At 73.2% G+C, this 56118-nt stretch carries 57 protein-coding genes (2 of these 57 only partly in view); 42 read left to right on the top strand and 15 right to left on the bottom strand.

What is annotated here, in order from left to right:
• The 5 genes from V6U81_RS11305 to V6U81_RS11325 all read left to right on the top strand — a co-directional run.
• Window positions 1-112, top strand: partial view of an Fpg/Nei family DNA glycosylase gene (locus V6U81_RS11305; protein WP_334487692.1) — the 3' portion only. It extends 749 nt beyond the left edge of the window; 112 of the gene's 861 nt are visible here — the last part of the coding sequence; its start codon lies beyond the left edge, outside the window; its stop codon occupies window positions 110-112.
• A gap of 268 nt (window positions 113-380) precedes the next feature.
• Window positions 381-1946, top strand: coding sequence for a sugar transferase (locus V6U81_RS11310; RefSeq protein ID WP_334487907.1), 1566 nt, complete (start codon window positions 381-383; stop codon window positions 1944-1946).
• 32 nt (window positions 1947-1978) lie between these two features.
• Complete coding sequence (locus tag V6U81_RS11315) at window positions 1979-3199, top strand: sensor histidine kinase (RefSeq protein WP_334487694.1); 1221 nt, start codon at window positions 1979-1981, stop codon at window positions 3197-3199.
• Window positions 3196-3963, top strand: a complete 768-nt coding sequence (locus V6U81_RS11320; RefSeq protein WP_334487696.1) for a LytR/AlgR family response regulator transcription factor — start codon at window positions 3196-3198, stop codon at window positions 3961-3963. The genes V6U81_RS11315 and V6U81_RS11320 overlap by 4 nt, the downstream gene beginning before the upstream one ends.
• Before the next feature lie 64 nt (window positions 3964-4027).
• Entirely contained in the window at window positions 4028-4684 is a 657-nt protein-coding gene (locus tag V6U81_RS11325) for a DUF5701 family protein (protein ID WP_334487698.1), read from the top strand.
• A 109-nt stretch (window positions 4685-4793) separates the two neighbouring features.
• On the opposite strand, the gene V6U81_RS11330 is transcribed toward V6U81_RS11325, so the two are convergent.
• From V6U81_RS11330 to V6U81_RS11340, 3 genes are all read right to left on the bottom strand, one after another.
• Window positions 4794-6920, bottom strand: coding sequence for a choice-of-anchor D domain-containing protein (locus V6U81_RS11330; RefSeq protein ID WP_334487701.1), 2127 nt, complete (start codon window positions 6918-6920; stop codon window positions 4794-4796).
• A 66-nt stretch (window positions 6921-6986) separates the two neighbouring features.
• Window positions 6987-9107: a hypothetical protein gene (locus tag V6U81_RS11335; RefSeq protein ID WP_334487704.1), complete on the bottom strand. Its 2121-nt coding sequence runs from the start codon at window positions 9105-9107 to the stop codon at window positions 6987-6989.
• A 193-nt stretch (window positions 9108-9300) separates the two neighbouring features.
• Window positions 9301-10689 carry a hypothetical protein gene (locus tag V6U81_RS11340; RefSeq protein WP_334487706.1) on the bottom strand — a complete coding sequence of 463 codons (1389 nt, stop codon included), beginning with the start codon at window positions 10687-10689 and terminating at the stop codon, window positions 9301-9303.
• Between the two features lie 242 nt (window positions 10690-10931).
• On the opposite strand from V6U81_RS11340, the gene V6U81_RS11345 reads away from it, so the two are divergent.
• Genes V6U81_RS11345 through V6U81_RS11365 form a run of 5 tightly spaced genes read left to right on the top strand, consistent with a single transcriptional unit; the run spans window position 10932 to window position 15998 of the window.
• A complete protein-coding gene (locus V6U81_RS11345) occupies window positions 10932-11345 on the top strand; it encodes a hypothetical protein (protein WP_334487708.1) in 414 nt (137 codons plus the stop codon).
• A gap of 1 nt (window position 11346) precedes the next feature.
• Window positions 11347-12987 (top strand): sodium/solute symporter, encoded by a 1641-nt coding sequence (locus V6U81_RS11350; protein ID WP_334487710.1) that lies wholly within the window; start codon window positions 11347-11349, stop codon window positions 12985-12987.
• A gap of 58 nt (window positions 12988-13045) precedes the next feature.
• Window positions 13046-13810, top strand: coding sequence for an ABC transporter ATP-binding protein (locus V6U81_RS11355; protein WP_334487713.1), 765 nt, complete (start codon window positions 13046-13048; stop codon window positions 13808-13810).
• Window positions 13795-15483, top strand: coding sequence for an ABC transporter permease (locus V6U81_RS11360; protein ID WP_334487716.1), 1689 nt, complete (start codon window positions 13795-13797; stop codon window positions 15481-15483). Before V6U81_RS11355 ends, V6U81_RS11360 begins: the two co-directional genes overlap by 16 nt.
• Window positions 15483-15998 carry an SRPBCC family protein gene (locus V6U81_RS11365; RefSeq protein ID WP_334487718.1) on the top strand — a complete coding sequence of 172 codons (516 nt, stop codon included), beginning with the start codon at window positions 15483-15485 and terminating at the stop codon, window positions 15996-15998. The genes V6U81_RS11360 and V6U81_RS11365 overlap by 1 nt, the downstream gene beginning before the upstream one ends.
• Window positions 15999-16066: 68 nt before the next feature.
• Here the strand turns inward: V6U81_RS11365 and V6U81_RS11370 are convergent, their stop codons facing one another.
• Together V6U81_RS11370 and V6U81_RS11375 are read right to left on the bottom strand one after the other, a co-directional pair.
• On the bottom strand, window positions 16067-16261 hold the full coding sequence (locus V6U81_RS11370; protein ID WP_334487719.1) for a DUF397 domain-containing protein: 195 nt from the start codon (window positions 16259-16261) through the stop codon (window positions 16067-16069).
• Window positions 16258-17043, bottom strand: coding sequence for a helix-turn-helix domain-containing protein (locus V6U81_RS11375; RefSeq protein WP_334487721.1), 786 nt, complete (start codon window positions 17041-17043; stop codon window positions 16258-16260). Before V6U81_RS11375 ends, V6U81_RS11370 begins: the two co-directional genes overlap by 4 nt.
• Window positions 17044-17238: 195 nt before the next feature.
• Between V6U81_RS11375 and V6U81_RS11380 the strand changes: the two genes are divergently transcribed.
• The 13 genes from V6U81_RS11380 (at window position 17239) to V6U81_RS11440 (ending at window position 29760) form a co-directional block, all read left to right on the top strand.
• On the top strand, window positions 17239-17466 hold the full coding sequence (locus V6U81_RS11380; protein ID WP_334487724.1) for a hypothetical protein: 228 nt from the start codon (window positions 17239-17241) through the stop codon (window positions 17464-17466).
• 157 nt (window positions 17467-17623) lie between these two features.
• Window positions 17624-18382 (top strand): flavin reductase family protein, encoded by a 759-nt coding sequence (locus V6U81_RS11385; protein WP_334487910.1) that lies wholly within the window; start codon window positions 17624-17626, stop codon window positions 18380-18382.
• A 158-nt stretch (window positions 18383-18540) separates the two neighbouring features.
• A complete protein-coding gene (locus V6U81_RS11390) occupies window positions 18541-18912 on the top strand; it encodes a DUF485 domain-containing protein (RefSeq protein ID WP_334487727.1) in 372 nt (123 codons plus the stop codon).
• Window positions 18890-20560, top strand: coding sequence for a solute symporter family protein (locus tag V6U81_RS11395; protein WP_334487730.1), 1671 nt, complete (start codon window positions 18890-18892; stop codon window positions 20558-20560). The genes V6U81_RS11390 and V6U81_RS11395 overlap by 23 nt, the downstream gene beginning before the upstream one ends.
• Window positions 20561-20683: 123 nt before the next feature.
• Window positions 20684-21661, top strand: coding sequence for an NAD-dependent epimerase/dehydratase family protein (locus V6U81_RS11400; protein WP_334487733.1), 978 nt, complete (start codon window positions 20684-20686; stop codon window positions 21659-21661).
• 78 nt (window positions 21662-21739) lie between these two features.
• Complete coding sequence (locus tag V6U81_RS11405) at window positions 21740-22990, top strand: LCP family protein (protein WP_334487735.1); 1251 nt, start codon at window positions 21740-21742, stop codon at window positions 22988-22990.
• Window positions 22991-23267: 277 nt separating this feature from the next.
• Window positions 23268-24488 carry an LCP family protein gene (locus V6U81_RS11410; RefSeq protein ID WP_334487738.1) on the top strand — a complete coding sequence of 407 codons (1221 nt, stop codon included), beginning with the start codon at window positions 23268-23270 and terminating at the stop codon, window positions 24486-24488.
• 101 nt (window positions 24489-24589) lie between these two features.
• A complete protein-coding gene (locus V6U81_RS11415; protein WP_477463225.1) occupies window positions 24590-25618 on the top strand; it encodes an LCP family protein in 1029 nt (342 codons plus the stop codon).
• A 57-nt stretch (window positions 25619-25675) separates the two neighbouring features.
• Window positions 25676-26011 (top strand): rhodanese-like domain-containing protein, encoded by a 336-nt coding sequence (locus V6U81_RS11420; protein ID WP_334487740.1) that lies wholly within the window; start codon window positions 25676-25678, stop codon window positions 26009-26011.
• Window positions 26012-26021: 10 nt separating this feature from the next.
• Entirely contained in the window at window positions 26022-26813 is a 792-nt protein-coding gene (locus V6U81_RS11425) for a glycerophosphodiester phosphodiesterase (RefSeq protein WP_334487743.1), read from the top strand.
• A gap of 52 nt (window positions 26814-26865) precedes the next feature.
• Window positions 26866-28326: a PAS domain-containing sensor histidine kinase gene (locus V6U81_RS11430; RefSeq protein WP_334487746.1), complete on the top strand. Its 1461-nt coding sequence runs from the start codon at window positions 26866-26868 to the stop codon at window positions 28324-28326.
• Window positions 28323-28814: an ATP-binding protein gene (locus tag V6U81_RS11435; protein WP_334487749.1), complete on the top strand. Its 492-nt coding sequence runs from the start codon at window positions 28323-28325 to the stop codon at window positions 28812-28814. The genes V6U81_RS11430 and V6U81_RS11435 overlap by 4 nt, the downstream gene beginning before the upstream one ends.
• A 61-nt stretch (window positions 28815-28875) precedes the next feature.
• Complete coding sequence (locus tag V6U81_RS11440; protein ID WP_334487752.1) at window positions 28876-29760, top strand: DUF5926 family protein; 885 nt, start codon at window positions 28876-28878, stop codon at window positions 29758-29760.
• A gap of 132 nt (window positions 29761-29892) precedes the next feature.
• On the opposite strand, the gene V6U81_RS11445 is transcribed toward V6U81_RS11440, so the two are convergent.
• Window positions 29893-31107: an arginine deiminase gene (locus V6U81_RS11445; RefSeq protein WP_334487754.1), complete on the bottom strand. Its 1215-nt coding sequence runs from the start codon at window positions 31105-31107 to the stop codon at window positions 29893-29895.
• 163 nt (window positions 31108-31270) lie between these two features.
• Here V6U81_RS11445 and V6U81_RS11450 point away from each other — a divergent pair, with 163 nt between their 5' ends.
• From V6U81_RS11450 to pheA, 5 genes are all read left to right on the top strand, one after another.
• Window positions 31271-32008 (top strand): hypothetical protein, encoded by a 738-nt coding sequence (locus V6U81_RS11450; RefSeq protein WP_334487757.1) that lies wholly within the window; start codon window positions 31271-31273, stop codon window positions 32006-32008.
• 175 nt (window positions 32009-32183) lie between these two features.
• Window positions 32184-32642 carry a PAS domain-containing protein gene (locus V6U81_RS11455; protein ID WP_334487760.1) on the top strand — a complete coding sequence of 153 codons (459 nt, stop codon included), beginning with the start codon at window positions 32184-32186 and terminating at the stop codon, window positions 32640-32642.
• A 75-nt stretch (window positions 32643-32717) separates the two neighbouring features.
• The gene (locus V6U81_RS11460; protein ID WP_334487763.1) at window positions 32718-33107 is read left to right on the top strand and encodes an ACT domain-containing protein; all 390 of its coding nucleotides are present in this window, start codon (window positions 32718-32720) and stop codon (window positions 33105-33107) included.
• 102 nt (window positions 33108-33209) lie between these two features.
• Window positions 33210-33776 (top strand): hypothetical protein, encoded by a 567-nt coding sequence (locus V6U81_RS11465; RefSeq protein WP_420884009.1) that lies wholly within the window; start codon window positions 33210-33212, stop codon window positions 33774-33776.
• Between the two features lie 10 nt (window positions 33777-33786).
• Window positions 33787-34743 (top strand): prephenate dehydratase, encoded by a 957-nt coding sequence (gene pheA / locus V6U81_RS11470; protein ID WP_334487766.1) that lies wholly within the window; start codon window positions 33787-33789, stop codon window positions 34741-34743.
• 43 nt (window positions 34744-34786) lie between these two features.
• Here the strand turns inward: pheA and V6U81_RS11475 are convergent, their stop codons facing one another.
• The 3 genes from V6U81_RS11475 to V6U81_RS11485 all read right to left on the bottom strand — a co-directional run bounded on the left by V6U81_RS11475 (window position 34787) and on the right by V6U81_RS11485 (window position 36545).
• Window positions 34787-35509: an AIM24 family protein gene (locus V6U81_RS11475; RefSeq protein ID WP_334487769.1), complete on the bottom strand. Its 723-nt coding sequence runs from the start codon at window positions 35507-35509 to the stop codon at window positions 34787-34789.
• Window positions 35510-35588: 79 nt separating this feature from the next.
• Complete coding sequence (locus tag V6U81_RS11480) at window positions 35589-35933, bottom strand: metallopeptidase family protein (protein WP_334487918.1); 345 nt, start codon at window positions 35931-35933, stop codon at window positions 35589-35591.
• A gap of 183 nt (window positions 35934-36116) precedes the next feature.
• Window positions 36117-36545, bottom strand: coding sequence for an OsmC family protein (locus V6U81_RS11485; RefSeq protein WP_334487772.1), 429 nt, complete (start codon window positions 36543-36545; stop codon window positions 36117-36119).
• 129 nt (window positions 36546-36674) lie between these two features.
• Between V6U81_RS11485 and V6U81_RS11490 the strand changes: the two genes are divergently transcribed.
• From V6U81_RS11490 to V6U81_RS11500, 3 genes are all read left to right on the top strand, one after another.
• Window positions 36675-37379, top strand: coding sequence for a hypothetical protein (locus tag V6U81_RS11490; protein ID WP_334487775.1), 705 nt, complete (start codon window positions 36675-36677; stop codon window positions 37377-37379).
• 180 nt (window positions 37380-37559) lie between these two features.
• Window positions 37560-38381, top strand: a complete 822-nt coding sequence (locus V6U81_RS11495) for an HAD family hydrolase (protein WP_334487778.1) — start codon at window positions 37560-37562, stop codon at window positions 38379-38381.
• A complete protein-coding gene (locus V6U81_RS11500; protein ID WP_334487781.1) occupies window positions 38381-39193 on the top strand; it encodes an HAD family hydrolase in 813 nt (270 codons plus the stop codon). Before V6U81_RS11495 ends, V6U81_RS11500 begins: the two co-directional genes overlap by 1 nt.
• A 20-nt stretch (window positions 39194-39213) precedes the next feature.
• On the opposite strand, the gene V6U81_RS11505 is transcribed toward V6U81_RS11500, so the two are convergent.
• Complete coding sequence (locus tag V6U81_RS11505; protein ID WP_334487784.1) at window positions 39214-39813, bottom strand: bacterial proteasome activator family protein; 600 nt, start codon at window positions 39811-39813, stop codon at window positions 39214-39216.
• An 82-nt stretch (window positions 39814-39895) separates the two neighbouring features.
• Here V6U81_RS11505 and V6U81_RS11510 point away from each other — a divergent pair, with 82 nt between their 5' ends.
• Together V6U81_RS11510 and V6U81_RS11515 are read left to right on the top strand one after the other, a co-directional pair.
• Complete coding sequence (locus tag V6U81_RS11510; protein ID WP_334487787.1) at window positions 39896-40693, top strand: alpha/beta hydrolase family protein; 798 nt, start codon at window positions 39896-39898, stop codon at window positions 40691-40693.
• Window positions 40694-40770: 77 nt separating this feature from the next.
• Entirely contained in the window at window positions 40771-41988 is a 1218-nt protein-coding gene (locus V6U81_RS11515) for an ABC transporter substrate-binding protein (protein WP_334487789.1), read from the top strand.
• Window positions 41989-42057: 69 nt separating this feature from the next.
• Here V6U81_RS11515 and ddaH read toward each other — a convergent pair whose 3' ends face one another.
• Window positions 42058-42891 (bottom strand): dimethylargininase, encoded by an 834-nt coding sequence (gene ddaH / locus V6U81_RS11520; protein ID WP_334487791.1) that lies wholly within the window; start codon window positions 42889-42891, stop codon window positions 42058-42060.
• 59 nt (window positions 42892-42950) lie between these two features.
• Here ddaH and V6U81_RS11525 point away from each other — a divergent pair, with 59 nt between their 5' ends.
• The 3 genes from V6U81_RS11525 (at window position 42951) to V6U81_RS11535 (ending at window position 46416) form a co-directional block, all read left to right on the top strand.
• Window positions 42951-43409: an Lrp/AsnC family transcriptional regulator gene (locus V6U81_RS11525; protein ID WP_334487794.1), complete on the top strand. Its 459-nt coding sequence runs from the start codon at window positions 42951-42953 to the stop codon at window positions 43407-43409.
• 67 nt (window positions 43410-43476) lie between these two features.
• Window positions 43477-45348, top strand: a complete 1872-nt coding sequence (locus tag V6U81_RS11530) for a beta-propeller domain-containing protein (RefSeq protein WP_334487797.1) — start codon at window positions 43477-43479, stop codon at window positions 45346-45348.
• 78 nt (window positions 45349-45426) lie between these two features.
• A complete protein-coding gene (locus V6U81_RS11535; protein ID WP_334487800.1) occupies window positions 45427-46416 on the top strand; it encodes a zinc-binding dehydrogenase in 990 nt (329 codons plus the stop codon).
• A 43-nt stretch (window positions 46417-46459) separates the two neighbouring features.
• Here the strand turns inward: V6U81_RS11535 and V6U81_RS11540 are convergent, their stop codons facing one another.
• From V6U81_RS11540 to mobA, 3 genes are all read right to left on the bottom strand, one after another.
• Complete coding sequence (locus tag V6U81_RS11540) at window positions 46460-47563, bottom strand: T3SS (YopN, CesT) and YbjN peptide-binding chaperone 1 (RefSeq protein ID WP_334487803.1); 1104 nt, start codon at window positions 47561-47563, stop codon at window positions 46460-46462.
• Between the two features lie 80 nt (window positions 47564-47643).
• Window positions 47644-47898 carry a DUF6457 domain-containing protein gene (locus tag V6U81_RS11545; RefSeq protein ID WP_334487806.1) on the bottom strand — a complete coding sequence of 85 codons (255 nt, stop codon included), beginning with the start codon at window positions 47896-47898 and terminating at the stop codon, window positions 47644-47646.
• The gene (mobA, locus tag V6U81_RS11550) at window positions 47895-48494 is read right to left on the bottom strand and encodes a molybdenum cofactor guanylyltransferase (RefSeq protein WP_334487808.1); all 600 of its coding nucleotides are present in this window, start codon (window positions 48492-48494) and stop codon (window positions 47895-47897) included. Before mobA ends, V6U81_RS11545 begins: the two co-directional genes overlap by 4 nt.
• Window positions 48495-48567: 73 nt before the next feature.
• On the opposite strand from mobA, the gene fdhD reads away from it, so the two are divergent.
• The gene (fdhD, locus tag V6U81_RS11555) at window positions 48568-49425 is read left to right on the top strand and encodes a formate dehydrogenase accessory sulfurtransferase FdhD (RefSeq protein WP_334487811.1); all 858 of its coding nucleotides are present in this window, start codon (window positions 48568-48570) and stop codon (window positions 49423-49425) included.
• A gap of 5 nt (window positions 49426-49430) precedes the next feature.
• Here fdhD and V6U81_RS11560 read toward each other — a convergent pair whose 3' ends face one another.
• A complete protein-coding gene (locus V6U81_RS11560; RefSeq protein WP_334487814.1) occupies window positions 49431-50489 on the bottom strand; it encodes a DUF4192 domain-containing protein in 1059 nt (352 codons plus the stop codon).
• 172 nt (window positions 50490-50661) lie between these two features.
• Between V6U81_RS11560 and V6U81_RS11565 the strand changes: the two genes are divergently transcribed.
• The 5 genes from V6U81_RS11565 to V6U81_RS11585 form a co-directional block, all read left to right on the top strand.
• Window positions 50662-51573 (top strand): fructosamine kinase family protein, encoded by a 912-nt coding sequence (locus V6U81_RS11565; protein ID WP_334487816.1) that lies wholly within the window; start codon window positions 50662-50664, stop codon window positions 51571-51573.
• Entirely contained in the window at window positions 51570-52583 is a 1014-nt protein-coding gene (gene moaA, locus V6U81_RS11570) for a GTP 3',8-cyclase MoaA (RefSeq protein WP_334487819.1), read from the top strand. The genes V6U81_RS11565 and moaA overlap by 4 nt, the downstream gene beginning before the upstream one ends.
• A 3-nt stretch (window positions 52584-52586) precedes the next feature.
• Entirely contained in the window at window positions 52587-52832 is a 246-nt protein-coding gene (locus V6U81_RS11575; protein ID WP_334487821.1) for a MoaD/ThiS family protein, read from the top strand.
• A gap of 11 nt (window positions 52833-52843) precedes the next feature.
• The gene (locus V6U81_RS11580) at window positions 52844-54091 is read left to right on the top strand and encodes a metallophosphoesterase (RefSeq protein WP_334487823.1); all 1248 of its coding nucleotides are present in this window, start codon (window positions 52844-52846) and stop codon (window positions 54089-54091) included.
• A 94-nt stretch (window positions 54092-54185) separates the two neighbouring features.
• On the top strand, window positions 54186-56118 hold the 5' portion of the coding sequence (locus tag V6U81_RS11585; RefSeq protein WP_334487825.1) for a UvrD-helicase domain-containing protein. Its footprint extends 1262 nt past the window's final position; only the first 1933 of its 3195 coding nucleotides appear in the window; the start codon lies at window positions 54186-54188; its stop codon lies beyond the right edge, outside the window.

Consider the following 56118-nt stretch of genomic DNA (forward strand, 5'->3'; position numbering starts at 1 on the left):
CGACACGGTGCGGGAGGTGTCGTTCGCCGACTCCAGCCTCCAGTACTGCCCGACCTGCCAGACCGGCGGCAAGCCCCTCGCTGACCGTCGGTTGTCCCGCCTCGTACGGTGAGTGACGACACGTTCCGATTACGGAGAGGAATCATCCCGGGCGCGTCGAAGGTCCCGGTCCACGCCTCTTCCCGACCCCCCATACATCGGTATAGTGGCTCGGTCCCCGGCTTCCAAACTGACGTGGAGCCGGCCGGATCCCCCGCTGGCAACACCAGACGCGATGTCCTTCGGGTCAGCGTCGGGCCCGATGCCCGCGTGGGAGACTGGAACGGTGGGCGACCCGAGCCCCTCACGGCGAGTGAGCGGCACGTGGCATGCGGGAGGACATGGGTGAGGTGACGACAAGCCTCCAGCGCCCGGTAACCAACACAGGCCGGAGCAAACTCGTGCGGCACGTCGACAGCTTCGAGATCCAGCCGCCGACACCGCCGTCGCACAACGGCGTACCCCGGTCGGCGTGGGCGCGTGCCCGCCGACGGGTCTCCCGCTGGCACCGGCCCTACATCGCGCTGCTCCTGCTGCTCGACTTCGGGGCGGCGGCACTGGCCAGTTGGATCGCCGTCCAGACCTTCGACCAGGCCGCCTCGGGCTTCCAGGACGCCAAGGAGTCCTGGTTCCACACGGTGGCGTTCGTGCTGCTCCCGCTCGGCTGGTTGATCATCCTGTGGGGCAACGGGTCCTACGACCGGCGATACCTCGGCCTCGGGCCGGACGAGTTCAAGCGGGTGATCCGGGCCGGGGTGGCGGTGGCCGCCACGGTCTCTTTCATCGCCTTCGCCACGCGGACCCTGCTGTCCCGGTGGTCGGTCGGCTTCGCCCTGCTCGGCGCCCTGCTGCTGATCCTGCTGGTCCGGTTCCTGGCCCGGTTCGTGCTGCACCAGGTGCGCAGCCGGGCCGGTCAGGCCGGGCACCGGATGGTGCTGGTGGGCACCCTGCCGGAGGCGCTGGAGGTCTACACCGCGGTCACCCGCAACCCGGGCGCCGGCCTGGTGCCGGTGGCCATCCACATCACCGACGGGTACGCCGCCGCCCGCGGCATCCAGACCCCCGTGCCGGTCTACGCCGGCCGGGACGTCCTCGCCCTGGTCCGCGAGGTCGGCGGGGACACCATCGCGGTCTGCGGCTCGGCCAGCGCCGAGCCGGGCGAGCTGCGCAGGCTGGCCTGGCAGTTGGAGGGCTCCGGCGTCGACCTGGTCGTCGCCCCGCAGCTCACCGACATCGCCGGCCCCCGGGTGCACATCCGCCCGATCGAGGGCCTGCCGCTGCTGCACGTCGAGGAGCCGACCCTGTCGGGCCCGGCGCTGCTGGTCAAGAACCTGCTGGACCGGGTCCTCGCCGGCCTGGGCCTGCTCCTGCTGGCGCCGCTCTTCCTGGCCATCGCGATCGCCATCCGGATCTCCGACCCCGGGCCGGTCTTCTTCCGCCAGCCCCGGGTGGGCCACGAGGGGCGCACCTTCCGGGTCTGGAAGTTCCGGACCATGTACGTCGACGCCGAGGAGCGGCTGGCCAGCCTCACCGACCAGAACGAGACCGACGGCCTGCTGTTCAAGATGAAGCAGGACCCCCGGGTCTTCGCGGTGGGCCGCTTCCTGCGGGCCTCCTCGCTGGACGAGCTGCCCCAGCTGATCAACGTGCTCTGGGGCGAGATGTCCCTGGTGGGGCCGCGCCCGCTGCCCGCCGACGACGGCGACTTCCTCGGCGACGTGCGCCGCCGGCTGCTGGTCCGGCCGGGCATCACCGGCCTGTGGCAGGTCTCCGGCCGCTCCGACCTGTCCTGGGACGAGGCGGTCCGGCTGGACCTCTACTACGTCGACAACTGGTCGCTGGCGTACGACCTGAGCATCCTGTGGCGGACGGTGGGCGTGGTGCTGGCCCGCAAGGGGGCGTACTAGCGCTCGGGGGCGGCACCCGTCAGGATCGCTGCGTGAGTGGCAACCTCTCCGCCGTCGTCGGCGTCGTCTCGCTGGTCACCGCGCTGGCCGCGGCGCTCTGGGCGGTGCTGCGGCTGCGCGGCCGGCGGGGAATCGCCACGGCCACCCAGCGGGCCACCTACGAGGTCCTGCACACCGCCGGCCTGGCCGCCGAGCCGTTGCGCGGCGGGCTGCACCCGGCCGGCGCGGCGAAGGCCGTACGCCATCTGCGGTCCCTGGTGGGGGCGGCCGGGCTGGCGCTGACGGACACCGACGCGCTGCTCGCCCTCGACGGGCGCGGCGCGCACCACGGCGACCAACTGCTCGCGGCGGCCCGACGGGCGGTGGAGACCGGGCGCTCGACGGTGCTCGGCGAGTCGGAGCTGCACTGCGACCGGGTGGACTGCCCGATCCGGGGCGCGGTGGTCGCTCCCCTCTCTGCCGAGGGGCGGGTGGTCGGCGCGCTGGTCGCGGTCGCCGACGCGCCGCCGGCGCCCGGGCTGGTCCAGGCCACCCTGGAGACCGCCCACTGGGCCGGCAACCAGCTCGCCCTGGCCGAGCTGGACTCGTCCCGGGAGCGGCTGGCCCGGGCCGAGATCCGCGCGCTGCGCGCCCAGATCAGCCCGCACTTCATCTACAACGCGTTGACCGCGATCGGCTCGTTCGTCCGGACCGACCCGGAGCGGGCGCGGGAGCTGATCCTGGAGTTCGCCGAGTTCACCCGGTACTCGTTCCGGGCGCACGGTGAGTTCACCACGCTGGCCGAGGAGCTGCGCTCGATCGACCGCTACCTGACCATCGAACGGGCCCGGTTCGGCGACCGGTTGCAGGTACGGCTGGAGATCGCCCCGGAGGTGCTGCCGGTGACGCTGCCGTTCCTCTGCCTCCAGCCGCTGGTGGAGAACGCCGTCCGGCACGGGTTGTCCCGCAAGCCCGGCACCGGCATGGTGAGCATCGAGGCCCGGGACGCGGGCGCGGAGTGCCACATCACGGTGGAGGACGACGGAGTGGGGATGGATCCGGCCACCCTGACCGCGGGGATCGCCGAGCTGGCCCGGGGCGGCAGCGACCCGAGCGACGACCAGGGCCACGTCGGCCTCTCCAACGTCGACGAGCGGCTCCGGTCGGTCTTCGGGGACCGGTTCGGCCTGGTCGTCGAGACCGGCCCCGGCTCGGGTACGAAGGTGAGCCTGCGGGTGCCGAAGTTCCACCCCGGCGTACGGGCGGGTTCATGAGCGAGCGGGCCTCGGGATTCCTCCGGGTGCTGGCGGTCGACGACGAGCCGCCGGCGCTGGACGAGCTGGCGTACCACCTGAGGGCCGACCCCCGGGTGGCCCGGCTGCACACGGCGGGCGACGCGACCGAGGCGCTGCGGGTGCTCCGCGACGCCGACGTGGACGTGGTCTTCCTGGACATCCGGATGCCCGGGCTGGACGGGATGGAGCTGGCCCGGGTGCTGCGCCGCTTCGCGCGGCCCCCGGCGATCGTCTTCGTCACCGCGTACGACGACGGCGCGGTGGACGCGTTCGACCTGGGCGCGACGGACTACGTCCGCAAGCCGGTACGGGCGGAGCGGCTGGCGGAGTCGCTGCGCCGGGTGATCGGCTCGCGGGTGGTCCCGTCGCACCCCGCGGCGCTCGCCCGGGCGGAGGAGGATCCGACCATCCCGATCGAGCTGGCCGGGACGACCCGGATGCTGCCCCGCTCGGCGGTGCGCTGGGTGGAGGCGCAGGGCGACTATGCCCGGCTGCACACGGCGGACGGCTCGCACCTGGTCCGGGTGTCGCTGGCGACGCTCGCCGAGCGCTGGGCGGATGCCGGGTTCGTCCGGATCCACCGGTCGTACCTGGTGCAGCTGAAGCTGATCGCCGAGCTGCGGCTGGCGAACTCGGGCTACGTGGTGGTGATCGACTCCTCGGAGCTGCCGGTCAGCCGCCGGCACACCCGGGAGCTGAAGGACAAGCTGGTGCGGGCGGCGAAACAGGACTGGAACCGGTGAGTCGGGAATAGAATTGCCGTTGGCGTACGCTGTACGGTAGGCCCTACGACAACAGGAGGCCGCCGTGACCGTGTTCGACCCCGCCGCCGAGTTCGACCGCCAACTCGACACCCTGTTCCGCCTCGGCTACCCGGCGCTCGCCGGGCACGGCGAGGACAGCTTCCGCGACCTCCTTGCACCGCTGCGGGAAGCCGCCGTGGCCGGCGCCGCCGGGCTGCCCGCCCCCACCGACGCCCGGGTGCCGTTCCTGCTGGTGACCACCCGCGACCTGGTCGGAGTGCCGGACCGGCTGGCGCTCACCACCCTGGCCGGGAAGCGCAAGCCCGGCTTCCTCGACCGGAACTTTCCCGAAGCCGATCTGCCGAAGTTCGACCCGATCAAGGAGCTGGAGGTGCCCGTCGGGCCGGCCTACCTGCTCTTCGACGTCGACCGAGGTGAGGAGTTCCGGAACCTCCCGCCGTCGGCCGCTGTCGATCAGATGGCCGCCCAGGACCGGCTGCCGATCACCATCGACGAGGGCATCGCGCTCGTCACCCACTTCCCCGCCGCCCTCGCCAGCAACCGGTGCTTCTCGCTGGTCGGCTCGCGCTGCGGGGACAAGCGGGTGCCGGCGCTCTGGATCAGCCAGGGCGCGCCGAAGCTCGGCTGGTGCTGGTACGGCAACCCGCACACCTGGCTCGGCTCCGCCTCCGCCCGCCCCGAGCGCGTCGGCCTGGAGTGACCGTCACCTCCCTTCTCCACCAGTCCCACTCGCGGGCGGGGCGAAAGGTTCCCGACACGCCGAAGGGCGCCCCGGCTCGGCCGAGACGCCCTTCGCACGAACGCCGGGATCAGCCGGAGACGCGCTCCGAGCCGATCGTGCCGGCGAAGGTACGCCGGGCCGGAGCCGCCGAAGCGGTCGTGCCGGCCGTGGCCGGGTAGACGTAGAACGTGCCCACCACGTCGGCCACCACCCCCGTCCAACCGGTCAGGTTCCAGACGTTGAAGGCGTCCTTCGGACCGATCCCGGCGAGCACCCCGTTCGAGACGGTCTGCCCGGCGGCCGGGTTCAGGTTGCTGGCCAGCGGCCGTTCGATGCCCAGGTCGGCCGGCCAGACGGTGAGCACGGTGCTCTTCTCGGGCGTCACCGCGGTCACGTTCATGGCCACCACCTGGGTCGCCTCGTCCACGAGCTGGGACGGGACGGTCACCGTCCCGGTCGCGCCCGGGCCGAGGTCCCGCAGCCCCTGCTGGATCCGGCTGTCCGCGATCCGCGTCGGACTCCTCGGGCGGAAGCGCAGCCCGTCAGTCACGGTCCCGTCGTCGACGACCCCGACCAGATCGACCACCACATGAGTGGTGGCGGACGTGTAGATCTTGTAGTTCGGCGCGCCGGTCGCCCCGCCGCAGCCACCGGCGGCGCACGGCACGGTCTGCACGTAGGCCAGGTTCGGCACCACCTTGCCCGCGGCGTAGTTGACCGTGGACACCTCGGGCACGCTGGTCGTACCCGACCAGGCGGTCAGGAAGCCGCCCTGCTGCGGGCTGACCGCGGTGATGTTCAGGACCAGCGCCCGGACGTGGGAGTTGAGGTCACCGTCCAGGAAGTCGATCCAGCCGTTGACGGCGGCGCCGGCCGGCAGCGGACCGCGGGTACCGTCGCGGGTGTCCAGGATGCGGTAGGGCTCGAACGGCTGGTACTGGCCGCCCTTGGCCGGGATGGAGGAAACTGCGACCCCGTCGCCGTAGAAGCCGACCACGTCGACCACCACGTCGGTGTAGCCGCTGTTGTTGTAGATCGCCACCTTGCCGTCGGTGCCGAGCTTGACGGTGACGTTGTTGGAACCCAACCAGCCCTTGGCGAAGTTGACCGAAGAGGCGGTCGGTCGTTGGGAGTCGGTCGACGGGTACACCGTCAGGAAGCTGCCGGCGGTGGGACCGGTGACCGTCACGTTCAGCACGACCGCGCCGATACCGGCGCTCGGCAGCCCGCCGCGACCGCCGACCTGAAGATTGATCTTGCCGGCCGGGCCGAGCTTCGCCTTCGGGGCACCGAGACCGGTACGGGTGTCCATCAGGCGGGTCGGGGTGACCGGGTAGTAGCTGCCCTTGTTGCTGTCGATGCCGTACGCCTTCAGCGGGATCGCTCGCCGCCCCGTCGCGCTGTTGTCGGGCAGGTACAGCACCGCGTTGTGCCACCCGGCCCGGGTCGGCCGGGCCCGGATCAGGATGGTGCACGTGGAGTCCGCCTGCACCGTCCGCCCGGAGCAGCCGTCCCAGTCGACCTGGAACGACTGGGGGTTGGTACCACCCAGCGTCAGAGAGCCGAAGGTGGTGGCCTGGCTTCCCACCGACTGCAGCACGACGGACTTCGTCGGGCTGTCCCCGAGGTACACGCCGGAGAAGTCGAGGAGGCGCGGCTCCGGCAGCACGGCGACGTAGCCGACCGAGGAGTTCCAGCGGATCTCGCCGGTGATCGCGGCCGGGTCGCCGTCGCAGTGGTACTCGTAGTTCGCGGCGAAGCCCGTCATGGTCTGGCTGCCGGTGTCCCGGACCACCTCCCGGACGGTGACGGCGCCGACCGCCTCGGTGCACCCGCCGGTGCCGGACTCGATGAGGTCGAGCAGGGCATGCGTGCTGTCCCGCCCGCGCGCGGTCGCGTACGTCTGCCCCTCGGTCCAGGTCCCGCCGGTCGGCGGCGCGGCGTCGAGGCGTAGCTGGTAGCTGGTGTCGGGGAAGGTCGCGGTGAGCTGGAAGGTGTCGTCGGCGGTCGCCGCGCCGCGCATGGTGGCGGTGGTGTCGTCGTAGACGAACGAGTCGAGGACCGGACGGGCGTGATGCTCCCCCAGGTCGGCGGTGAGGGCCGTGTACGGCGCGGTGGGCGCGGCGAGTGCCACCCCCGGCAGTCCGGCCAACACGCAGGCCCCGGCGACGACGCCGCCGAGAAGGGTGCGGAAGGTACGCAATGGACACCCCATGCGATCGAGAAGAAAGAGAAGAGAAGCGGGTGTCCCGCCGGCGCACCGGCGGGACACCCGCACTGCTCAGCGGTGCCGGACGGTGAAGTTCGTGTCCCGCACCTTCACCCGCTCGGCGTTCGCGGCCATCGCCTGCGCGACGGTCGGCGAGGTCGCCGTGCCGGGGTAGAGGTAGAAGCTGCCCACCACGTCGGCGACCAGGTGCGTGCCGCCGAGGTGGTTGTAGACGTTGAACGCGTCCGTCGGGCCGATGACCCCCCAGACCGCGTTCGACACGGTCTGACCGGCCGCCGGGTTGAGGTTGCTGACCCCCGGCCGGGCCATCCCGGCGTCCGCGGGCCAGGCGGTGAGGTACGTGCCGCTGTTCGGCGTCACGGCCGTCACGTTCATCGACAGCACCTCGGTGCTGTCGCTCACCATGCCCGCCGGGGCGGTGACCTTCTTGGTCGAGCCGGGGCCGAGGGCACCGGTCATGCCCAGGTTGATCCGGCTGTCGGCGATCCGCTTCGGGCTGAGCGGGGTGAACCGCAGGCCGTCGGGGTAGTAGCCGTTGTCGATCACGCCGACCACGTCGATCAGGAAGTTGGTCGTCTGCGAGGTGTAGACCGAGAAGGCGGGCATGTAGTAGCCGTCGTCACTGTTCCAGACCTGGCGGGTCCGGACCACGGCCAGGTTCGGCACGACCTTGCCGGCGGCGTAGTTGACCGTCGAGGCGGTCGGCAGGTCGCTCTCGTCGAAGCCGGGCCACGCGGTGATGTAGCCACCGCGCTGCGGGTTGACGGCGGTGATGTTCAGGACCAGCGCCTGAATCTTAGGGCTGAGGGACTCCCCGAAGTCGATCGCACCGTCGATGTAGTAGTCGGCGGGGACGGCCCCGCCGTCGGTGCGGGAGTCGAAGGCCCGGTACGGGTTCAACCACTGGTAGTGGCCGCCGATGCCCTTGGCGCTGATGATCGAGTTGTCCTTGGCGTAGTAGCCCACCACGTCGACCACCGCGTGGGTGTAGCCCACGTGGTTGTAGATGGAGACCTTGCCACCCGAACCGAGCTTGACCGTGACGTTGTTCGAACCCAGCCAGTTCGCCGCGAAGTTGATCGACGACGCGGTCGGCCGGGCCTCGCCCGCCGGGTACACGGTGAGGAAGCCGCCCGACGTCGGGCCGGTCACCGTCACGTTCAGCACGACCGAGCCGACGCCGGTGGTCGGCACGGTGGCCCGCCCGGTGACCTGGAGGTCGACCTTGCCGGCCGGCGCGAGCCGGGCCTTCGGCGCACCCAGGCCGGTGCGGGTGTCCATGATCCGGGTGGGGGTGAGCGGGTAGAAGGTGCCGGCCGCGCCGCGCTGGCCGACGACCTTCAGCGGCACCACCCGGCGGCCGAAGGTGGTGTTGTCGGCGATCAGCAGCTTGGCGTTCTGCTCACCGTCGCGGAACACGTTGGCCACCACGGTCACCGTGCAGGTGCCGCCCGGCGCGATCGTCTGGCCGGCGCAGGTGTCGTTGCTGACCGTGAAGAGGCCCGGGACCGGGCCGTCGACCGTGGTGGCGCCGAAGACGCTGGGCACGCTGCCGGCGGCGGTCACGGTGACGGTCCGGGCGGTGCCCGGGGACGCCACCTCGCGGGTGCCGAAGTCGACGGTGGTCGGGTTGGTGACGGCCGCGATGTAGTCGACGGACGACTGCCACCGCACCTCACCGGTGATCGGCGTGCTGACGTTGCCGCAGGTGTACCGGTACGAGGCGGCGAAGACGGTGATCCGCTGAGTGTCCGCGTCCCGCTCGAGGTCGCGCACCGTGAGGTCGCCGGAGCCCTGGCAGTCGTTGTGGTTCGACGTCAGCCGCAGCATCGCCCGGCCGGTGTCGTCCCGGAAGAGCCCGGCCGGGTAGGTCTGCCCCACGACCCAGCTCTGGCCCACGGGCGGCTGGGCCGCCCAGGCCACGTACTCGATGGTGGGCAGGTTCTTGGCCTCGAGCCCGAACAGGTCCTCGTCGCCGATGGTGGCCTGCATGAGGGCGTTGTCGCGGTCGTAGACGGCCGACTTCTGGACCGGGAAGGTCTGGTGGTCACCGAGGTCGACGGTGAGGACGGTGTACGGCGCGGTCGGCGCGGCGAGCGCCATTCCCGGCAGTACGGCCAACGCACAGGCCCCGGCGACAACCGCGCCGAGGAGGGTGCGGATTTTGTGCATGAACACCCCGTGGAAGAAGGGAGAGGGATTGTCGGCACAGAATATGGGCGGTGATCAACAGCGGCAAGCACGATAGGCCGGAATCCCAAGAAAGGGCATTTGGCCGCGTATCCGGATCAGTGCCCGCCGGAGCGCGAGAAAGGGCGCCCCGGCGATTCGGCCGGGACGCCCTTTCCGGTGTGTTGCGGGACTGTTACCGGCTCGACGAGACGTGCAGGGTCGGCCGGGTGGCGCCCCCCGCGAGCGACTGGCGGGCCGTCGCGGCCACCGGCGCCGGGTAGTAGAACGTGCCGACCACGTCTGCCACCAGGTGCGTGCTGCCCTGGAGGTTCCACACGTTGAAGGCGGCACTCGGTTCGATGATGCCGAGCACGCCGTTGGAGACGACCTGACCGGCATACGGGTTGAGGTTGCTGGTGGCCGGCCTCGCCACCCCGGGGTCGGCCGGCCAGGTGGTGATGACCGTGTTGAGGGTCGGCTGGACGGCGGTCACGTTCATCGCCAGCACACCCGTGTCGGGCGTGACCAGCGCGGGCGGGACGGTGACCGTGCGGGTCGCGTTCGCACCGATCGCGCCGGTGATGCCCTGGTTGATCCGGCTGTCCACGATCCGGGTCGGGCTCAGCGGCGAGAACCGCATGCCGAGATCGCCGTAGCCGTCGTCGACGACGCCGACCACGTCGACGAGGATGTGCGCCGACTGCGAGGTGAAGATCTTGAACTTCGGCTCACCGACGACGCAGAAGTTGCTGTCCTCGGTGCCCGTGCACGGGGTGGTCTCCACGTACGCCAGGTTCGGCACGTTCTTGCCGGCGCCGTAGTTCACCGTGGACACGTTCGGCCGTGCAGTCGCGCCGGACCACGCGGTCAGGAAGCCACCGGCGGACGGCGACACCGCCGTGATGTTGAGGACGAACGCCTTCACGTGCGTGTTGCGCTCAGGCGTGTCCTGGAAGCTGAGGGCGTAATCCAGCGCCTCGCCGGCCAGCGGCTTGCCCGCCGGGTCGTCCCGGGTGTCGTCGACGCGCTGAGGCTCGAACCACTCGTACTGACCGCCGGCCCGGTTGGTCGGGGTGTTGTCCTTGGCGTACCAGCCGACGACGTCGACGATCACGTCGGTGGAGCCGCTGTTGTTGTAGACGGAGGCCATGCCGCCGGAGCCGAGCTTCACGGTGACGTTGTTGGAGCCCAGCCAGCCCGCGGCGAAGTTCACCGAGGAGGCGGTCGGGCGGGTCACGCCCGCCGGGTAGACGGTGACGAAGCTGCCGGCGGTCGGGCCGGTGATGGTCACGTTGAGCACGACTGCGCCGACGCCGATGGTCGGCACGCCGCCCCGGCCTGCGACCTGGAGGTCGACCTTCGCCGCAGGCCCGATCTTCGCCTTGGGCGCGCCCAGGCCGATCCGGGTGTCCATCAGGCGGGCGGGAGCGACCGGGTAGTAGGCACCGGTCACGTCGGCCAGGTCCGCCACGGCCTGCGACGAGGTGGCGACCGGGGCGGCGGCGGTCGCCACGCCGGGCACCGCGGCCAGTGCACATGCGCCGGCGAGAGTGACGCCGAGCAGAGTGCGGATTTTGCGCATAGAAACCCCGCGAGTGAAGAGGAATGGGGATTGCCGACCCAGAGTAGGGGTCGGTGCCTACCCCGGCAAGACGGTCCCAACCGGCGGCCGGGGGCCGGTTTCCCGGCCCGTACCAGCGATTCTTCGGCGGCCCGAACCGCCCGGTCGCCGGTTGTCCACAGGAGTGAAGCGTTGTCCACACGTTGTCCACAGCCCCGGTGGACAGCCCTTGACATTCGCGCTGAGCAGGCGAGACTGCCCAGGTGGCCGCCGCCGACGATCGGGTCCCGGCCCCCCGGGCACCCCAGCCAGCCGGGCGGGCCCGGATCGTGCTGGCCGAGGTGTCCCGGCGCGACAGCCGCGCCGACCGCACCCGCACCGAGCTGGCCCAGCAGACCCGGGTCGGCGAGGCCCTGGTCCGCGGGCTGGTCCGGGCGCAGCTGGCGCTCGCCCTGCGGCTGAGCCTGTTGGTGCTGATCGGCCTCGGCGGCCTGCCCTGGCTCTTCGCCATCGCCCCCGCCGTCGGCCGGGTCACCGTCGGCGGCGTCAACCTGCCCTGGCTGCTGCTCGGGGCGGTCTCCTTCCCGTTCCTGATCGCGGTGGGCTGGGCGTACGTGCGGCTCGCCGAGCGGAACGAGCAGGACTTCACCGATCTCGTCCAGCGGCCGGAGCGCTGAGGTGGGCAACGATCTCGTCGTACCGGCGATCGTGGCGGTCACCCTGGTCACCCTCGGCATCGGCTTCTACGGGCTGCGGCTGGCCCGGACGACGTCGGACTTCCTGGTCGCGTCCCGGGCGATCAGCCCCACCTGGAACGCGGCCGCGATCGGCGGAGAGTACCTCTCGGCGGCGAGCTTCCTCGGCGTGGCCGGGCTGATCCTCAAGTACGGCGTCGACGTGCTCTGGTACCCGGTCGGCTTCGCCGCCGGCTACCTGGCGCTGCTGCTCTTCGTGGCCGCCCCGCTGCGCCGCTCCGGCGCGTTCACCCTGCCCGACTTCTGCGAGCTGCGGCTCGGCTCGCGCCGGCTGCGCACCCTGGCCACCGTCTTCGTGATCTTCATCGGTTGGCTCTACCTGGTCCCGCAGTTGCAGGGCGCCGGGCTGACCCTGGCCACGGTGGCCGGCGCGCCGTATCCGGTGGGGGCGCTGGTGGTGGCGGCCGTGGTCACCGCGAACGTGGCGCTGGGCGGGATGCGGGCCATCACCTTCGTGCAGGCATTTCAATACTGGCTGAAGCTGACCGCGCTGGCCGTACCCGCGATCTTCCTGATGTTGCAGTGGCAGGCCGACGCCCGCCCCGCGGTGACCCCGCCGGACGGCCCGGCGTTCCGCACCGCGACCACCGTCGTGGTCGAGCACCGCGCGGCGCTCACCTTCGCCGACGGCACCATCCAGGAGGTACGCCCCGGCGACCGGGTCGACTTCGCGGCCGGCGACCCGGTGCCGGAGGTCTCCGGGGTGGCCACCGACGCCGCGGACTGGCTGCTGCCCAGCGCGGCCGGGGACGACGACCGCGGCCTCTTCGCCACGTACTCGCTGATCCTGGCCACCTTCCTCGGCACCATGGGATTACCCCACGTGCTGGTCCGCTTCTACACCAACCCCGACGGCGCCGCGGCCCGGCGCACCACCCTGGTGGTGCTCGCCCTGGTCGGCGTCTTCTACCTGCTCCCCACCCTCTACGGCGTGCTGGGCCGGATCTACACCCCACAACTGCTGGTGTCCGGGCAGACCGACGCGGTGGTGGTGCTGCTGCCCGGGGCGGCGCTCGGCGACGGGCTGACCGGGCGGCTGCTCGCCGCGCTGGTCGCCGCCGGCGCCTTCGCGGCCTTCCTCTCCACCTCGTCCGGGCTGGTCACCAGCGTCGCCGGGGTGATCTCCACCGACGTGCTCGGGCACGGCTCGGTACGCGGCTTCCGGCTGGCCACGGTGATCGCCGGGGCGGTGCCGGCGGTGCTCGCCTTGAACGTCTCCGGGCTGGACGTCTCCCAGGTGGTCGGGCTGGCGTTCGCGGTGGCCGCGTCCAGCTTCTGCCCGCTGCTGGTGCTCGGCATCTGGTGGCGCGGCCTGACCGACCTCGGCGCCGCCGCCGGGGTACTGGTGGGCGGCGGCGCGGCGATCGGCGCGGTACTGGTCACCGTGCTCGGTCCGCCGCTGTCGGGCTGGCCGGCCACGCTGACCACCCAGCCGGCGGCGTGGACCGTGCCACTCGCGTTCACCGTGATGGTGGCGGTGTCGATGGCGACCCGACGCCGGCTACCGACCGACGTCGGGGCCACCATGCTGCGCCTGCACGCCCCGGAGGCGCTGCGGCTCTGATGACCGGGGATCGCTGCGGGCGGAACGTCGGGTGGCTCCCGACGGATACGGTCGGACCATGACTGGTGAGCACCCCGCGCTCGCGCTGCGTGGCCTGGCAAAGCGGTTCGACGGCAAGGTCGCGGTCGCCGGCGTCGACCTGGACGTCCCGGCCGGCTCCTTCTACGGCCTGCTCGGCCCGAACGGCGCCGGCAAGACCACCACCCTGTCGATGGCGGTGGGCCTGCTCCGACCCGACCACGGCCGGGCCTGGGTGCTCGGGCACGACGTCTGGGCCGACCCGGTGGGCGCGAAGCGGCTGCTCGGCGTCATGCCCGACGGGGTACGCCTCTTCGACCGGCTCAGCGGGGCGGAACTGCTGGCGTACCACGGTCTGTTGCGCGGGATGGACCCGGCGGTGGTCGACCAGCGTTCCGCCGAACTGCTCGACGTACTGGCGCTCACCGACGCCGACCGGACCCTGGTGGTCGACTACTCGGCCGGCATGAAAAAGAAGATCGGCCTGGCCTGCGCGCTGCTGCACGGCCCCCGACTGCTGGTGCTGGACGAGCCCTTCGAGGCGGTCGACCCGGTCTCCGCCGCGCTGATCCGCGACATCCTGCACCGGTACGTCGTCGGCGGCGGCACGGTGGTCTTCTCCAGCCATGTGATGGAGGTCGTCGAGCGGCTCTGCTCGCACGTGGCGATCCTCGCCGAGGGCACCATCAAGCGGGTCGGCACCCTCGACCAGGTCCGCGGCGACCGCTCGCTGGAGGAGGTCTTCGTCGAGGTGGTCGGCGGCCGGACCGCGACCGGCGAGGAGCTGGCGTGGCTGTCCCGGTGACCCCGACCGCCGAGCCGGTCCGGCGGGTCACCGCCGGGCACTTCGTCCGGCTGAAGCTGCGGGTGATGGGCAACAACTTCCGGGGCCAGGGTTGGCGGATCGCGCTCTTCGTGGCCGGCGCCCTGGTCGGGCTCTGGTTCGCGGTCGGCGGCTTCCTGCTGCTGGCGGCGCCGGGCTTCACCGACGAACCCCGGTACGCGCTGATGACCGCGGCCTTCGGCGGCGGGTTGCTGGTGCTCGGCTGGCTGCTGCTGCCACTGGTCTTCTTCGGCGTGGACGAGACCCTCGACCCGGCCCGCTTCGCGCTGCTGCCGCTGTCCCGGCGCACCCTGGTCACCGGGCTGTTCGCCGCGGCGCTGGTCGGCGTACCGGTGGTCGCGGTGCTGGTGGCGACCGCCGGTCTGGTGGTCACCGCCGGCGCGCTCGGCGGCTGGCCGGCCGGCCTGGTCGGCGCGGTCGGGGTGCTGGCCGGCGTGCTGCTCTGCGTCGCGGCCAGCCGGGCGGTGACCAGCGCGTTCGCCACCATGCTGCGGTCCCGGCGGGTACGCGACCTGGCCGCCGTGCTGCTGGCGGTCGTCGCCGCGCTGCTCGGGCCGCTCCAGATCGTGGTGCTCGCCGCAGTCCGGAACGCGGACTGGGACCGGCTCACCGGGGTGGCCCGGGTCGTCGGCTGGACCCCCTTCGGGGCACCGTGGACGGTCGGCGTCGACGCCGCCGAGGGGCGGATCTGGGCGGTGCCGGTGAAGCTGCTGATCACCGCGCTCACCATCGGCCTGCTGCTGCTCTGGTGGTCCCGGTCGCTGGAGTCGGCGATGGTCGGCGCGGTGAGTTCCGCGCCGACGAAGAGCCGGCGCGGGCCGGTGGGCGGTGCGGTCGCCCAGCTCTTCCCCCGGGCGGTCGGCTGGATCGGGCGGGACCGGTTCGGTGCGCTGGTCGCGCGGGAGTGCCGCTACTGGTGGCGGGACGCCCGGCGGCGGGCCAACCTGATCACCATCGCGGTGGTGGGCATCTTCGTGCCGGTGATGGTCAACCTGGGCGGGGCGAACTTCGCGGCCGGCGACGGCCCCGACTTCACCGCCGGCAACTCCTCGCCGGCACTGCTCAGCCTCTCGATGCTCTTCGTCGGGGTGCTGGCGTCGGTCACCCTGGCCAACCAGTTCGGTTTCGACGGCAGCGCGTACGCGGCGAACGTGGTCGCCGGGGTGCCCGGCCGGCTGGAGCTGCGCGCCCGGATGACGGCCTTCTCGGCGTACGTGGTGCCGATCCTGGGGGTGGCGTCGATCGCGATCGCCACCGTATTGGGAGAGCCCGGTTGGATTCCGGTGGCCGCCGGGGCGCTGCTCGCCGCGTACGGGACCGGGTTGGCGATCAACGGGTTCGTCTCGGTGCTGGGGGCGTACTCGCTGCCGGAGACGAGCAACCCGTTCGCGATGAACACCGGTGCGGGGGTGGCCAAGAGCTTCCTCACCCTGCTGTCCATGATCGCCTCGGCGGCCGCCGCCGTTCCGATGGTGGTGGCCGCGGCACTGCTCGGCGACGTCTGGCTCTGGCTGGCCCTGCCGGTCGGCGGAGCGTACGGGCTGGGCGCGGCGCTGCTCGGCTCGTACCTGGCCGGGGACGTGCTGGACCGCCGGCAGCCGGAGCTGTTGGCCGCCGTCACCCCGCGCCGCTGATGCCGGTCGTCGAGGCGGTGGCCACCGTGCCCGTACCCCCGGAGCTGGCCTTCGCGGTCTCCCAGACCACCGCGCCGGTGCGCTATCGCTGGGATCCGTTCGTGCGCGAGCAGCACTTCACCGACGGGGCGACCCGTCCGGGCAAGGGGGTGCGGACGTTCACCCGGTCCCGGCACGGCCTGGTCATGGTGAGCGAGTACGTGTCGTTCGCGCCGCCGACCAATGTGGGCATGAAGATGGTGCGCGGGCCGTGGTTCTTCGAGATGTTCGCCGGCGGCTGGCGGTTCGCGCCCGCCCCGGAACCGGGCCACACGGTCGCCACCTGGCGGTACAGCTTCCGCACCCGCCCGGCGTTCCTGCGGCCGGTCGCCGGCCGGATCGGCGGCTGGCTGTTGACGAGGGACATCCGCCGCCGCATCGCCGGCTACGCCGCCGGCTGCGCCGACCCGGAGGTGCTGGCCGCCGCCCGTCGCTCACTCACCCCCGACCACCGGCCGGACGAGGGTACGACCTGAGCCCGCCCGCCCCAAGCGGGCCGCTTCGTTTGCGGCATGTCGCGGGCACGGCAGGCGGCAAGATCGCGTCAGCCGGGGCGGATGGTGCGGAGCACGGCGACGAAGGCGCGCCAGGCGGCCGGGGCGACGGTGAGGGTGGGGCCGGAGCGGTCCTTGCTGTCCCGCACCAGCACCATGCCCGGCAGGTTGTCCGCCACCTCGACACAGTTGCCGTCATTGTCCGACCGGGTAGATGTGCGCCAGAGCGGTGTGACAGGGGTCATGACGTCACCTTCAGTTTCTTGATCAGATCGAGTGATGCATGCTCGGACAGGGCCTCACCGAGGAGATACTCCCACTTCCGCTGCACCAATCCAATCCATTCTGGATGGTCCGCGATCTGACCTCGCGCCGCATTGTCGAGGCAGAGCAGACGCTCTTTCCCGGGCAGCTCCGCGAGCACGAACCCACCCCCAAGCGAAACGTGCGCACCGCCATCGAGCGGCAGAACGTGCAGGCGCACATGGGGCAGGTCAGCACTCTCCAGCAGCCGGCCAAGCTGGTGATCCATCACAGCCGGTCCACCTATCGGCCGCCGCAGTGCACTCTCATCGATGACGAAGACGCACTCGGGTGGCTCCTCCCGGCACAGCACGTCCTGCCGGCTCATCCGCAGGCTGAGCAGTTCCTCGACCTTGTCGGAACGGTAAAGCCTGCCAGCGGTGAAGACAGCCCGGGCATACTCCGCGGTCTGAAGAAGACCTGGAACAAGACATGGCTCGAAGTGACACAGCCGGGATGCCCGCTCTTCGTGGCCTGGCCACGACTCAAACCAGGAAGGTGAGCTCCTGCCCTCGTGATCCTTGAGCATGCTGGCGAGGAGGCCGCCGGTGCCGAGGGCCTGGTCGGCGGCGACGGCGAACTCCATGGTCGGCCGGCGGCGGCCGGTCTCGATGGCGGCCACCGTGGAGGGGCTCCACGTGATCAGAGCCGCCAGCCTCTCCTGGGAAACCTCGGCACCGGCCCGGGCGGCCTTCAACGCCCGGATCCACATCTCGACGTTCATCCTTACCTCTCCGGTAAGTACGTGACCGCGCTGCGTAGTAAGCCCTGGCATCCTCCCCTGCCGCCCGTCCTGAGTCCAGGGTGGAGGGCGCGCGGCCCGGCCGGTGGAGGCGACGACCCGGCGGCCGGTCCTGCGTCGGGCCGCCCCGGTCATCCCCCGGCCGGGGCGGCCCCCGTCGAGGAGAGGAGATCAGCCATGTTCGGGTACCTCCGCCGGAGGAACGCGGCGCTGTGGTCGTACCGGAGGAAGAAGCTGGCGGCGCCGACGGCCGTGCCGGGCGCGAGCGGGCCGGCGCGGCTGGCGCCCCGGCCGAACCAGCCACCGGCGTGGGCGACCGGGCCGACGGTGGCCCTGCCGCGACCGGGCCGGGCCGGCTGGCTGACCCCGGCGCAGACCTGGCGGGCGAACGGCGGCCGCTGGTGACGGCCGTCCGGGCGTGTCGCCCCGGGAACCGTCACCTGACCGCGAGCGTGACGCCTCTCAGTCATAGATGTGCCTCTGAGTCATCACGCTCAATCGCACATCCGCTTCCGGCGGGCGACACGCCGCGGTCGGGCCGGTGAGCAGGCCGCACCTGCCGATGCGGCCGCTCTGGCGCTGCCGGGCCTGCGGCGCGCACTGGCCGTGCCAGCCCGCCCGCCTGGCGCTGCTGGTCGAGTACCGGCACGATCGGACCGCGCTACTGGTCTACCTGGGGAGCATGCTGGCCGAGGCGGCCGATCAGCTCGGCCAACTGCACCCGGGCGCACGCCCGGTGGAGCTGCACGAGCGCTTCCTTGGCTGGGCACGGGCCCGGGGCGGCACAATGTTTCACGTGAATCATGAGCCGGGCGCCGAGATCCACCACACCGATCCCTTCGCCGTCCCCGCCGGGCAGCGCTCGCCGGTCCGCCGGCTGCGCGGCCGGCTGGCCGCGCCGGTCACGCTCTGGACGGCGCCGGGGCCGGCCGGGCTGACCGTCTCTTCCACCCTTGTCGCCGAGGGGGAGCCGGACCGGCTGCTCGGGCTGATCGACCCGGAGTCGGACCTGTGGGCGGCGATCGAGGCGGCCGGCCGGTTCGCGGTGGCGCCGCTGGGCCCACCGCACCGGCAGCTGGCCGACCGGTTCGCCGGCCTCTTCCCCTCGCCGGGCGGGCTCTTCGCCACCGGGGCGTGGACCGACACCCCGTACGGCCCGGTCCCGACCGACACCGGCGGGTGGGCCGGCTGCCGGCTCGACACCGCCCGGGAGTACGGCTGGGCCCTGCTCGTCGAGGCCACCATCGAGGCGGTCGACCTGGCCGAGGAGACCACCCCGCTGCTGCACTACCGGGGTCGCTACCGGGAACTGACCGACTGAGCGGCTACCGCTCAACGGAGTGACCTGGGTCACTCGGCGCAGCCAGCGGACCGCTCGGCGCAGCCGCCGACCGGTCCCGATCACGGTCTTCCCCGGCGTGGAGCGCGCTCTCTACCGTGCGCGAAACTCCCCACGCCTGTGAAGGTGGTGATCCACAGATGTCCACGGACACACCCGCGTCCGCCCCCGCAGAGTCGGCGGCGGAGCGGTACCTCGCCGTACAGCGGTCGGACGAGTTCGCCGGGTTGCGTCGCGCCCTGCGCAGCTTCGTCTTCCCGATGACCGTCGCCTTCTTCCTGTGGTACGCGCTCTACGTGATCCTCTCCGCGTACGCGCGGGACTTCATGGGCACGAAGCTCTTCGGCAGCAACATCAACGTCGCGCTCGTCTTCGGGCTGCTCCAGTTCGTCTCCACGTTCGTCATCGCCTGGCTCTACTCCCGGTACGCCGACCGGAAGCTCGACCCGGTCGCCGACCGGATCCGCGCCGAGATCGGGGAGGTGCACCATGAACACGGTCCTCGCGGCTGAGGCGGGCGACACCGCCCGGAACCTCACCATCACGCTCTTCCTGGTCTTCGTCGCGATCACCCTGGCCATCACGGTCTGGGCGAGCCGGCAGACCAAGACCGCCACCGACTTCTACGCCGGCGGCCGGTCCTTCTCCGGCTTCCAGAACGGCATGGCGATCGGCGGCGACTACATGTCGGCCGCGTCCTTCCTGGGCATCGCCGGCATCATCGCGCTCTACGGCTATGACGGCTTCCTCTACTCCATCGGCTTCCTGGTCGCCTGGCTGGTGGCGCTGCTGCTGGTCGCGGAGTTGCTGCGCAACTCGGGCCGGTACACGATGGCCGACGTGCTGGCCTTCCGGATGCGCCAGCGGCCGGTGCGCACGGCGGCGGCGGTCTCCACCATCACCGTGTCGATCTTCTACCTGCTGGCCCAGATGGTCGGCGCGGGCGCGCTGGTCGCGCTGCTGCTCGGCATCAAGCCCGGCACCACCTTCCTCGGCATGGACGCCGACACCGCCAAGGTCGCCACCATCATCATGGTCGGCGCCCTGATGATCATCTACGTCACCGTCGGCGGGATGAAGGGCACCACGTACGTCCAGATCGTCAAGGCGTTCCTGCTGATGACCGGCGCGATCGTGATGACCCTGCTGGTGCTCGCGAAGTACAAGTTCAACCTGTCCTCGCTGCTCGGCGACGCCGCCGCCGCGTCCGGCAAGGGCGACGCCTTCCTCGAACCCGGGCTCCGGTACGGCGTCGAGAAGGCGGGCGACGCCACGCAGACCTTCTACAACAAGATGGACCTGCTCTCGCTCGGCATCGCGCTGGTGCTCGGCACCGCCGGCCTGCCGCACATCCTGATCCGGTTCTACACCGTGCCCACCGCCAGGGCGGCCCGCAAGAGCGTGCTCTGGGCGATCGGCATCATCGGGTCGTTCTACCTGCTCACCCTCGCCCTCGGCTTCGGCGCGGCGGCGCTGGTCGGCGGCAAGGCGATCACCGCGCAGGACAAGGCCGGCAACACCGCCGCGCCGCAGCTCGCCGAGGCCCTGGGCAAGGACTTCTTCGGCGGCGACCTGGGCGGTGCCACCCTGTTGGCGATCATCGCCGCGGTCGCCTTCGCCACCATCCTGGCGGTGGTCGCCGGGCTCACCCTGGCCTCGTCGTCCAGCCTGGCGCACGACTTCTACGCCAACGTCATCAGGAACGGGCAGGCCTCGGAACGGCAGGAGGTGGCGGTCGCCCGGATCTCCGCCCTGGTCATCGGCGCGATCTCCATCGCGCTCTCGATCTTCGCGCAGAGCCTGAACGTGGCCTTCCTGGTGGCGCTCGCCTTCGCGGTCGCCGCCTCCGGCAACCTGCCCGCGATCCTCTACAGCCTGTTCTGGAAGCGGTTCAACACCTCGGGCGCGGTCTGGGCCATCTACGGCGGGCTGATCTCCGCCGTCTTCCTGGTCTTCTTCTCGCCCGTGGTGTCCGGGGCGGCGACCTCGATGTTCCCCGACCACGACTGGCAGTGGTTCCCGCTGTCCAACCCGGGCATCCTCTCCATTCCGTTCGGCTTCCTCTGCGGATGGATCGGCACGGTGATCTCCAAGGAACGGGACGACGCCAAGTACGCCGAACTGGAGGTGCGGGCCCTCACCGGCGCCGGAGCGCACTGACCACCCAGCACCGGTACGGGGCCCCCGGCGTGACCACGCCGGGGGCCCCGCGCCACATCGGAGGGCGCGCCGGCGGCTCGGGCCGAGGCGCGTACGACCCGGTCGCTGAGTAGGCTGACCGGCATGAAGGTTGCCCCGCGCTTCGGAAGCGATCACCGCGTCCTGGTCACCGGCGGTGCCGGTTTCGTGCCGTCCCACCTGGTCGACGCCCTGATCGAGCGGGGGTGCACGGTCGTCGCGCTGGACAACTTCGTCACCGGCTCCAAGGACAACGTCGCCCACCTGGCGGAGCACCCGCGCTTCACCCTGGTCGAGGCGGACATCTCCGAGGGGCTGCCGACCGACCACCCGGCGCTCGCCGAGCGGTTCGACGCCATCCTGCACATGGCCTCCCCGGCCAGCCCCACCGACTTCGAGAAGCTGCCGGTGGAGATCCTCCGGGTCGGCTCGGTCGGCACCCTGCACCTGCTGGAGCGCGCCACCGCCGACGGTGCCCGGTTCCTGATGGCCTCCACCTCCGAGGCGTACGGGGACCCGAAGGAGCACCCGCAGCGCGAGACGTACTGGGGCAACGTGAACCCGATCGGCATCCGCGCGGTGTACGACGAGGCCAAGCGTTTCTCCGAGGCGGCGACCATGGCGTACCACCGCAGCCGCGGGTTGGACGCCGCGATCGTGCGGATCTTCAACACCTACGGCCCGCGGATGCGCCCGGACGACGGGCGGGCCATCCCCACCTTCATCTCCCAGGCGCTGCGCGGCGAGCCGATCACCGTGCACGGCACCGGCAACCAGACCCGTTCGATCTGTTACGTCGACGACCTGGTGCGCGGGATCCTGCTCCTGCTCGACTCCCGCGAGACCGGGCCGATCAACTGCGGCACCGAGCATGAGATGAGCATGCGGCAACTGGCGGAGACGATCGTGTCACTCTGCGGCAGCGAATCCCAGGTGACCTACGTCACCCGCAGCTCGGACGACCCGGAGAAGCGCCGCCCGGACCTGACCCTCGCCCGGGAGCTGCTCGGATACGAGCCGACCGTGACGCCCGAAGAGGGCCTGCGACGCACGATTGACCACTTCCGCGAGCGGGTAGGGTAACCCCTTCCCCGGCACGCGGAGCGTCTTCCGCCATTCTCCTTCGGGCAACTCTCGACTCGGCTACGTACGCTGAGACGCATGTCAGCGACATCGTCTGCCGGCGCCCCGCTCCCGTACCTGCACCGGAGCTCCGGGCGCGCCCCGGTTCCCGGCTCCGCTCCGGGCGCCGTCACGCGCCCCCGCTCGTCCGGCTCGCAGTGGTATCCGTCGTACGACGAGGCCCCGGGCCGCACCGGCGGGCCGGGCGGCCCGGGCGGACCCGGCGGGCCCCAGGACCCGGGCGGGCCGGGCGGCCCCGGTGGGTCGGGCCGGCGCGGCCCACGCCCCCGCTGGGGGCGGATCGGCCTGGTCGCCGGCATCGTGGTGCTGGTGCTCGCGCTGCTCGGCGGCATCGGGGCGTGGTTCTACACCCGCAACCTCAACGAGGACCTGGCCCGCACCGACCCGTTCTCGCAGATCACCGGCGGTCGCCCCGCCAAGGCGGTCGACGGCGCGCTGAACATCCTGCTGGTCGGCTCCGACTCGCGGGACCCGGACGCCCCGGTGGACAAGCAGAGCCAGTGGCGCGCCGACACGATCATCGTCATGCACATCCCGGCCGACCACAAGGCCGCCTACCTGGTCTCCATCCCGCGGGACCTGTACGTGCCGATCCCGGAGAGCGCCGGCGCGGAGTGCGGCTCCGGCCAGCGCCACAAGATCAACGCGGCGTTCGCCTTCGGCGGCCTGCCGCTGGCCGTACGGACCGTCGAGTGCTTCACCGACGTCCGGATCGACCACGTGATGGCGATCGACTTCGGCGGTTTCAAGGAGGTCACCGACGCTCTCGGCGGGGTCGACCTGAAGGTGGAACAGAGCATCACCTCGATCCACAAGCCCTACCGGAAGTTCACCAAGGGCACCATGCACATGGACGGCGCCACGGCGCTGGACTGGATCCGGCAGCGCAAGCAGTTCCCGCAGGGCGACTTCGCGCGGATGCGCCACCAGCAGGAGTTCCTCAAGGCGCTGATGGACAAGGCGGCGAGCACGGGCACGCTGACCAATCCGAAGAAGCTGAACGACTTTCTCCAGTCGGTCACCGACGCGGTGACCGTGGACAACGGTTTCTCGCTGACCGACATGGCGTTGCAGTTCCGCAATCTGCGCGGCGAGAACCTCACCTTCATCACCAGTCCGAACGGTGGCAGCGAGACGATCAACGGGGAGTCCGTGGTGGTCTCCGATCGGGAGAAGGCGTTGTCGATGTACAAGGCGATGTCCGCCGACACCATGGCCGACTGGGTGGCGGCCAACCAAAAGACGGACGTAACGGGCAGAACGAACTGAGCCGGCACCCCGGCGGCCGGGTGCTCCGGCCGCCGGGACGGCCCGCCGGGCGGGCGAGATGTCGGCGAGGTTTCGACGAGCGTCATCAGAGGTCGTTTCTCGGCGGGTCGGTCATCGCCCGCCAACCACCGACCAGACCCCGTTGCCTCACCCGTTCGGATGATATTCGTAGGCAACTGTCGGAATGATTAAGAATTGGGTGTCTGACGACCTCGCCTTGGCGAGGGGCGGTCCGTAAAGTGATCCACCGCCCCCCGATCCTCGAGCTGGAGCACGCATGCCGGTTCAGACCAGCCCCCGCCCGACGTCGCAGGAGTTCGACACCCCGCCCCGGGTGTCCGCCACCATCCCCTCGCAGGGTGGCCGCGCCGGGCGGCGTGCCGACGCCGGCACCCGCAAGCGGACGAAGCGCAAGGATCCCCTGTGGGCCCGGATCACCCTGGTCTTCGGTGCGGTGCTGATGATGACCAGCGGGATCGCCATCGTCGGCAGCAAGGCGCTGATCAGCCAGGCGACCGGCGGCATCGCCCAGAAGAACCTGCTGGGCGGCGCGGGAAAGAGCGACGCCGAGGGCGGCGCCAACATCGACGGCCCGATCGACATGCTGCTGCTCGGCGTCGACGTCCGGCAGAACTGGGCCAAGGACGACATCCGGTCGGACAGCATCATCCTGCTGCACATCCCGGCCAGCCACGACCAGGCGTACCTGATCTCGATGCCGCGGGACACCGAGGCGCAGATCCCGGCGTTCGAGAAGAGCGGCTACCGGGGCGGCACCGACAAGATCAACGCCGCGTTCCAGGCCGGCGCCCGCAACGGCGGCGGCTGGGAGGGCGGCGCCCAGCTGATGGCCCAGACGATCAAGAACATGACCGGGGTCAGCTTCGACGGCGCCGCGATCATCAACTTCGGCGGCTTCAAGACCGTCATCGACACGCTCGGCACCGTCCGGGTCTGCGTCAGCCACGAGGTGAAGTCGATCCACACCTCGGTCGTCGACGGCAAGCAGATGTGGAACACCGAGGCCCAGAAGACCGGTCGCCCGATGACCCCCACGGTCTACAAGAAGGGCTGCCAGGAGATGAACGGCCTCCAGGCGCTCGACTACTCCCGCCAGCGCTACGGCCTGCCGAACAGCGACTACGACCGGCAGCAGAACCAGCAGCAGGTGATCAAGGCGATGGCCCGCAAGGCCACCGACAAGGGCGTGCTGACCAACCCGGTCAAGCTCAACCAGCTGATCAAGGCGACCAGCAAGGGCCAGGCGTTCATCCTGGACACCGGCGGCATCCCGGTGCCCGACTTCGTCTTCGCCATGCGCGGCGTCACCGCCAACGAGCTGACCATGCTGCGGACCAACGGCGGCACCTACCACGGCAACGCCAACCACCGGGAGACGCTGGACCAGCAGACCCTGGACATGTTCCGGGCCGTCAAGGAAGACCGGCTCGCCGAGTTCGTGTACGCCCACCCGAACGTGCTCTCCACCCGCAAGTGAGCCGGCTCCACCGAAGCGGCCACACCGGGAGTGACCGAACCGTAGCCTGATGTGAGGAGTTCTCACGTCACGGCCAGGGGGAGGGCGCCACGTCCAGGTCAGTGCGCGCCCACCGGGGGCGGGGCGACCCGCCGGCCCGGCCCGGACGCCGCTGGCCCCGGCTGCTGCTGGGCGTCGGTCTGACCCTGCTGCTGCTCGCCGTCGCCGGCGTCGTCGGGATGAAGGCGCTGACCTCCCGGTACGACCGCACGGTCAGCCGGGAACAGCTGCTCGCGCCGGACGCCCGGAACTCCCGCACCGACCTCTCCCGCGGGCTCAACTACCTGCTCGTCGGCTCCGACCGGCGGGCCGGGTCCGGCGCGCCGGACCAGCGCTCGGACACCATCCTGATGGTGCACGTCCCGCCCGGCATGCGGCAGGCGTACCTGATCTCCATCCCGCGCGACCTGCTGGTCGCCATCCCGCCCGCGGGCAACGGCTACCGCGGCGGCCAGGACAAGATCAACGCCGCGTACGACCACGGCGGCGGCGGCGAGGGCGGCACGAGGCTGCTCTCGGCCACCCTGTCCCGGCTCACCGGCGTCCGCTTCGACGGCGCGGCCCTGGTCGACTTCACCGGCTTCCGCCAGGTCATCGACCTGCTCGGTGGGGTGCGGATGTGCGTCGACACCCAGGTCCGCTCGGTCCACACGAAGACCCTGTTCACCCCCGGCTGCCAGCAGATGGACGGCGCCCGGGCGCTGGACTACGCCCGCCAGCGCTACGACCTGCCCAACGGCGACTACGACCGGCAGCGGCACCAGCAGCAGCTGCTCCGGGCCATGCTGGACCGGGCCGGGCAGACCGACCTGCGCGGCGACCCGGTCAAGCTCGACCGCGTGCTGCGCGCCGTCGGCGGCTCGCTGACCGTGGACACCAACGGCGTACCCCTGGACGATCTGGTCTTCGCCCTCCGGTCGCTGCCGTCCGACGCGCTGCACGGCGTCCAGGTGCCGTCCTACCCGCAGACCATCGACCAGGTCTCCTACGTGGTGCTCGACAACGGCGGCGGCGGCCTCTTCGACGCCGTCCGCGGCAAGCGGGTGGCGGGCTGGGTCCAGGCCAATCCGCGCTGGGTGAATCGGCTTTGACGCCACACCGGCCCGCCCCGCGACGGCCGCCGGGGCGAGGACCTAGGCTTGGTACCCGTGTTCGGACCCCAGGTACCCAGCGTCCCCGTGACCGAGATCCACGACGACATCTACCTGCTCGACGTCCGGGAGGACGACGAGTGGACCGCGGGGCACGCCCCCGGTGCGCACCACCTGCCGATGATGCAGCTGCCGGGCCGGCTCGCCGAGGTGCCCACCGACCGTGAGGTGGCCGTGGTCTGCCGCTCCGGCGGACGGTCCGCCCAGGTGGTCGGCTATCTGCTCAACAACGGCTGGGAGCAGGTCCGCAACGTCGACGGCGGCATGCGGCACTGGGAGGCCGTCGGTAAGCCCGTGGTCGGCGGGGACGGGCAGCCCGGCCGCATCATCTGAGCGACGACGGATGGGCACGCCACTGGTCTTCGCGCACCGCGGCGCGTCGGCCGACCTCCCGGAGCACACCCTCGCGGCGTACCTGCGGGCCCTCGACGAGGGCGCCGACGGGCTGGAGTGCGACGTCCGGCTGACCCGCGACGGGCACCTGGTCTGCGTGCACGACCGCCGGCTGGACCGGACCAGCAACGGGCACGGCCTGGTCAGCGCCCGGACCCTGGCCGAGCTGGAGACGCTCGACTTCGGGTCCTGGCACCCGGGCCGCCTCGCCGTCGACGAGGCCGAACCGCTGGACGACTCGCACACCCGGCTGCTCACCCTGGAACGGCTGCTGGCGGCGGTGCTGGCCGCCGGCCGGCCGGTCCGGCTGCTGGTGGAGACCAAGCACCCGTCCCGCTACGGCGGCGACGTCGAGCGGAAGCTGGTCACCCTGCTGCGCCGGCACGGGCTGGCCGAGCCCGGGCCGGACGATCCGGTCCGGGTCACCGTCATGTCCTTCTCCGCGTTGGCCGTCCGCCGGATCCGGGAACTCGCGCCCACGCTCCCCACCGTGCTGCTGCTGGAGATGCTGCCCCGCTGGGTGCCGCTCGGCCGGCTGCCGTTCGGCACCCGGATCGCCGGGCCCGGCATCGCCCTGGTGCGGGCCCGCCCCCGGCTGGTGCCCGAGCTGCGCGCCGCCGGCCACCAGGTGTACGTCTGGACGGTCAACGAACCGGAGGACCTGGAACTGGTCCTCGCCACCGGGGTGGACGGGGTGATCACCGACCGGCCGGCCCGGACGCTGGCCCGGCTGGGTCGCTGAGCCCGCCGGGGCGGGGGTGCCCGGACAGCGGTCGACGGGGCACACTCGGGGCATGCCGGAGCGTACCGATCTCGCCGCCCTCATCACCGGCCACAGCGCCGTGATCGAGATGATCAATTCCGGTGACGCGGCCCTGCCCGTCCTCACCGAGCTGCTCCGGGTGGCCCGCGCGGCGCTCGGCGCGGCCAGCCTCGCCTTCGTCGAGTTCGGCCCGGCCGGTGGCCGGGTCATCGCCGCCAGCGGCGCCGCCGCCGAGTGGACCATCGGCCGGCCGCTGCCCGCCGCCGACCCGGCCACCATCTGCCTGCTCGCCGGCCCCCGCGTCCGCCAGGTCCGGGTGGACCACCTGCCCGGCCCGCTCGCCGGCGAACTGGTCGCCCGCGGGCTGCGCCGGATGGTGGTGGCCCGCGCCGAGATCGGCGGGCTCACCGTCGGCAGCCTGCACGCCCTCTACCCGGACGGGGAGGAGTCCGAGGACGCCGTCCAGCACACCACCCTCGGCTACCTCGCCTCCTGCATCGCGCACATGTACGGCGACCAGAGCGGGCTGCCCGTGCACGGTGACGGCCCGGTGGTCGCCGCGCTGGCCGACGGGCTGGCCGTGGTCGACCGGGACGGCCACGTCCGGCTCTGGAACCCGGCCGCCGTCCAGGTCACCGGCCGGTCCGCCGCCGAGGCGCTGAACCACCCGCTGCCGTTCCCGCTCCCCCCGTCCGGCCAGGTGCTCGACCACCAGCTGCCCGACGGCCGCTGGCTCCGGATCACCTCCGGCGAGCTGCCCGGCCCCGGCACGCTGCACGTGGTGACCTTCCGGGACATCACCGACCAGCAGCGCCGCGACTCCGAGCGCGACCTCTTCGTCGCGGTCACCAGCCACGAGCTGCGTACCCCGGTCACCGTGATCAAGGGGTACGCGGACACCCTCACCGACCACTGGGAGTCGCTGACCGAGCACGACCGTCGGCTGGCCGCGCGGGTGATCGGGCAGCGCGCCAACGAGTTGGCCCGGCTCGTCGACCGGCTGCTCACCTCGGCCACCGACGGACGCCCGAACGGCGACCCGACCGTCCCGTTCGACCTCGGCGACGCGCTGCGCGCCACGGTGCCGGACCTCCCGGCGGACCTGCGCCACCGGCTCGTCCTCGACCTGCCGGCCGACCTGCCCAAGGCGCTCGGCGACCGGCACAGCATGGCCACCGTGCTGACCGAGCTGGTCACCAACGCCGGTAAGTACTCGCCCCCGGACACGCCGATCGAGGTCACCGCCGGCAGCGACGGGCAGACCGTCTCGTTCCGGGTCAGCGACCGGGGCATCGGCATCCGTCCGGAGCACGTCGAGCGGGCCTTCGACCGGTTCTGGCAGGGCGAGTCCGGCGACCGCCGCGGCTACCCCGGGGCGGGTCTGGGGCTCTATCTCGTCCGCCGGATCGTTGAACAGCAGAATGGTTGGGTATCCCTCCGGCCGAGAAAAGGTGGCGGTACGGTCGCAGAGGTGCGGCTGCCGCGGGGATGACCCGCCGCGCCGGCGGGCGTACGGGGAGAGGGAGCGGGGTGTCGACGGGAGCGGTCGAGCGGTCGTGGTGCGTGGTGGTCCCCCACCACGCGACCGGAGCGCGACTGGCCCGGCACCGGCTCGCCGACGAGCTGGCCGAGGTCGTCCCCCCGGTTCTGCTGGCGGACCTGGTGGCGGTCCTGGCGGAGCTGGTCGGCAACGCGGTCCGGCACGCCGACCCGCTGCCCGGCGGGGTGGTCCGGGTGGCCTGGCGGCTGCGGAGCACGCCCACCGGTCCGAGCGTGTCGGTCCGGGTGACCGACGGCGGCGCGGCGGCCGGGCCGCGGCTGCGGGCGGCCAGCCCGGACGCCGTCGACGGCCGGGGCCTGCACATCGTCGCCGGCCTGGCCAGCCGCTGGGGTGTCGACCGGGACGGCCTGGGCCAGAGCGTCTGGGCGGAGTTCGACCCGGCCGGCACGGCCCGACCGGACCTCGTTCCGGCCGGCTGACCGGGGGATCGGGGCGGGTCCTGCCCACCTTGTCGACGCGCGGGCTCTAGGCTGTCTCGCCGTGAGCAAGCGTCGAAAGAACCAGCGCGTCGTCGAAGCCGCCCCCCGCCGGGAGAAGGTCCGGGACGTCTTCGTCCCCCGTCCCTTCGAGGGGCTCGTGGACGAGCCGGAGTGGATCGCCCTGCGCGAGCTCGTACCGGCCGCGTCCGCGCCGCTGCGACTCACCCCCGAGCTGGTCGAGGAGTACGGCGACCGCCCGGTCACCCTGGCCACCGTGCTCCCGATGGCCGCCCCGGCGATGACCAAGCCGGACGGGCGGGTCTTCATCGGCCTCCAGCGCCACCAGCAGTCCGGGGACGTCTCCCGTGACCTGGCCGACGCGCTGCTCAGCGCGCTGCGCACCGAGCCGGGCGGCCAGGTCTCCGTGCCGCCGCTGCCCGGCCCCGGCCCGCGCCTGCAGGACATCCTGGTGGACGGTCCGCTGCAGATCACCATGCACGACGGGTTCGACTTCTGGCTCGACCCGGGGGCGACGAACGACCCGAACGTCCAGGCCTCCCTGGAGCGGGCGAACGCGGCGATCTACCCGACGGTCCGGCTGGCCGCCGCCAAGGCCGCGTACTGGTGCCAGGTGCCGGAGAAGGCGCACGTGCGCTGGGTGCTGGGCGACGACGAGGACGCCGCGCTGGACGCGCTATCCCGGCTCTCCGCCGCCGGCAGCCTCACCCTGGGCGAGGGCACGAAGTTCGCCGGCATGTTCCGGGCGCACGGCCGGCTCGCGCCGGTCTGGGACCTCCCCGAGGACGTGCCGGCGGGCGACTGGGAGGAGCCGGTGGCCGGCTTCGCCAAGCGCTACGCCGACGCCCTGACGGAGACCGCCCCGCTGGACGCCGCCGGCCGCCGCGCCCGCCAGGGCCTACTCGGCCGCCAACTAACCCTCCGCTAACCCCGCCCCCCACCCCCGCCCCCGCCACCGCCCCCGGCGATCTTGCGCTTTCGGCCCGCGTAGTGCACTATTCGCCCCTTTTTTCGGGGCCGAAACTGCAAGATCGCGGGGCTGTCGGCGTCCGCGTGCTGGTTACGGGGTGGGGTGCAGCGGGTCGCGGGTCAGCGGGCAGGACATGCAGCGGGGGCCGCCGCGGCCGGAGCCGAGCTCGGAGCCGGCGATCGGGATGACCTCGATGCCGGCCCGTTCGAGCTGCGCGTTGGTCTCCACGTTGCGTTCGTAGCCGACGCAGAGCCGCGGGGCCAGGGCGAGGGTGTTGTTGCCGTCGTCCCACTGTTCGCGCTCCGCGGTGACCGGGTCCAGGCCGGTGTCGATCACCCGGAGCTGGTCGATGTCCATCGCGTCGGCGGCGGCGCGCAGGAACGGCGCCGGGCCGTCCACCTGCGGCTCGCCGTCCGGGCCGGCGACCACGGTGTACGCCGACAGGGTGCTGGCGATGTTCGGGTACATCAGCACCGCGTCGACGTCGACCATCGTGCAGACGGTGTCCAGGTGCATGGTGGCCCGCTCCTGGGCGATCGGCACCACCAGCATGGTGTGCGCGAGCCCGGCGGCGAAGACCTGCCGGGCCAGCCGCTCCGCCCCGGCCGGCGTGGTCCGCTCGCCGACCCCGACGGCGAGCACCCCGGGGGCGAGCAGCAGCACGTCGCCGCCCTCCAGGTGCTCCAGCCCGTGGTGGTAGACGGACTCGGTGCCGGCGAAGCGCGGGTGGTGGCGGTAGATCGCGTCGGTCAGCGTGGTCTCCCGCCGGCGGGCCGGCATGGCGAGGCTGGTGACCCCGACCCGGTCGCCGATCCACAGTGACGAGTCCCGGGTGAAGAGCAGGTTGGGCAGCGGGTCGATGACGAAGTCGTGCCGGTCCATCAGCGTCCAGACCAGGCCGCCGGGGCGCTCGGCGCTGACCCGTACCTCCTCGTGGGCCAGCCCGGCGGTGAAAACGTCGGCGAGGGCGGCGGGGTCGAGGTAGGCGAGGTGGTCGGCGACCCGGCGGCGCAGCGTGTCGCCCAGGCGCGGGGAGCGGAGCACCTCCTCGGTCAGCTCGGCCCGGGCGTCGGCGACGGCGAGGGTCTCGGCGAGCAGGGTGGAGAGGTAGAGCACCTCCACGCCGCGGGCCCGCAGTTCCGCCGCGAAGGCGTCATGCTCCTCCTGTGCCCGGCCGACCCATGGGATAGCGTCGAAGAGCAACGAGTCGTTGTTGCGGGGGGTGAGCCGGGCGAGTTCGGGCCCCGGCCGGTGCAGCAGTACGGTGCCGAGCCGACCGACCTCGCTGTCCACGTAGTGGGTCACCCTCGCAGCGTAGGGCAGATGTGAAGTGTGTTCAGCGGAAGAACTGTGGATGAATATGGCATTCATCCGCACTCATTCCGGCGCTCCAACTTGCCGTACCCCCGCACTGGCAACGTAGGGTAGTGGGGACATAACTTCGAGGGACCTTTTGCCGGAGGTCGCGATGACTGTCTTTCCCGCTCGTCGAGCCGTACCGACCCGGGCACTGCCGCCCGTGGCGGTGCCGCATCCCCGAACCGACGCCTCCTCGGCGCTCGAGCCGGCCCGACCCACCCCACTGGAGTGGGCGCGTCGCCGCCGCGCCGAGCGGGGCGCCCGGCGCCTGGAGGCCGCCGGCGCACGCGCGCTCGGGCAGCTCGACCACCTGGGGCCCGCCTGGCACGTCATCGAGTGGCCCCGCACCGACGTCGCCGACGTGCTCCGCGACCACGGCCAGGACGAGCGGGCCGGGTTCCTCGCCATCGGCCCGAGCGGGCTCTTCGCGGTGAGCATCGCCGACCACGGTCGCGCCCGGGTGCTGGTCGCCGGGGACGTGGTCCAGATCAACGGCAAACGACCGCCCTACGTGGCCGAGGCCCGGCGGGACGCCAAGCGGGCCAGCAAGGCGCTCTCCGAGGCGGTCGGCCTGCCGATCCCGGTGTCGCCGGTGCTGACCTTCGTCGGCTCCGGCGTCATCAGCGTCTACGGCCTCCCCAAGGACTGCCTCATGGCGACCCACCGGGAGCTCGACCGGCTCCTCGTCGCCGGGGGCAACCGGATCAGCCCGGCCACCGCCGAGAAGCTGTCGCGGGTCGCCCAGCAGCCGCAGACCTGGTGGAACGGCACCTACCGGTCCGCCGCCGACTACCGGTGGTACGACGAGGGCCGAACGGCCGCTGACAAGCCGGCCGCCCGCCGGTAACGTCACCGGCGACGCCACGCGGCCCGGGGGTCACCCCGCCGGCCCGCGCCGTCGCCGGCCGCCCGGTCAGAGGGCACCCCAATCGTCACCGGCGGCCGATGGCTCCAGCGCGGTCGGCCGGTCGTCGCGACGACCGGCTAGCGTGGACAGACCGTCGGTGTACATAGGAGGCGCGGTGGCCCACGTCGAGCTCTCGCTCTCGGAAGTGTTCGCGCCGACCGGGCGGACGCCGACAGGGCCGGGGTGCGACAACGTCGGGCAGTGGTCGGCGACGGTCTCCCACGCCGACGAGCCCTGCCTGCTGATCGACGCGGAGACCAGGGTGGTGGCCATCTCGGCGTCCGGCTGCGAGCTGCTCTGCCTGGGCGCTCCCGAGGACGTGGTCGGCCTGCCGCTGCTGGAGGGCGGTCTGCGGCTGCTCGACTTCACCGCCGCCCGGCACGAGCTGACCGAGCAGGAGACCGACAAGATCCCGCCGCTGCTCGCGCTGCACTCCGGCCGGTTGGCTCGCGGGCTCCTCCGGGTGCAGGCCGCCGGCGACGAGACCACGTACGCCACCGTCGACGCCATCTCCACCCCGGTGCTCACCGACGGCGAGGTCGCCGGCTCGCTCACCTTCTTCTCCGAGGTCTGACCTGGGGCGAAGTGTGGCACGCGCCGCACGCCGCGACGCTGGGGCCGGCCGAGGCCGACACCGTAAGGTGCCCTCATGCTCGATGTCGCGCTGCTCCCGGGCGAATACGCCGTGTGCCGGCTGGCGGCCGGCGCCCCGCTGTCGCCCGCCCTCTGGGCCGAGCCGGGCGACGCCGAGGTGGTGACGGTGGCCTGGACGGCCGAGGGGATCTCCGTCATCTGCCCCGCCAACCGCACGCCCGTCGGCACGGACGTGGAGACCGACTGGCGCTGCCTGCGGGTGGTGGAGCCGCTCGCCCTCGCCGTCACCGGCACCCTCGCCGCGCTGGTCGACCCGCTCGCCGCCGCCCGGATCAGCGTGGTCGCCTTCTCCACGTACGACACCGACCACGTGCTGGTGCCCGCGGTACGCCTCGCCGAGGCGACGGCCGCGCTGGAGAGGGCCGGGCACCGGGTCCTGCGCTGACCTTCACCGCGCCGCCGGATCCTCCTACGATGGGCTCGGCCACCCCCGGCCGCAACCACGCGCCTCGATGCCCCGAGGCGCGCTCCCCCCGAGGAGCGGTCCGTGCCGTCTGACGTACCGCAGCGCATCCCGTACCGCCGGCTGGCCGGCACCGGCGCGCTGCTCGCCGCCCTGCCGCTCGCCGCCTGCGGCGCCCCGCCCGAGCGCGGCACCGCCGTGCCGCCGCTGCCGCCCGCACCGACCACCGGCCTCCCGACGCCCACCCTGCCCGCGGCCACCCCGGCCGCCACCCCGACCCTCGGACTGCTGCCGACCGAGCTGCCGCCGGCCACCCCCGTGCTGTCGGCCACCCCGGGGCTGGTCGCCGCGCCGTGCCAGGGCCGGCCCTCCGCCGACCGGGTGACCGGCCTGCTGCGCGACTCGGTGCTCCCCCGCGACGTGACCGTCCGGGCCACCCAGGGGCCGCTCTGCGCCGACGACTGGCAGTACACGGTGCTCGCGGTGACCGGTCACGAGGAACTCCAGGTGGTGACCCAGGGCCGACCCGACGCGCTGCGGCTGGTGACCGCCGGAACCGACGTCTGCTCGATCGAGGTACGGGCCACCGCGCCGCCCGCCATCCGGACGTTGGCCTGCGACGCCGGCACCCAGCCGCTGCCCGGTGCGTAGGCTGGTCGACATGCCCGGAACACCACCGACCCGCTTCGTCTACCTCGGACCCGAGGGCACCTTCGCCGAGCAGGCGCTGCGCACCGTGCCCGCCGCCGAGCACGGCAGCCGTACGCCCGCCCGCAGCGTCGGCGAGGCGCTGGAGAGCGTACGGGCCGGCGAGGCGGACGCGGCCCTGGTGCCGCTGGAGAACTCGATCGGCGGCGCGGTCGGGGTGACCCTGGACGAGCTGGCCGAGGGGGACCCGCTGGTGATCACCCGCGAGGTGATCCTGCCGGTGGAGTTCGTGCTCGGCGCCCGCCCGGGCACCGGCCTCGGCGCGGTCCACAGCGTGGCCGCCCACCCGCAGGCGTCCACCCAGTGCCGGAACTGGCTGCGCGACCACCTCCCCGACGCGGTGGTGGTCGACGTGCTCTCCAACGGCGCGGCGGCGGCGGGCGCGGCGGCCGGCGAGTACGACGCGGCGATCTGCGCCCCGATCGGGGCGGCCCGGCACCGGCTGGCGGTGCTCGCTGACAAGATCGCCGACCATCCGGACGCGGTGACCCGCTTCGCGCTGGTGTCCCGCCCGGGCCCCCCGCCGCCCCCGACCGGGGACGACGTCACCTCGCTGGCGGTCTACATCGCCCATGACCGGGTGGGCGCGCTGCTCTCGGTGCTGATGGAGCTGGCCGTCCGGGGGGTCAACCTGACCCGGATCGAGTCCCGCCCCACCGGTGAGGCGCTCGGCCGCTACCTCTTCTTCCTCGACTGCACCGGGCACGTCGCCGACGTCCGGATGGGCGAGGCGTTGCAGGGGCTGCGCCGGGTCTGCGCCGACGTGCGCTTCCTCGGGTCGTACCCCCGGCACCGCTGGACCGACGGCGGTGGTGACCGGCCGGTCCCGGCGCCGGCGGGGCTCTCCGACGCCGACTACGCCGACGCGGCGGCCTGGCTGGCCCGGCTGCGGGCCGGCGAGCTGAGCTGACGACGGTGGGGCACCCGAACCGGGTGCCCCACCGTCGGACGGGTCAGCTGAGCAGGCCGCCGAGCAGGCCGCCCTGCTGCTGCTGGGCGCCGCTGCCCTGCACCGGGGGCTCCTCAGAGGGCTGGACCACCACGAAGCCCTGACCGGCGAAGCTCATGGTGAACGCCTCACCCGTGGTGCGGCCGAGCAGCGAGCCGAGGCCGAGCTGCTCCGCCCGGTGGTAACCGGTCTGCAGGTTGGCCGACCAGCAGACCGCGGCCTGCGGGTCGACGTAGGTGGGGGCGTCGACGTTCAACACCACCGGGGTGCCCTTGGTGGTGATGGCGATCCGGCCGTGGCCGCTGAAGACGCAGTTGAACAGCCCGGAGGACGAGGCCATGCCGGCGCCGCCGACCATCTTGATGTCGTACGACAGGGTGGAGTCGAAGGCCAGCACGCTGGACCCGTTGATGGAGAGGGCGTCTCCCGGCTCCAGGTCGATGATGTGCACGTCCTTGCTGAGGTCGGCGAGGAAGACATCGCCGTGCCCGGAGAGCTTCATCAGCGGCACGCCCTCGCCGGTGAGGCGCTGCTTGATGAACTTGCCGATGCCGCCCGAGCCGAGCGCCTGGAACTGCACCTGACCCTGGTAGGCCACCATCGAGCCGACCCGGGCCATCGCCTCGCCGTTGAGTTCGATCTTGAGCATCTTGGAGTTCTGCAGCCGCATGCCGGGCTGGGCGGACTCCTTCTCCAGGTTCTCCGCGGAGAACAGCGCGCTGCGCATGGGATTCCTCCTGATTCGGGGTGTGCTGCCCCGACCGTAGGCGACCCGTGCAACGGCGACCATCGGCCGAGCGGGGCGGTCAGCCCCAGCCGAGCGCGTGCAGCCGCTCGTCGTCGATGCCGAAGTGGTGGGCGATCTCGTGCACCACCGTCACCGCCACCTCGTCGACCACGTCGTCCTCGGTGTCGCAGATCCGCAGGATCGGGCGACGGTAGATGAGGATCCGGTCCGGCAGCACCCCGGAGTAGTCCCAGCCCCGTTCGGTCAGCGCGTGCCCCTCGTAGAGCCCGAGCAGGTCCTCGCCGGGCGGCGGGTCCTCCTCGACCAGGATCACCACGTTGCTCATCAGCCTGAGCAGTTCCTCGGGCACCTCGTCGAGGGCCTCCCCGACGAGCTCCTCGAACCGCTCCCGGCTCATCTCCACGGCCACACCCCCATCCTCCCCCACCGCCACGCCCCCACCCCCGCCAAGATCCGCGCATGTTCGCGGAACGAGTGGCCGTGGCGGGTGCGACAGCCACTCTTTCCGTGAAAGTGCGGGCGGGGAGGCCGGGGATGCGCGACGCCGCCCGGCCCCGAAGGGGGGGGCGGGCGGCGTCGGAGTGGGTCAGGCCAGGCGGGCGGAGAGGGAGATCTGGGCGCCGGGCGAGAGCAGCCGGGAGATCGGGCAGTTCTCCTTGGCGGCCTCGGCCAGCTTGGTGAACTGACCCTCGTCCATCCCCGGGACCTGGCCGACCGTCTCCAGGTCGATCCGGGTCACGGACATGCCCGCCTCGGTCTTGTCGAAGTGCACCTTGGCGGTGGTCTCGACCGACGAGTCGGTGGCGCCGGCGTCGGCGAGCTGCTTGGAGAGGGCCATCGAGAAGCAGGCGGCGTGCGCGGCGCCGATCAGCTCCTCGGGGTTGGTGCCCTCGCCCTCCTCGAAGCGCGACTTGAAGGAGTAGTTGCCGGAGAGGCCGCCCTTGCCGGTGCGGACGGTCCCGGCACCCTCGGTGAGGTTGCCCTGCCAGCGTGCGGAAGCGGTACGGATAGGCATGCCCCGACGCTAACCGATGCGGCAGCCGCCGGCGACCGGTCGGCGCTACGACCCGGCCCCGACTCGCCGGTCCCCGGGGCCGGGTCGTGCCATGATGCGGGGCAGGCCCGCGACTGCGGAAGGTGGCCGATGTCCCAGGATCTCCCCATCCCGCGGCAGGACGACCGGTCCGACGGCACCGCCGTCGTCGAGTGGGGCGCGGTGGAACGCCCGCCCGCGGGCCGGTTCGGCCACGCGCTGGCCGGGCTGGGTCGGGACCGCCGGCTGCCGCTGGTGCTGGCCGCCCTGGCCGCGGTCGCCGCGACGGCGTCGCTGGTCGGCGAGTGGCTGGTGATGACCGTGCCGAACGGTGGCCCCGACGGCGGCAGCCCGGTCCGGGTGCCGGGCGGGGTGGCCGAGGTGGGCGGCTTCGGCGTCGCGTACCTGGTCGGGTTGCTGCTGCTGGCCGTGGCGGTGACGCTCGCCCTGCGCGGCCGGCCCGCGATCCGGCCCGAGGCTCGGCTCGCCGGCCTGGCCCTGGCGGGCGCTCAGCTGGTGCTGCTCACCGCCACCGCCTTCTCGCTCGACGACTCCGGCCAGCGGGCGCTGTTCTACTCCCCGGAGGACGGCTTCCAGGTGGAGTACGGGCGCGGTCTGGTGACCGCCTTCGCGGCCGTGGTGCTGGTCGCCGCCGCGCTGCACCTGGCCGGCCGGGGGTCGGCCCACCGGCCGGACGGGGCACCGGAGAAGCCGCGCCGGGCCGAGCGGGACGAGCGGGACGACCGGCCGCCCGCCCCCGCCGACCTCACCGTCACCTCGACCGTGCCGTTCGCCCGCCCCGGATCGGGGATCTGAGAGCCCTCCGGGAGGGCGCGGTGACGCCGGATCGCCGTCACCGCGCGTTGGTATCCGATTCGCCGGGAAGCCATGGTTGCGACCCGTTCCGCGAGGTACGGTTGCTGCCCGCCGTCACTCCGGGTCGACGTACCGACGACTGAAACGGTTGGCTGCGACGGCGGCGGGCAAGGAGGAACGATGCCCCGCCCGGGACTGCCCAAGCTGATCGCCACCGACCTCGACGGCACGCTCGTCCGTAGCGACGAGACCGTCTCGGCGTACACCCACGCGGTGCTCGACCGGGTCCGCGCCGCCGGGATCCCGGTGGTCGGCGCCACCGGCCGCGGCCCACGACTGGCCGAGTTGACCCGCAACGACATCCGCGCCGCCGACTTCCTGGTGATGGCCGGCGGCGGCCGGGTGGTCGACCAGAGCGACCCGGCAGGCCCGGTGGTGCTCCGCGACGAACGCCTCCCCGCTGAGGTGCTGACGCATTTGATCGGTGAACTGGAGGCCGAGGTCGGCCCGCTCACCGTGATGGTCGAGGCGTCCGACGAGCACGACGCCCCGCTCTGGGGCGACTACCACCCGAGCTGGCCGTACCAGGACCGGTTCGAGGCGCGCAGCCGCGCCGAGTGCCTCTCCTGCGACGTGATCAAGGCGTTCGCCCGGACCGCCGACCACCACGTCGACGAACTGCTGGCGGTCGCCCGCCGGATCGTCCCGGCGCAGGTGGCCACGCTCACCCAGGCCGGTCTGGGCTTCATCGAGATCTGCCCGCCCGGGGTGGACAAGGCCACCGGGCTGACCGTGGTCGCCGAGCGGCTCGGCGTCGACCCGGCGGAGGTGCTGGTCTTCGGCGACCAGCCCAACGACCTGCCGATGTTCGGCTGGGCCGGCTGGGGCCGGGTGGCCGTCTCCAACGCCCACCCCGAGGTCCGGGCCGCCGCCGACGAGGTGACGTTGCGCAACGACGACGACGGGGTCGCCGTCTACCTGGACCGGCTACTGTCCCGGTGATGGGAGAACGACCGCGGCTCGTCGCCACCGACATCGACGGCACGCTGCTCGGCGACGACGCCACGATCAGCCGGCGCACCGCGGCGGTGCTGGAGATGATCTCCGCCGCGGGCACCCCGGTCGTGCTGGTCACCGGCCGTCCGATCCGCTGGCTGCAACTGGTGTACGACCAGCTCGCCGCGCCGCTGCCGGCGATCTGCGCCAACGGGGCCGTGGTGTACGACCCGGTCACCGACGAGGTGCTGCGGGCCGATCCGCTCGCCCCGGAGCTGCTCGCCGAGGTGGCCCGCCGGCTGCGCGCCGCGGTGCCCGAGGTGAGCTTCGCGGTGGAGATCGTGGACAGCCGGCAGATGCGGCACGAGGCGCACTACCCGCTGCGCTGGGACGCCGACCACGACGCGATCCGGGCCGTCGAGTCACCGGAGGAGCTGCACTCGGTGCCGGCGGTGAAGCTGCTGGCCCGCGCCCGTGACCAGGACCCGGACGTCTTCGTCGAGGTGGTGGCCGGGGCGCTGGAGGGGCTGGCCGAGGCGACGCACTCGTCGTACAGCGGGTTGGTGGAGATCTCCGCGGCCGGGGTGACCAAGGCGGCCGGGCTGGCCTGGTACGGCGCCCGGCTGGGCGTGGACGAGCGGGACGTGCTGGCCTTCGGCGACATGCCCAACGACGTGCCGATGCTCACCTGGGCCGGTCGGGCCGTGGCGGTGGCCAACGCCCACCCCGCCGTCCTGGCGATCGCCGACGAGGTGACCGGGGCGAACACCGAGGACGGCGTGGCGGCGTACTTGGAGAAGGTCTTCGGGGTGGGCTGAGCGGGCCGGGCGCGCCCGCCTCAGAGGTACTGGCCGGTGGGGTGCCCCTCGCCCGACGGCTGGCCCATGCCCGGCATGCCGGGCATCACGCCGGCCGGCCCGCTGGGCAGCGCCTGCCGGCCGGAGCGCATCTGCTCCAGCTGCACCCGGGCGGCCATCTGCTGGGCGACCAGCGCGGCCTGGATGCCGTGGAAGAGCCCCTCCAGCCAGCCGACCAGCTGGGCGTGGGCGATCCGCAGCTCGCTCTCGCTGGGCGCCTTGTCGTCGGTGAAGGGCAGCGCGAGGCGCTCCAGCTCCTCGCGCAGCTCGGGGGCGAGCCCGTCCTTCAGCTCGACGATCGACCGCTCGTGGATCTCCCGCATCCGGTGCCGGCTGGCGTCGTCCAGCGGAGCGGACTTGACCTCCTCGAGCAGCTGTTTGATCATGCTGCCGATCCGCATCACCTTGGCCGGCTGCTCGACCAGGCGGGTCGGGTCCTCGCCCGCCGCGTCGTCGGTCTGCACCGTGCCGACCGGCCGCCCGTCCGGGCCGACCACCACCACGGTGCCCGGGTGTCCGGCGCCGTCGCGGTCCGGCTCGTCGTTCTCTCCAGCGAAGTGCGCTTCGGTCATGGCACCCATCTTTACCCACGCCGAGGTGGCGCACGCGCCCGGACCGGCTCCGGGGGGCGGTCGGACGGCGGGTCGCGCTACCGTCGCCGGCATGTCCGCCGACCCGCGCGCCGTGCTGACCCGCCCGGCGCCGCCACCCGACCGCACCGTCGCGTACGGGACGCACCCGGACCAGCTGGTGGACCTGCGCCGCCCGGCCGGCGACGGGCCGGCCCGCCCGCTGGTCGCGGTGCTGCACGGCGGGTTCTGGCGAGCCGAGTACGACCGCGCCCACACCGGCCCGCTGGCCGCCGCGCTGGCCGGCCTGGGCTGGCCCGTGGCCCAACTGGAGTACCGGCGCACCGGGCAGCCCGGAGGCGGCTGGCCGGGCACCCTCACGGACGTGCTGGCCGGGGTGGCCGCGCTGCCCGGACTGGCGGCGGACGCCCTGCCCGGGCGGGTGGCCGCCGGGCCGCCGCTACTGCTCGGGCACTCCGCCGGCGGGCAGCTCGCGCTCTACGTCGCGGCACACGCCCCGGCCACCGTGGCCGGGGTGCTCGCGCTGGCCCCGGTCGCCGACCTCGCCGAGGCGTACCGGCGGGACCTGGACTCCGGTGCGGTGGCCGCGCTGCTCGGCGGCGGACCCACCGACCACCCGGACCGGTACGCGGCCGCGGATCCACGGGCGTTGGTGCCAATCCGAACACGCACAGTGATCGTCCACGGGTTGCGGGACCAGCAGGTTCCGGTCGCCCTCAGCCGGTCCTTCGTGACCGCCGCGCGGGCCGCCGGGTCGGACGTCAGCCTTCGTGAACTGCCAGAATGTGAGCACTTCGGGCTCATCGATCCAGATTCGGCGGCCTGGCCACAGGTGAGAGCTGCGTTGCAGTCGCTGCACGAAGATCAATAGGCATTGACGCAGCGTCGCCGACCAGGTAGAACGCCGAGGGGGCGGTGACGCCCGGCAACGTTCTCGGAAGGATTTCGGTGTCTCAGATGAACCGCAGGCGGGCCCTCCAGCTGCTGGCCGCGCTCGGTACCACCGCGCTGGCCGCCGGCTGCGGTGACGACGACGACGCCGCATCCACCAGCGACGGCTCCCCGATCAAAATCGGTCTGATCGCACCCGAGAACGGGCCCGGCAAGACCATCGGCCAGGACGTCGTCAACGGCTTCCAGCTCTACCTGACCCTCAACGGGCAACGGCTCGGCGGGCACCCGGTGAACCTGCTGACCGCCGACGAGGGCTCCTCCGAGAAGACCGGTCAGGCCGCCGTCGACCAGCTCCTCGCGCAGGGGGTCCTCGCGCTCACCGGCGTGGTGAACCCGGCGGTGATGACCACCGTCCGGGACACCGTGGAGAAGGCCCGGGTGCCGCTGATCGGCTCCAACGGCTCCCCCACCAGCCTGCAGAGCGTCGTCTACATCTGGCGCACCTCGTACGTGCTGGACGAGCCGGGGCGTGCCCTCGGGGCGTACCTGAAGCAGACGCTGGCGGCCGACAAGCGGATCGCGATCATCGCGCCGGACGACGCACCCAGCCAGGACGTGGTCCAGGGGTTCCGCCAGGTGCTCGGCGTCGACGACCCGCGCATCCTGGGCGAGCCGATCTGGACGGACAAGACCGCCACCCCGAACAGCAGCACCTACCGCTACGACATCCGGCAGATGCTGGCCCGGAAGCCGAACGCCGTGTTCTGCTTCTTCGCCGGCCCCGCCGCGGTCCAGTTCATCCGGCAGCTGCGCGAGGAGGGCTGGCGCGGGCCGGTCTACGCGCCCGGCTTCCTCACCGAAGGCACGGTCCTCGACGAGCTGCGCAGCAGGCTGGTGAACGACGACGACAAGCTGCTGCCCGGCACGATCCACACCGCCCTGAACTACTCCGCCGACCTGACCAACCTCGCCAACCGGACCTTCGCCTCCGCGTACCGGAAGACGTTCAACGTCTCCCCCACCACGTACGCGATGGCCTCGTACGACGCCGCGCAGGTGCTCGACAAGGCGATCGAGCTGGCCGGGCCGAGCCCGACCTCGCAGGGGGTCAACCTGGCCATGGGCAAGATCGGTCAGATCGATAGCCCGCGCGGGACGTGGCAGTTCAACCAGCCGCGTACCCCGCAGCAGAAGTGGTACCTGCGCAAGGTCCAGCTCGACGGCCGGCTGCTCTCCAACGTGCTGATCAACGAGATCGCCACGCTCGGCTGAGCGTCACCCCCTTAACGACGAAGGGCCGGTCCCCCACGGGGGCCGGCCCTTCGGGCGTCTGCGGAGCCGTCAGTGGCGCAGCTCGGCGATGCAGCACTTCACGCTGCCGCCGCCCTTCTTCAGCTCGGCCAGCTCGACCGGGACCGGGGTGTAGCCGGCCGCCTTGAGCTTCCCCGCCAGCCGGCTCGCCTCGCTGTTGAGCACCACGTTCGCGCCGTCGGAGACCAGGTTCAGGCCGAAGGAGAGGGCGTCGGAGTCGTCGGCGACCACCGCGTCCGGGAAGAGCTGGGTAAGGACCTTCTGACTGGCCGCCGAGAAGGCACCCGGGTAGTAGACGACGTTGGTGTCGTCGATCGAGGCCAGCGCCACGTCCAGGTGGTAGAAGCGCGGGTCGACCAGCCGCAGCGAGACGACCGGCCGGCCGAGCGCCTCCTGCGCCTCGGCGTGCGCCGGCAGCTCGGTGCGGAAGCCGTGCCCGGCCAGGATCAGGCCGCCGTGCGCCTCCGGCAGGTAGGCGAAGTCGCCCTCGCCCTCGTTGGTCTCGCTCGGCGCGATGAAGTGCCAGCCCTGCTGCTCGTAGAAGGCGCGGTGCGCGGCGGCCTCGGCGGTCCGCTGCTCGTGCTTGAACTGCGCGCCGTAGACCGTCCCGTCCACCACGAAGGCGCCGTTCGCCGCGAAGACCATGTCCGGCAGCCCGGCCTCGGGGGTGAGCAGGTGCACGTCGTGACCGAGACCGACCAGGGTCTCGCGCAGTCGGTCCCACTGCTTGACCGCCAGGTCCGCGTCCACGGCGGTGGTGACGTCCATCCAGGGGTTGATGGCGTACTCGACGGCGAAGTGCTCAGGGGAGCACATGAGATATGTCCGCTTTCGCGGGACGCGCTGCTGGTTCACGGTGACCAAGGGTAGGTAGCGTAGAACTTTGGTAACAGCCAGAACCATTGCTTCCCAGAGGCGGAACGTTGCAGATCGACGCGGTGGACCAGCGAATCATTGCGCTGCTCGTGGCGGACGCCCGAGCGTCGTACGCCGACATCGGAACCCGGGTGTCACTCTCCGCTCCAGCGGTCAAACGACGCGTCGACCGACTCCGCGCCACCGGGGTCATCCGGGGCTTCACCGCGGTGGTCGACCCGGCCGCCGTCGGCTGGACCACCGAGGCCTTCGTGGAGCTCTTCTGCGCCGGCCGCACCACCCCCGCCCAGATCGGGGTGGCCGCCCGGCGACACCCCGAGGTGGTCGGCGCGTACACCGTCTCCGGGGAGGCCGACGCGCTCGTCCACCTGCGGGCCGCCGACATCTCCCACCTGGAGGACGCCCTGGAACGGCTGCGCGCCGAATCCTTCGTGACCTCCACCCGCAGCACCATCGTCCTCTCCCGGCTGGTCGAGTCGCCCGGCGTCGGCCCGTCCACCGGCTGACCGTGCCCGACCGGGCCGGCGCGTCCCGGCGGGAACCGCACGGCGGCGGGGCACGTCGGAAGAGGACATGACCCGTGGAACCGCCCACGCCGCCGCCGGCGCCCTGCTCGCCCTCGGCCTGCTGGCCGGGAGCGCCCCGTCCGGCGTCGGACCGGTCGACCCGACGACCACCGCCGCGCCCCGGCTGGTCGCCTACGACTCGTGCGCCGAGGCCCTGGCCGACCTGCGGTCCGCCGCCACCGCCGCGGTCGGCCCGTGGGGCTTCGGCCCCGGCTGGCGTACCGGCCTGGACATCGCGGTGCCCGCCGGGGTAGCCGAACGGGCCGCCGCGCCCGACCACTCCGTCACCAACGCGTACGAGCCGGACGCCGACGAGCCGGACCTGGTGAAGACCGACGGCCGGCGGATCGTCACGGTGACCGGCGGCGTGCTGCGGGTCGTCGACCCGGCCACCCGCACCGTCACCGGACGACTGGGCCTCGGCCCGGTCGAATGGACGGCCACCGGAGCCGGGGCCGGGCTGCTGCTGCGCGGCGACCGGGCGTTGGTGCTGACCCGCCCCGCCGCCCCCGACGCCGGGCCGCTGACCCGCCCCGCGCCGCCCGGCTCCGCCGTGTCGCAGCCCGGCGCGCCCGTTGAGCGGCCCGCCGGCCCGGCCGGCCCGCGCCTCGTCCTGGTCGACCTCGCCGGGGCGCCCCGCGTCCTGGCCACCTACCGGATCGACGGGAGCCTGCTCGACGCGCGGCTGACCGGCGGGACCGCCCGGGTCGTCGTCCGCACCACCCCACGGCTCTCCTTCCCGTACGCCGAGCAGGGCACCGACGAGGAGCGGAGCGCGGCGAACCGGGCGGTGATCGCCCGGGCCGGCCTGGACGCCTGGCTGCCCGGATTCGAGTGGACGGCCGGCACCGCGCACGGCTCCGGCCGGGTCGGCTGCGACCGGGTCAGCCGACCCGCCACCGGCTCCGCCACCACGCTGGTCACCGTGCTCAGCTTCGACCTCGGCGCGGACCGGCTCGGCGACGGTGACCCGGTCGGCGTCGCGGCCGACGCCGACACCGTCTACGGCACCGCCGGCAGCCTCTACCTGGCCGGCCGGCGGGAAGACCCGGTCCCCGCGACGGCCCGCGGTCGCTGGGCGGCACCGACCGCCACCGACGTCCACCGGTTCGACCTCACCGGCCCGGGCCACCCCCGGTACGCCGCCACCGGCCGGGTCCCCGGCGCCCCGCTGAACCAGTACGCCCTCTCCGAGTGGCGCGGCGACCTGCGCATCGCCACCACCACCGGCGAGGGGAACGCCAGCGAGTCCGCGGTGCACGTGCTGCGCCGCCGCGGCGACACCCTGGCCGACGTCGGCCGGGTCGGCGGCCTCGGCCGGGGCGAGCGGATCCAGGGGGTGCGCTTCCTCGGCCCCACCGGATACGTGGTGACCTTCCGGCGCACCGACCCGCTGCACACCGTCGACCTCGCCGACCCGACCGCGCCCCGGGTCACCGGCGAACTGGAGATCACCGGCTGGTCGGCGTACCTGCACCCGCTGCCCGACGGCCGGCTGCTGGGGGTCGGGCAGGAGGCGGACGAGCAGGGCCGGGCGCTGGGGCTCCAGATCTCCCTCTTCGACGTCACCGACCCGGCCCGGCCGGTCCGGCTGGCCCGCCACCACGTGCCCGGCGCCGGCTCCGCGGCGGAGTTCGACCCGCACGCGTTCCTCCACCAGCCCGCCACCGGGCTGGTCGCCCTGCCGGTGGGAGCCGCGGTGCGGCTGCTGCGGGTCTCCGCCACCGGGATCACCCAGGTCGGCACGGTCGACCACGGGCCGGGCCGGACCGTCACCCGGTCGCTGCTGGTGGCCGGCACCCTCTGGACGGTCTCCGACGCGGGCCTGGCGGCCACCGATCCGGCGACCGCCCGCCCGCTCGGCTGGCTTCCCGCCTGAGCCGTCACTTTCTCCGGTGTTGACCTCACCTCGGCTTCAGGTTGTCGACTGGAGCCCGGGAACGGCGGAGGGGGAAACGTGCGGGCGGTGTGGCTGACGGAGTTCGGTGGGCCGGAGGTGCTGACACCCGGGAACGCCGAGGACCCGGTACCGGGTCCGGGGCAGGTGCTGATCGAGGTGGCGCACGCCAACCTCACCTTCGTCGAGACGATGTTCCGGGCCACCGGGTTCGGGCCGTTCCGCGCCGCGTTGCCGGTGATCCCCGGCAACGGGGTCGGCGGGCGGATCGGCGCGGTCGGCCCGGGCGTGGACCCGGCGCTGGTCGGGCGACGGGTGGTCAGCGGCACCGGCGGCTCCGGCGGGTACGCCGAACGGGTCGTGGTGGACGCCGCCGCGCCCTTCGACGTGCCGGACGGGCTGCCGCTGGACGAAGCGGTGGCGCTGCTCGCCGACGGCCGTACCGCGCTGATGCTGGTCGGCGCGGCCGCCCCGCGACCAGGCGAACGGGTGCTGGTCGAGGCGGCCGCCGGCGGGGTGGGCGGGCTGCTGGTGCAGTTGGCCACCCGGGCCGGCGCCCGGGTGGTGGCGCTCGCCGGGGGCCGGCGCAAGACCGACCTGCTGCGCGGCGTCCGTCGGGCCGGCGCACCGGAGCCGGTGGCGACCAGCGCCGAGGTGGTGGTCGACTACCGGGAGCCCGGCTGGCCGGACCGGGTCCGCGCGGCGGTGGGCGGGGTGGACGTCGTCTTCGACGGGGTGGGTGGCGACATCGCCCGGGCGGCGTTCGAGCTGCTCGACCCGGGCGGGCGGATGGTCAGCTTCGGGCTGGCCGGCGGGAGCTGGGCCGAGCTGCCCGAGGAGCTGGCGGCGGCGCGTGGGGTGACCCTGCTCCGCCCGGCGGCCGACCCGGCCGAGCTGCGCGCCCTCACCGCCCGGGCGCTGGCCGAGGGCGCGGCCGGGCGGCTCCGGCCGCTGATCGGGCAGCGCTTCCCGCTGGAGCGGGCCGCCGAGGCGCACGCCGCGATCGAGTCCCGCGCCACGATCGGCAAGACCCTGCTCGACGTCGGGTGAACCGCCCGACCGGACCACGGACGGCCCGGCCGGCGGCGAGAACTCAGAGGTACATGCCGGTCCGGTGCTCCGACTCGCCCCGGCCGGGCTTGTCGCCCTCGCCGAAGAAGCGCTTGCCGCCGAACTCGCCGTGCAGCCGGTCGTCCAGCTCGTCGGCCAGCCCGGTCATCACCTGCACGGCCAGCATGAGGTGGGTGGCCTGGAAGTTGCGGCCGAAGACCGGGATGGACGCCCAGACCGTGTCGTCGGCGCAGTAAAGCCGGCCGATCGGCATCCGGTTGGTCAGCTCGGAGAGCTTCACGTAGAGCCGCTCGGTCGGCTCGACCTCGGTGAGCACCGGGGAGAAGACGTCGACCAGGGGCGGGTTGTCGCGTACCCGGACGAAGACCATCGCCGAGCCGGCCCGGATGTTGATGTCGCCGTCCGAGTCGACCTGGAGTTGGTCGGCGTTCGACTTGAGCAGCGTCGAGACGACCGTGCGGACCCGCTCCTCCAGCGCCAGCACGTCGCTCTCGCCACCCGGTGCGCTCGCGGCGGCGGCCAGCGCCTCGTCGAGGTCGGCCTCCACGTCCCGGTCCGGCCCGAACTCGCTGCGGGCGGTGCCCAGCGGCTCGGCCGGCAGCGGCTCCCCCTCGGCGTCGTGCACCAGGTAGACCAGGAAGGCCGGGTGCGGGGCGCCGTAGACGTCGCGCAGGGTGCGGGAGAGCAGCGCGGCCAGCTTGCTCGCGTCACCGCCGGAGGCGTCCAGCCCGAACTGCTCGCCGGAGCCCGCCACCACGCCCGGCGGGGACCAGCCCAGCGCGATCATGTCGGCGACCGCGGCGCGGTCCAGCCGATAGCCCTGCGGAAGGGTGGCGTTGCCGACCGCGCGGGCCGACAGCCGACCCTCGTCGCGGGCGTCGACGCTGATCGAGTAGACCGCGTCGCCGGTGCCGGAGGCGGTCGGATCGAGGGTCAGCTCCAGGTGCGCCCCGGTGGGCAGCGTCCGCAGCCTCTCGGCGAGCGCACGGGCGAACTCCCGCCACGCCTCGGTCACCTTCGCTCGCAGGTCGGCCGTGGTCGGCTCGTCCAGCAGGACCGACTCGTACTGTTCCGGCGCAGCGCCGGAATGATCACCGGTCGGCACCGAGGGGTGGTCTGCCGTCATGATCGCCTCCGTCCGTCAAGGTCACCCTACCCAGGCACGCCGGGGATCGAATCCACCGCGACCGGGATCGGACACCCTCCTCACTCCGGACGTTCGCCGCCCAGCTCCACCGGCCAGGTGCCGGCCAGGGCGCTCAGCCGGGCCGCCGCGTCGGCCGGCTCCGCGCCGCGACCCACCGCCACCCCGAGCAGGTACGCGGTGACCGGCGCGCCCGGCCGCAGCACCTGGTGCGCGACGTCCTTGGCCAGGTCCAGCACCGTCGGCACCGGCACGTCGGCCGGCTCCAGGCCCAGCTCGGTGCAGGCCGCCGTGATCCAGTCGTCCATCACCGTCATCGTGTCCACTCCTCCGCCCGGCGTACGTCGGAGTCAGTGTCGCAGTCGAACCAGGGCGGCGGGCCACTGGCGGACCAGGCCAGCTCCCCCACGGTCAGCTCACCGAGCAGCTCCCGCATCGAGGCGCCGTCGAGGGTGCCGTCACGCCGGGCGGCGAGCCGGCCGAGCGCGGCGCGCAGTGGCGGAACCCGCCACACCCCACAGAGCGGTTGCCGTCGACCGTCGCCGTCGACCAGGCAGACACCGTCGGCCCGCTCGGAAGACAGCGCGCGGAGCAGGACGCCGACCGCGTCCCGGGTGAGCAGCGGCAGGTCCGCGGCGAGCAGGGCGACGATGGTCGTACCGGTGGGGAGCAGGGCCAGCCCGGCGGCGACGGCGGCCACCGGGCCACCGCCCGGCGGGTCCTCCCGGGTCACCAGAACGTCGGCGGGCACCCCGTCGGCCGGCCCGACCAGCACCCGCGGGACGGCGTCGGACACGGCCGCCAGGACCCGCTCGCGCATCGGCCGGCCGCCGACCGGCACGGCCGGCTTGTCCCGACCGCCCATCCGCCGGGCCGCCCCTCCGGCCAGCACCACCGCCGCGTACGCCGTCACCCGGCCACCGTAGCCGTCGTGGGGGACGCCGGCCGCCGTGCGGGTGGACGGTCGGCGGGGGCAGGATGGCGGGATGGGACGGGCGACTGATCGACGCGGCGTGCTCCGGATCGACCTCGACGCGTCGGCCGACGGGCGCGCCCCGGTCCGCCGCCAGGACACCCTGTCGGTGGAGGAGCCGTTCGAGATCCGGGTCGGCCCGGCGGGCCCAGGCCGGCGCCGGCCCCTCGCGGTGACCATGCGGACGCCCGGTGACGACATCGACCTGGCGATCGGCTTCCTGCTCACCGAGGGGCTGATCCGCTCGACCGAGGACGTGCTCACCGCCCAGCTCTGCGCCGGTGCGGAGACGCCCAACACGTACAACGTGGTGGACGTGGTGCTCGCCCCCGACGTGCCGGAGCCGACCACCGACCCGTCGCGGAACTTCTACACCACCAGCTCCTGCGGGGTCTGCGGCAAGGCCAGCATCGAGGCGATCCGGACCCGCTCGCCGTACCCGGTGGCCGAGGACGACCTGACGGTGCGGGCGGACGTCCTCGCCGGGCTGCCGGACCGGCTGCGCGCGGCCCAGCGGGCCTTCGACCGCACCGGCGGGCTGCACGCGGCGGGCCTCTTCACCCCGGACGGGGAGCTGGTGGTGCTCCGGGAGGACGTCGGCCGGCACAACGCCGTGGACAAGGTGGTCGGCTGGGCGGTGCGGGAACGCCGGCTGCCGCTGGCCGGGCACGTGCTGTTGGTCTCCGGCCGGGCCAGCTTCGAGCTGACCCAGAAGGCCTGGATGGCGGGCGTACCGCTGCTCGCCGCCGTCTCCGCGCCCAGCTCGCTCGCCGTCGACCTGGCCGACGAGGCGGGGATGACGCTGGTCGGCTTCCTGCGCGGCCGGACGATGAACGTCTACGCCGGCCCGCGGCGGGTCACCGTCGACTGACCCGCTCACCCGATGCCCCGCCGGAGCCGGCCGCGACGGCGGGAGCGGCGGCGGACCACGCCCGGCTCGCCCACCGCCGGCCAGCCGTCCAGCTCGGACGGGGGTACGCCCCGGCGCAGCAGGTCGTCGAGGAGTTGGGCGAGCGAGTAGTCGGGGTGGGCGGCGAGCGCCCGTTCCAGCGCCACCGCCGCGAGCGCCCCCTGCCCGGCCCGCCAGGCGGCGAACGCCAGCAGACTGGCCGGGGCCGCGATCAACTCCTCCTCGGCCCGGCGCAGCACGTCGCTCCAGAGGCTGATGTCCTCCTCGCGCCCGTCGGTGCGTTCCCAGGCGTGGTCCCGGACCGGCAGGTGGGTGAGGAGCAGGCTGAGCCAGGCCACCTCGTCGTCGGTCAGCCGCTCCCCCCGACGGTGCCGGCGCAGCGCCGCCCGGATCGCCACCACCCCGGCGGCCCGGACCACGCGTCCGTCCAGCAGGTCGGCGGCGGGCGCGTCCTCCAGGAGAGCGAGCAGCCGGCGCTCGGCCGCCACCCCCGCCCACCGCATCGCCTCCCGGTCGAGTCCGTCGAGCGGGGCCACCTGGGCGGTGAGCGCGGCGCGGTCGGGGAGCGCCACCTGACCGGCGAAGACCGCCGCCGCGCTGACCTGGCTGGCCCCCGGGTCGTACGGGGTGCCGTCGGGCGGGCAGCAGTCCACCCCGTCGCAGAGGTACGACCAGTACCGCCCGTCGGTCACCCGAAGGGCATCGAGCACGCTCAGCCCGGCGTCGGTCAGCGCGGCGCGGACCGCGTCCACCGCGGGGGTGACCCGCTCCGCAGGGCCGTACCCGACGACGGTGGCGGATTCGGCCTCCTGCCGGGCGAGGACGTCGCCCAGGTGGTCGGCGGGCAGTCGCGGGTCGGTGCCCGGGTCGGGCAGGTCGGACCGGGCGGCGAAGACGATCCGCCGGCCGCGCAGCGCCACCACGACCACGCTGTCGGCGGGGTGGAAGCCGAGCAGGTACGGCACGGCGGCGAGCAGGTCGCCGGGGGAGCGGACGGTGAGCCGGGGGCGGTCGGTCGCGGTCATGGAGGCAGCCTGCGACCGGCCGGAGGCGACCGACAGACCCTGTGGACGACACGCGCCTTGTCCACAGATACGGAGAGTGTTCATGCAGGTGGGCCTGTTTCGCCACGGCTCGGGCAGCGGCCACCGGACGCGCCGGGCCACCGGCCGGCGCCGCAGCGGATACGTTGCGCAGATGGACCTGGCGTACCTGCGGGCGCACCCGGAGCACCTGCCCACCTTCCTGACCCACCAGCGGATCCGGGAGACCCCGGTGGCGGGTGGGGACATCTGCGCCGCCTCCCGGCTCACCCTGGACGACGGCCACTCGATCTTCGCGAAGACCTGGCCGGAGCGGGCCGGCCGACCGGTGCCGGAGCACTTCTTCGACACCGAGGCCGCCGGCCTGCGCTGGCTGCGGGCGGCGGGCACGGTGGCCGTACCCGAGGTGGTCGTGGCGCTGCCGGAGCTGCTGGCGCTCGACTGGGTGGAGCCCGGCGAGCCGACGCCGGAGGCGGCCGAGCGGTTCGGGCGGGAACTGGCCGGGATGCACCGGGCCGGCGCGCCGGCGTTCGGCGCGGACTGGCCGGGCTTCATCGGCGCGCTCCCCCAGGACAACACCCCCGACGAGGGGCCCTGGTCGGACTGGTTCGCCCGGCGGCGGCTGCTGCCGTACCTGCGGATGTCGGTCGACGGCGGCGCGCTCGGTGGCGCGGAGACCGCGCTGGTCGAGCGGGTCGTGGCGCGGATCGGCGAGTTCGGCGGGGACGAGCCGCCGGCCCGGCTGCACGGCGACCTCTGGCCGGGAAACCTGCTCTGGGCCGACGACCGGGTCTGGTTGGTCGACCCGGCCGCGCACGGCGGCCACCGGGAGACCGACCTGGCCCAGCTGGCACTCTTCGGCGGCCCGCCGCAGCACGACCGGATCATGGCCGCCTACCGGGAGGCGTGGCCGTTGGCCGACGGGTGGCGGGACCGGGTGCCGCTGCACCAGCTGCATCTGCTGCTGGTGCACACCGCCCTGTTCGGCGCGGCGTACCGGGATGCGGTCACTCGGGCCGCCCGCGACGCGCTGGCCGGGGCCGGGCGCGCTACGGTCGACGGGTGACCGCCGCCCCGACGACCGACGGCGTCCTCGTCGACCGGTACGGCCGTGTCGCCCGGGACCTGCGCGTGTCGCTGACCGACAAGTGCAACCTGCGCTGCACCTACTGCATGCCGGCCGAGGGGCTGCCCTGGCTGGCCGGCCCCCAGCTGCTCGGCGACGACGAGATCGTCCGGCTGGTGCGGGTGGCGGTGGAGCGGCTCGGGGTGACCGAGGTGCGGTTCACCGGCGGGGAGCCGCTGATCCGGCCCGGCCTGGTCGGCATCGTGGCCGCCGTGGCGGCGCTGGCACCCCGCCCGCGGATCTCGGTGACCACCAACGGCCTCGGGCTCGAACGACTCGCCGCCACGCTGAAGAGCGTCGGGCTGGACCGGGTCAACGTGTCGCTGGACACCCTGGACCGGGACCGCTTCGCCGCGCTGACCCGCCGGGACCGGCTCGCCGACGTGCTCGCCGGGCTGGCCGGCGCGGCCACCGCCGGGCTCACCCCGGTGAAGATCAACTCGGTGCTGATGCGCGGCGTCAACTCCGACGAGGCGCCGGCGCTGCTGCGCTTCGCCCTCGACCACGGGTACGAGCTGCGGTTCATCGAACAGATGCCGCTGGACGCCCAGCACGGCTGGGACCGGGCGACGATGGTCACCGCCGACGAGATCCTCGCCTCGCTCGTGGCCGAGTTCGCGTTGACCGCCGATCCGGCGGAGCGGGGCGCGGCCCCGGCCGAGACCTGGCTGGTGGACGGCGGGCCGGCGAAGGTCGGCGTGATCGCCAGCGTGACCCGGCCGTTCTGCGGCGACTGCGACCGCACCCGGCTGACCGCCGACGGGCAGGTCCGGGCCTGTCTGTTCGCCACCGAGGAGTCCGACCTGCGCAGCGCCCTGCGGGCCGGCGCGGACGACGCCGAGCTGGCCCGGCGCTGGCAGGTGGCGATGCGCGGCAAGCGGGCCGGGCACGGCATCGACGACCCGACGTTCCTGCAACCCGTCCGCCCGATGTCGGCGATCGGAGGCTGAGCCATGGACGTCACCGTCCGGTACTTCGCCGGAGCGCGGGCCGCCGCCGGCCGCAGCGAGGAGGCCGCATCCGCGGACCGGTCGCTGGACGAACTGGTGGGTGAACTCGCGCAGCGGCACGGGCCCCGGATGGCGGCGGTGCTCCAGGTCGCGAGTTTCCTGGTCGACGGCGTGACCTGTCATGATCGTCGGGCACCGCTGCCGGCCGGGGCCACGATCGACGTACTGCCTCCCTTCGCGGGGGGCTGACAAGGGGCGACATGTTGGCGACTCTGGCGTTCGTCGCCACCCTCGCGCTGATCACCGGCCTGATCCACTTCTACCTGTGGAAGCGGCTGGTCAAGGACACCACCTTCCCGGGGCGGTGGCGGCGGATCGGCAGCATCGTCGCGCTGCTGCTGGCCCTGCTCGTACCGGGAACCATGGTGGGCACCCGGGTCGGCGGGGCGCACTGGCTGGCCTGGCCGGGCTACCTCTGGCTCGCGGTGATGTTCTACCTGCTGGTCGTCCTGCTGGTGCTGGAAGTGCCGACGGCGGTGACGAAGCTGGTGCTGCGCCGCCGGGTCACCGCGGCCGAGGCGACCGCCGCCGCACCGGAACCGGTGCTGGTGGGGGCCGCGGGCGGCGCCGACCCGCCGGCAGCGGCGGCGGTGGGTCAGCCGGACCACGACCCGTCCCGCCGGCTGCTGCTGGCCCGCGGGGCGGCGATCTTCGCCGGGCTCACCGCCACGGGCGTCACCGGGTACGGCGTCCGCACCGCGATGGGGCCGCCGCGGCTGGACCGGGTCCGGATCCCACTGGCGAAGCTTCCCCGGAGCATGGACGGCCTGCGCATCGCCACCGTCTCCGACATCCACCTCGGCCCGCTGGCCGGGCGGGCGCACACCGAGCGGATCGTGGCCGCGATCAACCGGCTCGACGCCGACCTGGTGGCCGTCGTCGGTGACCTGGTCGACGGCTCGGTCGCCGAGTTGGGCGACGCGGCAGCGCCGCTGCGTGGCCTCCGCTCCCGGTACGGCAACTTCTTCGTCACCGGCAACCACGAGTACTACTCCGGCGTGGAGGAGTGGGTGCGGGAGGTGGACCGGCTCGGCCTGCGGGTGCTGCAGAACGAGCGCCAGGAGATCCGGGCCCGGGGCGGCGTGCTGGACCTGGCCGGGGTCAACGACGTCACCGCCGCCGGCACCGGCCTGGCCGCGCCGCCCGACTACGCCGCCGCGCTCGCCGACCGCGACCCGAGCCGGCCGGTGGTGCTGCTGGCTCACCAACCGGTCGCCGCGCACGAGGCGGCGAAGTTCGGCGTCGACCTGCAACTGTCCGGGCACACCCACGGCGGGCAGATGGTGCCGTTCAACCTGCTGGTTCCGCTCCAGCAGCCGGTGGTCTCCGGGCTGGGCGAGGTGGACGGCACCAAGGTCTACGTGACCAACGGCGCCGGCTTCTGGGGCCCGCCGGTGCGGGTCGGCGCCCCGCCGCAGGTCACCCTGGTGGAGCTGCGCGCCCCATAGCGCGCCGGGGTCCCGCAGTCCAGCACCGGATTGCTCAGGTCACGCGTACGCGTGGCGGCGGGCGGGCGGTGGACCGGCCGTGACAGGATGCGGCGTGCCTCCGTTCAGCGCCGCGTCCCCCGGTGGCGTCCCGTCGTTCGTCGCGGACCTGCACATCCACTCGAAGTACTCCCGCGCGTGCAGCCGTGACCTCACCCTGCCGAACCTCGGCTGGTGGGCCCGGCGCAAGGGCATCGGGGTGCTCGGCACCGGCGACTTCACCCATCCCGCCTGGTACGACCACCTGCGGGAGACCCTGCGACCGGCCGAGCCGGGCCTGTACCGGCTGAGCCCGGAGGCCGAGGCGGACATCGCCCGCCGGTTGCCGCCCCGGCTGGCGAACGCGGCGGAGGCGGACCCGGTCCGGTTCATGCTCAGCGTGGAGATCTCCACGATCTACAAGCGGGACGACCGGACCCGCAAGGTGCACCACCTGATCTACCTGCCGGACCTGGACGCGGTGGCCCGGTTCAACGCGGCGCTGGGGCGGATCGGCAACCTCGGCTCGGACGGCCGCCCGATCCTCGGCCTGGACTCCCGGGACCTGCTGGAGATCACCCTGGAGGCGAGTCCGGACGGGTACCTGGTCCCGGCGCACATCTGGACGCCGTGGTTCTCCGCGCTGGGCTCGAAGTCGGGCTTCGACGCGATCGCGGACTGCTACGCCGACCTGGCCGAGCACGTCTTCGCGGTGGAGACCGGCCTCTCCTCGGACCCGGAGATGAACTGGCGGGTCGCCAGCCTGGACCGCTACCGGCTGGTCTCCAACTCGGACGCGCACTCGCCGCCGGCGCTGGCCCGGGAGGCCACCGTCTTCGACTCGGCGCGGGACTACTTCGCGATCCGGGAGGCGCTGCGGACCGGCGACGGCCTGGCCGGGACGATCGAGTTCTTCCCGGAAGAGGGGAAGTACCACGCGGACGGGCACCGGCTCTGCGGGGTCAACTGGTCGCCGGAGCGGACCCGCCAGGCCGGCGGTCGCTGCCCGGAGTGCGGCAAGCCGTTGACCGTGGGTGTGCTGAGCCGGGTGGCGGAACTGGCCGACCGGCCGGCGGGGCACCGCCCGGACCACGCCCGGGACGTCGCCCACCTGGTGCCACTGGCCGAGATCCTGGGTGAGCTGAACGGGGTGGGCGCCCGGTCGAAGAAGGTCGAGGGGAAGCTCAACGACCTGGTCGCCGCGCTCGGCCCCGAGCTGGAGATCCTCACCACCACCCCGCTGGACGAGGTCGGCCGGGTCGGGGGCGAGCTGCTCGCCGAGGGAATCGGCCGGCTGCGCCGCGGCGAGGTCCACCGGGTGCCGGGTTACGACGGCGAGTACGGCGTGATCACCCTCTTCGACCCGGCCGAGCTGAGCTCCGGCGGCGCGTCCGCCGCGCAGGAGACGCTCTTCGATGTACCCGTGCCGGCGCAGCGAACCCCTGCGGAGCCGGCGGCCCGGTCGAAGGCCCGGCGCCCAGCGGCGGCGAAGGCCGAGCCGAAGCGGAAGGTCGCGCCGACCCCGCCGCCGCCGATCGCGCCGGCGCCCTCGCCGCACGAGCCGTTCGAGCCGATGCTCGCCGGGATGGAGGAGGTCGGCACGGGCCTGCTGGACCGGCTGGACGCGATGCAGCGGGTGGCGGCGTCCGCGCCGGGCGGCCCGCTGCTGATCGTGGCCGGCCCGGGCACCGGCAAGACCCGGACGCTGACCCACCGGATCGCGTACCTCTGCGCGGAGCTGAACGTCTTCCCGGAGCAGTGCCTGGCGATCACCTTCACCCGGCGCGCGGCGGAGGAGCTGCGGCACCGCCTGGACGGCCTGCTCGGACCGGTGGCCGAGGACGTCACCGTGGGCACCTTCCACTCGCTGGGGCTGGCCATCCTGCGGGAGAACGCCGGCGCGGCCGGCCTGCCGGCGGACTTCCGGATCGCCGACGACGCGGACCGTTCCGCGGCCGGCGCGGAGGCCGGCGACGACGACGCCCGGTACACCGGGTTGCTCCGCAAGC

Source organism: Micromonospora lacuserhaii, assembly GCF_036902735.1.
Classification (GTDB): domain Bacteria; phylum Actinomycetota; class Actinomycetes; order Mycobacteriales; family Micromonosporaceae; genus Micromonospora.

Excerpts from the sequence above, each read along its gene's own strand:
- V6U81_RS11390 (WP_334487727.1), top strand. The coding sequence starts at position 18,541 with ATGTCCACGGACACACCCGCGTCCGCCCCCGCAGAGTCGGCGGCGGAG.
- V6U81_RS11575 (WP_334487821.1), top strand. The coding sequence starts at position 52,587 with ATGGACGTCACCGTCCGGTACTTCGCCGGAGCGCGGGCCGCCGCCGGC.
- V6U81_RS11385 (WP_334487910.1), top strand. The coding sequence starts at position 17,624 with ATGCGGCCGCTCTGGCGCTGCCGGGCCTGCGGCGCGCACTGGCCGTGC.
- V6U81_RS11540 (WP_334487803.1), bottom strand. The coding sequence starts at position 47,563 with ATGACGGCAGACCACCCCTCGGTGCCGACCGGTGATCATTCCGGCGCT.
- fdhD (WP_334487811.1), top strand. The coding sequence starts at position 48,568 with ATGGGACGGGCGACTGATCGACGCGGCGTGCTCCGGATCGACCTCGAC.
- V6U81_RS11530 (WP_334487797.1), top strand. The coding sequence starts at position 43,477 with ATGACCCGTGGAACCGCCCACGCCGCCGCCGGCGCCCTGCTCGCCCTC.
- V6U81_RS11435 (WP_334487749.1), top strand. The coding sequence starts at position 28,323 with ATGACCCGCCGCGCCGGCGGGCGTACGGGGAGAGGGAGCGGGGTGTCG.
- V6U81_RS11430 (WP_334487746.1), top strand. The coding sequence starts at position 26,866 with ATGCCGGAGCGTACCGATCTCGCCGCCCTCATCACCGGCCACAGCGCC.
- V6U81_RS11485 (WP_334487772.1), bottom strand. The coding sequence starts at position 36,545 with ATGCCTATCCGTACCGCTTCCGCACGCTGGCAGGGCAACCTCACCGAG.
- V6U81_RS11490 (WP_334487775.1), top strand. The coding sequence starts at position 36,675 with ATGTCCCAGGATCTCCCCATCCCGCGGCAGGACGACCGGTCCGACGGC.
- V6U81_RS11310 (WP_334487907.1), top strand. The coding sequence starts at position 381 with ATGGGTGAGGTGACGACAAGCCTCCAGCGCCCGGTAACCAACACAGGC.
- V6U81_RS11510 (WP_334487787.1), top strand. The coding sequence starts at position 39,896 with ATGTCCGCCGACCCGCGCGCCGTGCTGACCCGCCCGGCGCCGCCACCC.
- V6U81_RS11545 (WP_334487806.1), bottom strand. The coding sequence starts at position 47,898 with ATGACGGTGATGGACGACTGGATCACGGCGGCCTGCACCGAGCTGGGC.
- V6U81_RS11410 (WP_334487738.1), top strand. The coding sequence starts at position 23,268 with ATGCCGGTTCAGACCAGCCCCCGCCCGACGTCGCAGGAGTTCGACACC.
- V6U81_RS11340 (WP_334487706.1), bottom strand. The coding sequence starts at position 10,689 with ATGCGCAAAATCCGCACTCTGCTCGGCGTCACTCTCGCCGGCGCATGT.
- V6U81_RS11400 (WP_334487733.1), top strand. The coding sequence starts at position 20,684 with ATGAAGGTTGCCCCGCGCTTCGGAAGCGATCACCGCGTCCTGGTCACC.
- V6U81_RS11425 (WP_334487743.1), top strand. The coding sequence starts at position 26,022 with ATGGGCACGCCACTGGTCTTCGCGCACCGCGGCGCGTCGGCCGACCTC.
- V6U81_RS11370 (WP_334487719.1), bottom strand. The coding sequence starts at position 16,261 with ATGACCCCTGTCACACCGCTCTGGCGCACATCTACCCGGTCGGACAAT.
- V6U81_RS11565 (WP_334487816.1), top strand. The coding sequence starts at position 50,662 with ATGGACCTGGCGTACCTGCGGGCGCACCCGGAGCACCTGCCCACCTTC.
- V6U81_RS11375 (WP_334487721.1), bottom strand. The coding sequence starts at position 17,043 with ATGAACGTCGAGATGTGGATCCGGGCGTTGAAGGCCGCCCGGGCCGGT.
- V6U81_RS11405 (WP_334487735.1), top strand. The coding sequence starts at position 21,740 with ATGTCAGCGACATCGTCTGCCGGCGCCCCGCTCCCGTACCTGCACCGG.
- V6U81_RS11560 (WP_334487814.1), bottom strand. The coding sequence starts at position 50,489 with ATGACCGCGACCGACCGCCCCCGGCTCACCGTCCGCTCCCCCGGCGAC.
- V6U81_RS11505 (WP_334487784.1), bottom strand. The coding sequence starts at position 39,813 with ATGGGTGCCATGACCGAAGCGCACTTCGCTGGAGAGAACGACGAGCCG.
- V6U81_RS11380 (WP_334487724.1), top strand. The coding sequence starts at position 17,239 with ATGTTCGGGTACCTCCGCCGGAGGAACGCGGCGCTGTGGTCGTACCGG.
- V6U81_RS11320 (WP_334487696.1), top strand. The coding sequence starts at position 3,196 with ATGAGCGAGCGGGCCTCGGGATTCCTCCGGGTGCTGGCGGTCGACGAC.
- V6U81_RS11355 (WP_334487713.1), top strand. The coding sequence starts at position 13,046 with ATGACTGGTGAGCACCCCGCGCTCGCGCTGCGTGGCCTGGCAAAGCGG.
- V6U81_RS11500 (WP_334487781.1), top strand. The coding sequence starts at position 38,381 with ATGGGAGAACGACCGCGGCTCGTCGCCACCGACATCGACGGCACGCTG.
- V6U81_RS11495 (WP_334487778.1), top strand. The coding sequence starts at position 37,560 with ATGCCCCGCCCGGGACTGCCCAAGCTGATCGCCACCGACCTCGACGGC.
- V6U81_RS11460 (WP_334487763.1), top strand. The coding sequence starts at position 32,718 with ATGCTCGATGTCGCGCTGCTCCCGGGCGAATACGCCGTGTGCCGGCTG.
- V6U81_RS11330 (WP_334487701.1), bottom strand. The coding sequence starts at position 6,920 with ATGGGGTGTCCATTGCGTACCTTCCGCACCCTTCTCGGCGGCGTCGTC.
- V6U81_RS11475 (WP_334487769.1), bottom strand. The coding sequence starts at position 35,509 with ATGCGCAGCGCGCTGTTCTCCGCGGAGAACCTGGAGAAGGAGTCCGCC.
- V6U81_RS11365 (WP_334487718.1), top strand. The coding sequence starts at position 15,483 with ATGCCGGTCGTCGAGGCGGTGGCCACCGTGCCCGTACCCCCGGAGCTG.
- V6U81_RS11580 (WP_334487823.1), top strand. The coding sequence starts at position 52,844 with ATGTTGGCGACTCTGGCGTTCGTCGCCACCCTCGCGCTGATCACCGGC.
- V6U81_RS11450 (WP_334487757.1), top strand. The coding sequence starts at position 31,271 with ATGACTGTCTTTCCCGCTCGTCGAGCCGTACCGACCCGGGCACTGCCG.
- V6U81_RS11335 (WP_334487704.1), bottom strand. The coding sequence starts at position 9,107 with ATGCACAAAATCCGCACCCTCCTCGGCGCGGTTGTCGCCGGGGCCTGT.
- V6U81_RS11395 (WP_334487730.1), top strand. The coding sequence starts at position 18,890 with ATGAACACGGTCCTCGCGGCTGAGGCGGGCGACACCGCCCGGAACCTC.
- pheA (WP_334487766.1), top strand. The coding sequence starts at position 33,787 with ATGCCCGGAACACCACCGACCCGCTTCGTCTACCTCGGACCCGAGGGC.